Below are 50,391 nucleotides of genomic sequence, written 5' to 3'. Positions count from 1 at the left end.
AAGCTTTGAACCTCTCATGACTGAAATCACGAGTGTTCTTGGTTTAGTTATAAATACGCCAAAAAGAAACAGGACTGGTCCAAGGGGGAGGACCAGCCTGCTTTAAGAAGACAGCGGGATACAACATGCAGCAGCTTACTAGTGGGGAAGGTAAACGAAAATTGGAGTGAAAAAATTTCGTTCACACAAATCTTTTCTTAAAAGTTAAAGAAATTAATTTTTAAGGAAAGATTTAAGGATTTTAAAGCGTTCCTGCAATTATTGGTATTTGCGTGTAACACAGAATCCAGGCATTTTTAACACCTCTCTTGTGATACAATCAAATCACTTTGTGTATTCGCTGTCTTCGGTTCTTATTTTGTTTCGTTTCCTGTTTCTTATTCATCCAAATAATAAGACTCAATTTTCTTTCACAGCTGAAACAGTAAACTACCCTCTCGTATAATTAGTGAAACCAGCAATTCATTATAGTTATGGACACGATCCCAAGACTTCAATTGAGTGATTAGAGGGTTCTAATGACTCGTTTGAAGGTGATTCCAGATCATTCAAGTGAATAGGAGGGCTCTAATCAATCGAATGAAGTAGATTCCAGTCCGTTCGAATGAATGGAAAGGCTCTAATCGATCGAATGAAGCAGACTCCAGTTCGCTCGAGTGAATAGAAAGGTTCTAATCACTCGAATGAAGCAGACTCCAGTCCGTTCGGGTAAATAGAGGAGTCCCGTTCCCGTTTATTATATTGAGCTAGTCAATTGTACTATTTAAAGTCTTCTCGGAACAGTGACCTAGAGCAATTTTATGAAGCTTATCAGTGCGAAAGTTGTATTATATAATATTTCAGAAATATAATCTTCATCGTGACGGAATAATGGAATAATTTCCATTCAAAATAATCATCTTTACTAGTTCAGTTGCCCGGAGGAAGGTGACTCCTACGGGAATAGCACGAGTCCAGACCTGAGCAGGAAGCGAACTTCTTCCGGGGGAGACTAAGTTCTCCACGTCCTGTGCGTCGAGGCTTCGGCTGTGCCTTAGGATGGGCATCCGTCCGTCGGGCAACTGAACGGCGGCGATTAGAACTCTAAATTAGTGAACGAGCAAAAACACTTACGCTGAGTGAAGGCAAGGGTTCTAATGAAGGGAGACCGCGGTATATTTTGGCAAGCGAAAGTAAAGATGATAAAATTAATGAAAGTATGAAGGAGGTAAGCTCACGTGGATTCTTTGTTACATATTGACAACTTACATGGTGGTTACACCCATAAAAACGTATTACATGGAATATCTTTTGACGTGTATCCAAATGAAATTGTTGGCCTGATCGGACTCAACGGAGCGGGAAAGAGTACGGCGATTAAACATATAATCGGTCTTATGCAGCCGAAAAAAGGCAAGATTGTTGTAAATGGAAAGACATTCCGAGAAAACCCGACAACTTACCGTGGCCAAATGGCATATATCCCGGAAATGCCGATTCTTTATGATGAATTAACGCTGTATGAACATCTCAAGCTTACGGCGATGACCTATGATATACCAGAGGATGTATTTGAAAACAGACTTGATCCATTACTGAAGGAATTTCGCATGGAGAAGAAACTGAACTGGTTTCCTGTTCATTTTTCAAAAGGAATGCGTCAAAAAGTAATGATCATGTGCGCTTTTTTAATTGAACCACCGCTTTATATTGTGGATGAACCATTTGTTGGTCTTGATCCGCTTGGGATTTCCTCTTATTTACAGCTAATGGAAGATATGAAACAAAAAGGTTCCGGCGTATTGATGTCGACACATATCCTTGCTACTGCAGAAAGGTATTGTGATCGTTTTATCATTATCCATGAAGGCGAAATTAGAGCTTATGGCACGTTAGAAGATTTGCGGGAAAGTTTCGGAATGCCAGGAGCAACATTAGATGATTTATATTTACGCTTAACGAAGGAAGAGGATAGCAATGTTTGATTCCCATGCCTTTTATAAAAAACGGCTAGCTTCCCATATGAAAGAATTAGGCCGCTACTTGCGTTATATTTTTAATGGGCATATTGCTTTTGCATTATTCTTCTTCATTGCTGCGGTTGCTTATTATTACCAAGCATGGCTTCAGCAGCTTCCGGAAAATTTCCCGACTGCTGCTATCATCGGAATTGCTTTCGGGCTCGTTGTGAGTTACAGTCCGGTCCGAACATTACTTCAGGAACCTGACCTTGTTTTCCTAATCCCTGCCGAAGAGAAGATGAAACCTTATTTCCGGAACTCAATCATTTATAGTTTTGTCATTCAACTTTATTTGATTCTGCTTGTTGCGGCGGCATTAGGACCGTTATATACGGCAAGTTTTCCAGAAAGGGAAGGGAATCCTTACTTACTTACTATTATTATCCTGCTTATTTTTAAAGTGGCCAATCTCCTTGCAAACTGGTGGATGTACCGGATTAGAGATCGTAATCACCGCCGACTGGAAATATTTGTGCGGATGGTGATGAATGTTCTTGTCTTTTATTTCATGATTGCTGGTGAAATGCTTGGTGCCTGTATCGTGACTATTCTTTTTGCAGCGCTTTTCCTTTACGATTATGTTTTAGCGGCAAAGCAAGCTGGAGTAGTTTGGGATTTGTTGCTTGAAAAGGATCAGAACAGTATGCAGACGTTTTACCGGATTGCGAACATGTTTAGCGATGTGCCACATATTAAGACTAGAGTAAGAAAGCGACAATGGCTCGTTTCACTAGTTACAAGAAATATCCCATTTGAAAAACGACACACCTTTGATTATCTGTATAGGATTACATTTGTTCGGAGTGGAGATTATGTCGGGATGTACGTGCGTTTAATCATTATTGGTGGATTATTCATCTATCTTATCCCTAATATTTGGGTGAAGCTGTTATTTGTTATACTGTTCCTTTATATGAGCAGCTTCCAGATGATGACCCTCTACCAGCATCACCGAACGATTATGTGGCTTGACATTTATCCGATTGAAAAAACGGACAGGCAGCAATCTCTTGTAAAATTGATTTTTCAACTTACAATCTTACAAACGGTTTTATTTGCTTGTATTTTTATCATCATGCAAGAATATGCCGGATTTCTCTTTGCAATGATTGTTGGCGTAAGTTTCACCTATTTATTCGTGAACGGCTATGTCAAACGGAAGTTAATCTAGATTGGGGATTGCTAATGAAGGTTAGAAAGAATATTTTGCTCGTTTTTTTTGTCGCTTTAATACTGATTACAGGCGTATGGGTACTGCAGCTATCGCAAGGGAAAATGCCTTATCTTGATCAAATTACAAGAAGGTTTGTCGATTCGCTCGGGCAATCGTTTCTCCTGGAGCCCTTCCAATTGATCACCCATCTTGGCTCCAGTTTCTTTTTATATCCTTTTGTCGCAATTGTTACGATACTTTTATTTATTTGGTTTAAGCATTGGCTGCCAGCTTTCTTTTTCGTTGGCGGTATTTATCTCACGCATAAGGTTAATGAAGTAATCAAGCTCTTCGTAACAAGGGAACGCCCGAGTATTTCTGTGAGTCTCAATGCGGAGGGCTACAGTTTCCCGTCTGGACATGCGATGCTTTCCGTTGTTTGCTACGGACTGCTTGCTTATTTCATTACGCGTCAATTAAAGTCTAAAAGACAGATTTTAACAGTGCAAATTGCCTGCGGGATTCTGATATTGTTAATTGGAATTAGTAGGTACATTATCAACGTTCATTACTTAACTGATGTATTCGCCGGCTTCTTTATCGGATTTCTTCTCCTAACCGTTTTTATTTTCCTATATGAAAGGTTGATTAAGAAAGTATCTCCGTCTAAAGACTGAGATGGAAGCAATCCAGGGAAGGTTCACGGATGGAGGCTGGACCGTTAGACTGAAGAAGAACAGAAAGAGAGCGCGGATTGCCAATTGGGTTCTAATCATTCTCTTTCCTTATGTTAAAAAGAAAGAGTGATGCGAATGAGACATTTTTTTCAATACTTTATTGCGATATTTTTAATCGGTGCCGGCATCATGCTTGTGCTTGCTAATATTGGAATCATGGATTTCGGATTCCGCAGCCTCTGGCACTATGTTTATCCAGTGTTCATCCTTGTTCTCGGGCTCAAATGGATGTTCGATTATTTCCGGAAGCGGGGAACCCACTGGTTTCTCGGCATCTTCTTTACCGTATTCGGGGGATTATTATTCCTCGATCGTTTTGAGGTCCTTACGTTTTACTTTACAGATGTAGTGAAGCTCTGGCCGTTATTCATTATATACTTCGGTTTTGTTTTGATTGGCTTTGGACGAGGTAGAAGGTATATTCATATTTTAAGGGAAGGTAGCCCGAGCTTGAGGAAACGTCAAGATATGACAGTGAAGACACAGAACTTCACCATCGGGAGCCAGGAGTACAGTGAACCGAACTGGAAGGTAGAACCGATGAATATTAATACGCTTGCGGGAGACTTTTATCTCGATTTTTCGAAAGCATTTATCCCAGAGAAGGAGATTCCGATTTTCATCCATTCACTTGCTGGTGATGTTCATATACTAATTCCGGAGAATGTTGATTTCCGAATTGAAGCAAATGTGAAGGTCGGGGATATTAACGTCATTGGTAACGTTTCAGAAGGAATCAGTCGTTCCTACTCATATGAAACAGATAATTATGAAGAAGCTGTAAGAAAGATTGACTTTTACATCCAATTAAAAGCAGGGAGTATTCGAGTTGACCAAGTGTAGGGGGAGAAGGCATTGAAGAAGAGATTTTCAAGCATCCGTTATATTTTTATCCATTCCCATTTGTCAGGGCTTCTCCTGTCTACTGTGACACTCCTTGCAATCCTGCTATCGCTCTATGTTCTATTTGAACCCGGCTGGCTCAATCCATCAGCGATCTTCCTCTTTACCGGGTTGTATGTTTTTATCGGATTAATTATTGCTGTCTATACAGGCTTCAGGTCAAGCGGGAATTTTAAAACGAGGCTGGATACTCTCTCCGTGCTAATTACACAATTTGCGAATGGCAATTACCAATCGAGTGTTCACTTTGAGGAAAATGACGAGGTCACTAGAATAGGTAATGAATTGAATGAATTAGGGAAAAAGTTGCAAGATCAGGTGAAATCATTACAGCGGATGGCGGATGAGAAGTCAGAACTTGCGAAGTCTGCCCATAAATCAGCAGTAATAGAGGAGAGGCAGCGACTTGCGCGGGATCTGCACGATGCGGTGAGTCAGCAATTATTCGCTCTCACGATGATGTCGGAAGCAGCTGTAAAGCAAATGGAAGCAAGACCAGAGGTAGCAAAGACGCAAATGAAGGAAGTTGCTGCAATGGCACTGCAAGCGCAAACGGAGATGCGGGCACTACTTTTGCATCTGAGGCCAGTGTATTTATCAGGTGAGCCTTTACATGAAGGGATTAAAAAATTAGTGGAAGAATTGCAAATGAGAAGCCCAATCGATTTCCGGGTGGAAGTAGAAGATGATCTTGTCTTATCAGACACAAAGGAAGAACATGTTTTTCGAATTATTCAAGAGGCTTTCTCCAATATTTTACGTCACGCAAACGCTACAATTGTTCAGGTAAATATCAGAAATTTGCGTCATGAATTATTTATCCATATTCGCGATAATGGGAAGGGTTTCGATGTATCAACGAATAGAGATAAGAAGACATCTTACGGGTTGAAGACGATGCGGGAGCGTAGTGAAGAGCTCGGTGGAACTTTTCAGCTTCGTTCGAACCCGGATGAAGGAACATATATCGATATAAGAATACCATTTTAAAGGGGGAGTAATATGGTCCGAGTAGTCGTTGTCGATGACCATGACGTCGTACGGAAGGGTATTATCGCTTATTTGACAACAGAGCCCGAGATAGAAGTCGTCGGTGAAGCAAGTAGCGGGAATGCAAGCATTGCGATTATTGAAAAGGAAAAGCCGGATGTCGTTTTAATGGATCTAATGATGGAGGACGGGGATGGTGTTGAAGCGACACAAAAGATTTCAGAAGTGCTGCCAAGCTGCAGGGTAATTATTTTAACAAGTTTTTATGATGATGAACAAATCTTTCCGGCACTGGAGGCAGGAGCATTCAGTTATTTACTTAAAACGGCTTCCGCAACAGAGATTGTGCAAGCAATATTAAAAGCGGTAAAAGGGGAAAATGTGATTGAACCGAAAATAGCCGGGAAAATGCTCTCAAACTTTCGCCAGTCGGAGAAGAAACTGCATGATGAATTGACGGAGCGGGAACTGGAAGTACTTCTTTGCATTGGAAACGGGATGACGAACCAGGAGATAAGTGAACACCTATTCATCGGAATTAAAACGGTGAAAACCCATGTAAGTAATATCCTTTCTAAACTTGAAGTAAAGGACCGGACACAGGCTGCGGTCTATGTCCACCGCAATCAATTGCTCTAACGTCACGAAATAGTCATAAATTCCGAGGCGTAGAAATTGTATTATCATTTTTCTATTCGTATAATGTTAAAGTGAAACTTCATTCAGTCGAGGTATCCCCTCTGAATGTTAGTTGAACAGAATCAGGGATTTACGAACTGTATATCCTTCACCCTCATATGTTGGGCTTCCTTTATTTTTAGAAGTGGGGGTATTAGAGACCGTTAATATGCGATAAAGGAAAAGAGTCAGAAAGGACCCAAACTTATGCATTCATTGACGAAAAAGGCAGAGAATCTTTTGCTGATTATTTGGGTACAGGCCTTTGTAGCAACTACCGGAAGTTTGTTTTATTCCGAAGTAATGGGTTATATCCCTTGCGAGCTATGCTGGTATCAACGGATTTTAATGTACCCGTTAGTTATCATCTATGGATTGGCACTATGGAAAAAAGATGTAAAAATGACACTGTCGGGATTGGTATTAAGCGGGATTGGGATGTTTGTCTCCACGTATCATTACTTACTTCAAAAAGTTCCGGCCTTCCATGAAATGGGAGGATCGTGTAGTGGTGCCGTACCATGTAATGCAATCTATGTGAATTACTTCGGTTTCATCACGATTCCATTTATGGCTGGTGTAGCATTTATTATCATCTTTGTTTTACATCTACTTTTGCTTAAAGAAATAAGGAGGAACTGATTCGAATGGGTAAGAAAGTCACGATAATTGTCTCCGTGGTTGTGGTACTATTTATAGCGTTATTCTTTGCGCTTAATTATAAAAACAACAAAGCGCTTGAAGGAGATAATCCATATGGAACCAATGATTTAGATCAAGCGACAATCGACCAATTAGGAGATCCATTATACGGAAATCAAATTTTACCGGATGATTTGATTGAGCAGGTGGAGAGTGGGGAACCAACCACTGTTTATTTTTACAGCCCGACCTGTGTATACTGTCAGCAGACAACACCTTATCTCGTTCCATTGACAGAAAAGATGGGTGTAGATATGAAGAAGCTGAACTTGCTTGAGTTTAATGAAGAAAAGGAAACATTTGGCATTCACTCCACACCTACTCTCATTTATTATGAGAATGGTAAAGAAGTAGCTCGCCTCGAAGGCCAGTACCCTGAAGAACAATACGAGCAATTCTTTAATGAATTCGTCTTGGCTGGTGAATAAACAAAAAAGGTTATCCACTTTAATACAAGCGGGTAACCTTTTTAAACTGCTTTCATTCAGTGTAAGGCCAACTTAGGTCTCGAGGTCCGCGGTCCAGGTGTCTGAACTGCTCCGTGGAAGGATACCATTTGGTACGCTGTTTTTATTCTTCCTCTTCCTCTACATACATATCATAGGTTGCTAAATAGGTGTTTTTGAAAAAATAGGAAGATGGCTTCACTTGGTCTAATTCATGTGCTTCTTGGAACTCTCCAGATGCCTTCCAGTATTCAAAATCCTTTTTTGAGGACCATTGGGTTAAAATGACATATGTTGTTCCTTTATAGGGGCGTAATACCCGGAATGCTTGAAATCCTGGCATTGCTTCGACGGAATGTTTCCGCCGCTTGAAACGGTCTTCGAATAAAGCTCTGCTTTCTTCAGCCACAGGGATATTATTCATGACGACATAACCTCTTTGTTGTATCTCCCCTGTTGCTTCCAGGATCTCATATTTCCGACCAGATTGAAAAATTTCTTTTGTCGGATGTTCATAATAGAGAAGCCCACCCGCATTATTTTCCATGAGTTTTAGATCTAATTCTTCATGTTTTTTTTCCATTTGCAGCAAGAAGTCAATCGTACCGTTTGTCATGTATGCATTCAATTTTATTCCCCTTTCTATATTCCTCTTAACTCCTATTCTACCCTAAAACCGAACGCTGTACGCAACGACAGAAGTTTCCAAACAACTTATTCAAACTTTATCACGTATTAACGGTCTGTAATATCCCCGCATCTAAACATGAGGGAAGCCTAGCATGTAAAAGTGGGGGATAAACAGCCCGTAAATCCCTGATTCTGTTCAACTAACATTCAGTCGGGGAGTAAGGAAACCCCCACTAAGTGAAGTTTCACTTTATCCCTGTAGAAGATTGTCGTATAATGCAGAGGTAGAGGTGGAATAATGGTGAAACCGAATCAAAGGAAGATGAATCGAAAACTGAAATGGATAATCATTACGCTTGTTTCCATTATAGGTTTGGCTTTAGCTGGTTATGCTATGATTATCTACTTCGGTAGTCAGATTGTCGATGAGGATGCGCTCATCCTTGCCCAGACGACAACGATTGAAACCGCTGATGGAGAAGTCATTGCGGAACTCTATCAGGAAAATCGTGATTATATTCCGCTGGATGAAATACCTAAACATGTACAAGATGCTTATATTGCGATTGAAGACAGACGGTTTTATGAACATGCCGGTATTGATATCAAGTCGGTTACGCGGGCTGTGTATAGGGATATCATCGCGATGAGCAAAGTAGAGGGTGCGAGTACAATTACGCAGCAGCTCGTAAAGAACTTGTTTTTATATAATGATAAAACCTGGACCCGTAAAGCGAAAGAAGCGGCAGCGGCTATTTACTTGGAAAGAAAGCTGTCTAAAGAAGAAATCTTAGAACTTTATCTCAATGAAATTTACTTCGGTCACGGAATCTATGGCATTGAGAAAGCAGCAAACTTTTATTTCTCGAAACATGCGAGCGAATTATCAATTGGAGAAGGGGCACTGCTTGCTGGAATGGCTAAGGCTCCAAACGGTTACTCCCCAATAAACCATCCGGAAAAAGCTTTGGAGCGAAGGAATATCGTCCTTGCCGCGATGGAGCATGCTGGGATGATTTCGATAGAGACAAAACAAACGGAACAAGGGAAAGCGCTTGGTTTACAATTGGAAGAAGCAGCTAATACCCCGTGGATCGATAGTTATCTTGACCTAGTCATAAAAGAAGCGCAGGAAAAGAGTCAGCTGCCTATCGAACAATTGAGAAGGGGAGGTTACCGGATTATCGTCGGAATGGAAGATGACGTTCAGCAAACTGCTTACGAAATGTTTACCAAAGATGATTATTTCCCTGGAAATACCTCTGGTGCAGAAGGGGCATTTGTTATGATGGACCAGGATACAGGGAAAATTATTGCCGCAATTGGTGGCAGGGATTATACTTTCGGCGATTTAAATCGTGTTACGGTCAATCGGCAACCGGGTTCGACGTTTAAGCCGTTAGCAGTCTATGGTCCTGCACTGATGCAAGAGGAAACATTTACACCGTATTCGCTGCTGCCGGATGAAAAAGCTGTGAATGGAAATTATCCTGTTGCCAATGTCGACGATACGTATCAAAAGGTAGTGAGTATGTATGACAGTCTCGTAACTTCAAAAAACGTTCCAGCCGTTTGGTTGCTAGATCGCATTGGTATTCCCTATGCGAAAAGCTATTTAGAAAAGTTGGACATGGATATTGAGGATGAAGACTTAGCGATTGCACTTGGTGGGCTTTATGAAGGAGTTACACCACTTAATCTCGTCGAAGCATACCGAACGTTTGCCAAAGAGGGGAATTTCATCAAAGCTTATACAATTGAAGAAATCTATGATTATAACGATACACGCATTTATAAACATAAGTCAGAAGAAAAGGAAGTATTTACGCCACAAGTCGCTTGGGACATGACAGAAATGCTCCGAAAAGCAGTGGAGTCCATGCCGGAAGCAGCTGGAACCTATTCGAAAGCACTTGCCGGAAAGACAGGAACGACACAACATCCACTCGTGGAAAACGAAGTGAAGGATGCATGGTTTGTCGGCTATACTCCTGAATACGTAATGGCTGCTTGGACTGGTTATGACGAGTCCGATGCAGATCATTATTTAACAGGGGGAAGTATTTATCCGACTCGGTTTATTCAAGATATATTGACAGAAATCGACAAGCTACACCCATTAGCTGAGAAATTTGAAAAACCGGATACGGTGGAAGCACTCGCGGAACCAGTCCGGATTACCCCGGTAACCAACGTTCAAGCAAATTATGTTTGGGGCGGTATTTCTTTAGTACAAGGAAAAATCAGTTGGGACCCTTTAGATGATGAGCGAGCAATCTACCGGATTTATGAAGAACGGGATGGTATCGATAAAAGAATCGCAGAAGTGGAAGGGGAAAGTGAATATATGATAGAACATGCATTGTTTAAGCATAAAAAATATTATGTCGTCACCTATGACCCGTTCACAAAGCTTGAAAGTCAAAGATCGGAAACAGTTATTTTGAACTAACGTTTTAGACAAATTAGTGACATTCAAGTCGAAAACCTATACAGGCTTATTAAGAATCGTTATAGTTTAAGATGGCGAAAGTGATAATGACAAAAGGATGAAATAAATGACGAAAAAGATGAATGACACAATTTTACAAGCGTATCGCGGTAAAGAAACAAGCTACACACCTGCTTGGTTCATGCGCCAGGCAGGAAGATCTCAACCGGAATATCGGGAGATTAAGAAAAAGTATTCCCTGTTTGAAATCACACATCAGCCTGAGTTGAGTGCATATGTTACAAGACTCCCAGTAGAAAATTATAATGTGGATGCAGCAATTCTATACAAAGATATTATGACGCCACTACCGGCAATGGGGATTGATGTAGAAATCAAGGCAGGCATCGGCCCAGTCGTCGATAATCCAATCCGCAGCTTTCAAGATGTAGAAGCGCTTGGAACGATTAACCCAAACGCGGACATTCCTTATATTTTGGATACAATTCGTATCCTGACGGAGGAACAGCTGGAAGTCCCGCTTATTGGCTTTAGCGGAGCTCCTTTCACATTGGCAAGCTATATGATTGAAGGCGGCCCATCAAAAAGCTATCACGAAACCAAAAAACTCATGTACCTTGAACCGGAAACATGGTTCCTATTGATGGACAAATTGGCAGACATGATTATTACATACGTTGAAGCCCAGGTGGAAGCGGGAGCCCGAGCAATCCAGCTATTTGATTCTTGGGTAGGATCACTGAATGCTCCAGATTACCGTGTGTTCATTAAACCGGTAATGACAAGAATTTGCAGTGAGTTACGGAAGCTTGACGTCCCGCTCATTATTTTCGGTGTAGGTGCCCGTCACCTCCTGCTTGAGTGGAACGATCTTCCAGTAGACGTAATCGGGTTAGACTGGAGAACATCGATTACAGAAGCAAGGAATATGGGAGTAACGAAAGTGTTGCAAGGTAATCTTGATCCCGTTATGCTCTTAACCGAATGGGAAAATATCGAGAAACGCACAAAGAATATCTTAGATGAAGGCAAAGAGCAAGGGAAGCATGTCTTTAATCTCGGCCACGGTGTGACACCGGAAATTAAGCCGGAAACATTGAAAAAGCTGACAAATTTAGTTCATGAATACAGCAAGCGTTCTTAAAAATAGCAGGACGCAATGAATATTAAAGATGAGGTGTTGAAAAATGGCGAAAAAAATAAAAGGCTTATTAGTAATGGCATATGGAACTCCAACTAAAGAAGAGGATATTGAACCTTATTACACACATATCAGACACGGCAGAAAACCTGAGCCGGAAGCACTTCAAGATTTGAAGGAGCGCTATGATGCAATTGGCGGTGTATCCCCGCTTGCGAAAATTACAGAAGACCAAGCGAATAGTCTATGTGTTAAGTTAAATGAAGTACAAGATGAAGTGGAATATAAAGTATATATCGGTCTCAAACATATTACGCCATTTATTGAAGAAGCGGTAGAGAAAATGGCGCAGGATGGAATTAAAGAAGCTGTTTCCATCGTATTAGCTCCACATTATTCTACATTCAGCATTAAATCATATAACGAACGGGCAAAAGAAGAAGCAGATAAACATGGTATAACGCTCACTTCTGTCGTTGATTGGTATAACGAACCAGGCTATATCAAATTCTGGGCAGACGGTATTAAAGCTATTTATGACGAGCTACCGAAAGAGGAACAAGAAAAAACAGTGCTGATTGTTTCAGCTCATAGCTTACCAGAGAAAATTATCCAAGCCGGTGACCCGTACCCGGAACAGCTGGCAGAAACCGCGAAGCTTATTTCTGAAGCTACCGGAATTAAAAATTATGAAGTAGGTTGGCAGAGCGAAGGGAACACGCCTGACCCATGGCTCGGTCCTGATGTTCAAGATTTAACTCGTGATTTATACAATGAAAAAGGTTACCGTTCCTTTATTTATGCTCCGGTCGGATTTGTTGCCGATCATTTGGAAGTTTTATATGACAATGATTACGAATGTAAAGTTGTCTGTGATGAAGTCGGTGCGAACTATTATCGTCCAGAAATGCCAAACGTGGCTCCGTTATTCATCGAAACATTGGCAGATGTTGTTTTAAAAACGGAAAAGCGTGACGCACATGCGTAATATTGTAATTATCGGCGGCGGTATAACAGGTTTATCCGCCGCCTTTTACTTACAGCAAGAAAGCAAGCGTAAGCAAGAACCGATTAACCTGAAGTTGATCGAAGCAAGTGAGCGTCTTGGTGGTAAGATAAAGACGATGAAGCGGGATGGTTTTACAATCGAACAAGGACCAGATTCCTTGCTCTCTAGAAAACCAGCCATTGTTGAACTGACGAAGGAGCTTGGGTTAGAAGATGAGATGATTTTTAACGAGACAGGCTCGTCTTTTATTCTCGTAGACGGAAAGCTGCATCAAATGCCAGCAGGGACGTTTATGGGAGTACCAAAAGAAGAAAAGGCAATTGTAGACACGGAAATCTTTACAGAAGCAGGGAAGAAGCGAGCGCTAGAGGAGCTTGAGATTCCAAAGGGCGAGCCGGTGGAAGACCAGTCCCTCGGTTTATTTATGCGCCGAAGATTTGGTGATGAAGCGGTGAACCGTTTAATTGCTCCGATGCTTGCTGGGATCCACTCTGGTGATATTGATGCGATGAGCTTGATGGCAATCTATCCGCTATTTTACGAACTGGAACAGAAATACGGAAGTGTCATGAAGGGATTACAGGAACATATGCCTAATCAACCTGTCACGAAGGAAAAACGTTCATCCGGAATATTTTTCTCCTTTAAAGACGGTCTGGAAACATTAATTCACCAGTTGCATGAGAAATTAGCTGAAGATACCGTCAGCACAGGAGTGGCGGCTGAACAGATTGTAAAGACAAACTCCGGCTATGAAATTTACCTGGAATCAGGAGAGAAGCTTGCTGCAGAAGCTGTTATCCTTGCAACAGAGCATTCGGCCGTTCCGAATCTTTTTGACGATCATCCCTTTTTACAGGATCTGAAGCAAATTCCTGCTGTCTCAACGGCAAATATAGTGATGGCATTTGATGCGGATGCGATTGAAAATGATCTTGATGGGACCGGGTTTCAAGTAGCCCGTGAAGGAGATATTGAAATTACAGCTTGTACGTGGACGAATAAGAAATGGCCATCAACAACGCCGGAAAATAAAGTATTACTCCGTGTCTATGTCGGACGTCCAGAAAAACAAGCATTCATGAAGTTAAGTGATGAGGCGTTAACGGAACTTGTGTTGGATGAATTGAAGAAAGTAATGACGATAAAGGCTGATCCTCAGTTTACAGTCGTTACACGCTGGAAGGATGCCCGTCCGCAATATCAAGTCGGTCACCGTAAGTTCATTCAACGTATCCGCGACGAACTTTCGACTCAACTACCCGGTATCCAAATCATCGGTAGCTCTTATGACGGCGCAGGTATTCCCGATTGTGTAGCAAATGGAAAGAAAGCCGCATTAGAAGCTTTACAATTTTTGGAGAATAATTGATGAGGGAAAACACCAGTCAGTTTCGATTCGGTGTTTTTCTTTCTTTGTATTTTTTTGAAATTTGCAGTTGTAAATGATGGTATCCTTTGCGGGGCACGATTTATAAGTTGGAAGAATATCAAATCGTATAAACTTGTTAAAATTGATGTAAATCATAAATCTTACGGATATGATAAAGAAGTGAATGATCAGTACGAATTGAGAATTAAGACAAAATCCTTCAGTCATTACTGTATTATTACATCGCAAGCAACGCAAGATCGTCTGCTTGCTCTATTCCATAATAAAGGAATTGAACATGAAGATGCGGAAGTTACGAATTACACAGATTCCGTAGAGAAAAATTACAGTCACTAAAAATCGCCTGAAATCAACGATAAGATTTTAGGCGATTTTTCTATTGATCACGTATTAACGGTCTGTAATATACCCACTGAATGAAGTTTCACTTTATTCATTTTCATAGCTTGCAATTAATTCATCAACCAACGAACCGACATAATCGATCGTCACTTTTATTGCATCAGGCTTAGACATATCTACCCCAGCTAGTTTAATCAAATCAAGTGGTTTCTTCGTGCCGCCAGCTTTTAATACGTCTAACCAGCGATTTATAGCAGGGCGTCCTTCTTCTTTAATCATCTGAGCAACAGCTGTTGATACTGTGAGTCCAGCAGAATACGTATACGGATAGAGTCCCATATAGTAATGCTGCTGCCTCATCCATGTTAATCCGACCCGATCATCGACCGTAATACTATCACCCCAGAAATTCTTGATCACATCTAGTTTCTGCTCCGTTAACACATCAGCTGTGAGTGGCACACCATTTTCCGCTAAATCATAGACTCGACGTTGTAATTCGCCTTCAAGTAAATGGGTAATGAAGTTATGGTGATATGTACCGAGTAATTGGGTAATGACCCAGCGCTTCATCCGGACATCTTCTGTTTCCTGCAGAAGACGTTCCGCTAGTAGCAATTCGTTTAATGTCGATGGAGCCTCAACAAAATAGGTTGACGGGCGTGTATTCATGAAGGATTGATTTTTCCCGGCAAGGTAGAAATGTCCGGCATGGCCCATCTCATGAGCGAGTACGAATGCACCTCGCATTGTATCTGTCCATGTAATCAAAATATACGGGTGCACTCCATACGGACTCGAACAGAAAGCTCCGTTTGCCTTTCCAATATTGTCCGCCCGGTCAACCCACCCATCATAAATAGATTTCTTCATAATTTCATGATATTCCGGACCCATGATTGATAGCGCGTCAAGAATAATATCCGTAGCTTCTTCATAAGTCGTTTTTGGATTGAGTGAAGGATCGAGTGGAGCTTTTAAATCACAATAATGTAATTCCCGAAGACCAAGTTTCTCTTTCTTTAACTTTGCGTATCGCTGCATATGTGGTGCTAATTCTTTTCCGATGATATCAAGCTGATTATGGTACATTTCTTTTGTCACCTGCTGAGGTGCAAGCAGCATGTCGGTTACAGACGGGAACTTTCGGAGCTTTGCCATTGTCACTTGTTTTGTGACTTCTGTTGCATAAAGGTGAGCAAATGTATTTTTATATTTATCCAATGTTTTCGTAAAAGACTTATAGGCATTCCTTCGCGTTGTTGTATCGGCTGAGAACTCATAACGGTCCTCATATAATGATTCAGACATCGGCAGCTCGACACTTTCCGCATTGGTGATCGGGTCAAATTGCATGTCCGCTGTTTTTGCCCGTTGATAAATCTGGTGAGGGGAACCATGGACTTCATGGAGTGCTGCCAGTGTTTCCTCCACTTCGGGTGCAAGGGTATGGGGTTTATCTTCTAATGCGTCGTAAAGTATTTTTTCATAATTTTTTAGTTTTGGTTCACTTGCTAGGAAGTGCTGGACCTTATCGCTCGTTAATTCCAGCAACTCCGAATGGAAAAAGGAAAGTTTTGCATTAATCCTCGCTAATACACTGCTGGTGAGCGCCACGTCCCGCTGATTGGCGGGGTCAGACCCATCTGCACTCGCTTTTAAATTCGAATAGGTAGCTACACGAACAACTTTTTCCCGGTAGCTTTCAAGAGCTTTTAGTGCTTGGAGCAGAGTAGTCGCACTTTCTGTTATTTTACCCCTAAAGATAGCCACCTGATCCGTTTCTTTTTCCAAATTATTGAGCTCAAGCTTCCAGTTTTGAGGGGTTGGGAACAAGTCCGCTAGGTTCCATTTTTGTTCCTCTGGTACATCCCGGCGCTCGGCACGTCTATTTGTATGAACAGTCATTTTCGAGTCCCCTTTTAGTTATTTATTTCGATACTCTAAATGATTATAATACAAATAAAAATAAAATGATAGAATCTTTCAAAAGAAGGGAAAGAAAAAAATGACAGATGTTCTTATGAACAACTGTCTTAAAAGGAGAAATATGGTGTTGTAATACAGTTGGAAACTAAACTAGAGTGAATAGGTTCTGTAAAACAAATGAAGCGCGTGACTATCTTGCAGGATGATCACATTCATCACAAATATTGCCATAGCAGTCAGCTTTTTCATAAATATCCTGACCGCATTTGTTGCACTTCTTCTTTGGTAAACTTTTGAAAAACTCAACTAAACCTAGCATGCGTGGTTCCTCCTCGTTTGTTTGTCAATTAATTACCTGTTGAATGTATTGTAATATAACAGAGTGTGATTTGTCAACGCTGTTTTAATACATTTTTGAAAAACTTTTTTGACTATTATATAATATGCGGCGAAAACGTTGTTATACTACACGTTAGCCTGGCTTTATTTATTGCTTTAGAATTTTGTTTCCATTAGAATATTTATATAGATAATCAAGAGGAGGCCAGGCAATGAAATTTATTGATAACAAAGGAATTACCGATCCAATGATCAACCTCGCCATTGAAGAATATATTTTGGAAAACTTCGGAGAAACGGATACATACTTGCTCTTTTATGTGAATGGACCTTCCATTATTATCGGAAGAAACCAGAACACGATTGAAGAAATTAACACGGATTATGTAGAAGCGAATAATATTAAAGTTGTTCGCCGATTATCCGGTGGCGGTGCAGTGTATCACGATGAAGAGAACTTGAATTTCAGCTTTATTACGAAGGATGACGGGGAGAGCTTCCAAAACTTCCAGAAGTTCACCCAGCCGATTGTTGATGCATTGAATGAAAGAGGGGTACCAGCTGAGTTACAAGGTAGAAACGATATTGCAGTTGAAGGAAGAAAAATTTCCGGAAACGCCATGTTTTCTACGAGAGGCAGAATGTTTAGTCATGGTACACTAATGTTAAATTCGAAAATCGATGAACTGACGAAAGCATTGAAAGTTAAAAAGATAAAAATAGAATCGAAAGGAATAAAATCAATTCGAAGTCGTGTAGCAAATATTAATGAATACTTAGAAGACAAGCTGACGATTGAAGAATTTAAAGAAATGATTTTGAAGCATGTGTTTAACGTCGATGATGTCAAAGACGTTCCACAATATGTACTGACAGATGAAGACTGGGAAAAAATCCATGAGATTTCCCGCAACCGTTATCAAAAGTGGGAATGGAACTATGGTAAGTCACCGTCATTCAACATTCAGGAATCTCACAAATTCCCTGCAGGCCTTGTTGACGTTCGTCTAAATGTGAAAAAAGGTATCATTGAGGATTGCACGATTTTTGGTGACTTCTTCGGAATTGGGGAAATTAAAGACTTGGAGAATAAATTAATTGGTCTCCGTCATGACCGAAAAACAATTGAAGCAGCACTCGAAGACTTCCCTGTTTCACATTATCTTGGGAAAATCTCCAAAGAAGATTTCATTAATTTGATTTATTAAATCCTAGACTCCTAGTCAATAAACTGCTGATTTCTTTTATTCAGCGTGAGCCAACCTTCTCCTGGAGGTCCGCAGTCCAGACACCTCTCGCTTTCCGCGGGCGGCCGGCAAGCCTCCTCGCGCTATCGCGCTGTGGGGTCTCGCCAGGCCTATCCTCCCGCAGGAGTCTCGAGGTGTCTGGACTGCTCCGAGGAAAGGCCTAATTTGGAGCACTACTTTTCATTTTAGTAAGAGGACACCTATCATGGTGGGATACTTTCCATTAATAATAACACTCTCTAACAGTTCATTTGCGCGATGGACTGTGACTCCTGCGAGTCCGAAGATCCCGCAGAGCGGTAGCCCAAGGAGGCTTCGGCTGTGCTCTAGAATGCGCATCCGTCCACCGGGCAATTGAACGGCGATTAGAACGCGATAATTAGTGAACGAGCGAGACACTTACGTTGGATGAAAGTGATTAGGGAGATTTGAGTTAATAGACCTTGACGAAGGTGGAATGTCTAGGTCTTTTTTTGTTTTAAAAAATGATTATTTAACGACATTTTTATCAGTTTGTTGGTTTTTTTCTAAAGATTTGGTTTTATGTCTTTCTTTTTTAATGGGTCTTTGTTATTATATGTTCAAGCCACTTTCTTTTTCTCATGGAAAGGAAGTTTCTAAATGAATGCAAAAATATTTACCTCTTCTCATGAAATCAGTCCGTTGACAATGGCTATTATCGCGAGCCGTGATAAAGAGGGCAGACTCATCAGTTATATCTTGGATGAGTCGGCAGAGTACGTTAGCGATAAATCCCCAAGTAAACTCATCGATGAAGCCTGTATGTTCTTCGGGAGTAGCCTGAAAGGAAGGCAGGAAGGAAGCCGCGTCATTAGCGGGTTCACCCACAAAGTTCCTGTTTCCATTGATCCCACAAGTGGCATGTATTTCCTGCCTACATACTCTCCGACAAGCCCAAAGTGTTCTTGGCTCTCTCATTCCCATGTTGATGACGTGATACCGTTAACTGAAGGAGATACTGAAGTACTTTTTATCAATGGAAAAACAATCACCCTTGATGTGTCTTACGGTTCGTTAACCAATCAAGTACGTCGAACAGCCCAGTTCCGTTATAGATTGAATAGCCGTTTACACCATATGGGGAAAGGGATGATAGCCGAGACCCCGAATCCATTTGACGCGCCGAATACTTTTAAGAATGAACGCGATTAGAGTCGGCCTTGAGCGCTTGAACGAGATGTTCTTTGATAATCAGTTCCACTTTTTTGCGGATGGAAGGATTGAAATAGTTCCGTTTTTCCTCTCTGCCTTGGCAAAGAAACAGAAAAGAGGAGAAGGAATCATTTTTGTTTAGCGTAATGACTTCTATATTTTGTTTCTTCATCTTGAATTTTAATCCCCTTCGCTCTTCTAACGCCAAAGACTCCATTTTCTTCAAAAGTTCCAGATAGGGCGCTTTAATTTTAAACGGCCCTTCGTCAACATGCTGGATGTCTTGTCTCATTACAACAATTGCCATCGAAAGAAATAGGAAACGGGAAGCGATTGCGTATTCCTCTTCCGTAATAAATCGCATGAACCATCCTCCTTTAAGAGAACATGTGTTTGCTTTAGTTTATTATACGACAAACTTGAAAAAAATACTATAATAAAAGAGAAAAAAGAAAGTGGCAAAATTTAGTGATGTTAAACTAGGATATTTCTGAAAGATAATTTAAACTATAAGAAACGTGTTCATCTATGCTGAGGAGATTAGGCTTACATGTACTTATTATCAACGACCATTACATTTCAAAATTGGAGAACGAAATTACAAAATGAAGAAATTGAGGAATTTATTCAACAACTATTGAACCAGTATGAAGGATTAGGCCCTTTACCGGGAATTTTATTGCCTTTTATTGAAGCGCTCTTGCCATTTTTACCGCTTATGGTATTTGTCTTGGCGAATGCTGCTGCTTATGGTTTGTTGAAAGGTTTTCTCTATTCATGGATCGGTGCTTGTGTTGGTGCGATTCTTGTTTTCTTGCTCATGCGAAAGTTATCAAATGCCGAATGGGTGGAACGAAAGATTAAGCAAAACAAACAAGTCTCCCGGGTGACGAGCTGGGTAGAACGGCATGGCTTTGGTCCATTGTTTCTTTTACTTTGTTTTCCATTTTCTCCATCTGCAATAATTAATATTGTCGCAGGCTTTTCAAGGATTAGCGCACAACAGTTTATTCTGGCTGTGCTGCTCGGGAAAGCGGTGATGATATTCTCTATCGCTTACGTCGGATCAAGTATGATGGAATTTGCCAAAAACCCGATGAAAACAATCGTCGTACTCATCGGAGTGGGGTTATTCTGGTTCATTGGCAAATACCTTGAAGGCCGATTACAGCGCAAAGTAATGGAGAAAAACTATCCAAAAAGAACAAACTAAAAATATAGGAGCAGGCTTATATCTCTGGTAAACTAGGGATATAAGCCTTTTGCTTTATACTCGGGTGCAGGAAGCCCAACACATACCTACGCTTTTCGGATTAGATAAAGTACATTTAACTATTTGTAAATAGATTTTGATCATTAGAGGAGGATACCTATGGGAATACGCTTTATTACTGGGCGTTCCGGAACAGATAAAAGTCAAATTGTCATTGAAGAAATTAAAGAAAAACTGTTGGAAAGCCCGCACGGCAAACCAATATTTTATATCGTACCCGACCAAATGACCTTCCAACAAGAACGCGCCCTATTCACCGCGGAAGGAATTGACGGAAGCATCCGCGCACAAGTAGCTAGTTTCTCACGGCTCGCCTGGCGCATCTTGCAAGAAGTCGGCGGCGGGACAAGACAATTTATTAGCTCGATCGGTATTCAAATGATGCTCCGGAAGATTATTGAAGAAAAACAAGGGGAATGGTATACCTTTAAAAAAGCATTGGAAAAACAAGGATTTCTCCAAGAGCTCGAACGGATGATAACTGAATTTAAACGATACCAGGTCACCCCGGAAATTTTGCAGCAAGAAATTGCGGGAATAGAAAAATATGTCCATAAGGAGCCAAATGAAGTAAGTCTGGAAATGAAATTGCGGGATTTGTTATATATTTATGAACGTTTAACCGAGCGCCTGGCGCCTCACTATATTGATAGCGAAGACCAGCTCCAATTGCTTGCGGAAAAAATCGGTACATCCCGTCTGCTGGAATATGCTGAAATTTATTTGGACGGTTTTCACCAATTTACACCAAATGAACTTGCGGTAGTAGAAGCCTTACTGAAGAAATGTAAGACGGTTACTGTCGTGCTTACGGTGGACGATACGAAAGAAGAACCAGCAGAGCTTGACCTGTTTTATCAGACGAAGGAAACCTATCATCAGCTCGTGCAACTAGCAGAAGCGAATGATGTTCCGCTTGAGGAGCAGCTGGAATTTTACCCGGAGAACGGCAGATTCAAGGAGCGTCCTTACTTTCTCCATATGGAAAAATATTTTGACACAAGACCTGCTCCAACTTATGAAGGTGAAGTTCCGATTCAAATTGCTGAGGCGGTACATCCACGAGCGGAAGTGGAAGGAGCCGCTCAGGAAATTCTTCGGCTCGTTCGGGAACAAGATTACCGTTATCGTGATTTTGCTGTCTTTATGCGGGAAGCAAATGTTTATCATGATCTAATTGATACAATTTTTGAAGATCATGGTATTCCTGTCTTTATTGATGAGAAGAAATCGATGTTGAACCACCCTTTTATCGAATTTATCCGCTCCATTTTTGATGTAATTGAAGGGAATTGGCGCTATGATGCCGTCTTCCGGGTGCTGAAAACGGGTTTTGTTCCACCTGCCGATAAGCATTATCCGTTGACGGCGGATGCGATTGATGAACTGGAGAATTATGTATTAGAGTATGGAATCCGTACAAGGGAGCGCTGGTTTGCTGAAGAAGAATGGATCTTTCAACGTTTCCGCGGGTTTGAGGAAGCGGGTCAAACAGATCGGGAGCTCGACAAACAGAAGCGGATTAATCGTTATCGTCGGCAAATTGTCTACTCTTTACAAGGGTTTGATGAGGCGATACGGGAGGCGGAAACCGTCCGCGAAAAGTGTGAAGTTCTATTCAAATTATTTGAACAGGTGCGGGCACCTGAACGATTGGAACAAATGCGGGAAACAGATGACGCAGCAGGGGAAATTGAAAAAGCACGGGAGCAGGAACAAGTGTGGGATGGTGTCTTGAAAATCCTTGATGAGCTTGTTGAAATGGCAGGCGAGGAGTCACTAAGTCTTGATGTCTTCCGTACGACGCTGGAAGCAGGTTTAGAGACGCTTGAGTTTGCCCATGTACCACCGAGTATGGACCATGTGATTGTTGGGACAATTGATCGCTCCCGGATTGGCCGCGTTCAGGTTGCTTTTTTACTTGGGGTCAATGATGGAGTCTGGCCAATGAAACCGGCTGGGGATGGACTCATCAATGAAAGGGAAAGGGAACTACTTGAACAAAATGGTGTCCGCCTGGCAGAAAGCAGTGTACGCCAGTTGCTTGATGATCAATTTTTTATGTATCTTGCGTTTACCGTTGCCAGGGACCGTCTGCATATTAGTTACACATTAAGTGATGAGGAAGGGAAGGGGAAAATGCCGTCCCAGCTTATAAAGCGAGTGGAGGATCTTTTCCCTGAGACGAAGGAAAGATCCCTGCTTCAAGATCCGGATGACCTTGTGCGTGCTGAACGATTTATTACGAATCCGGTCAAGACAAGAGCAGCCTTAACGGCGCAACTTGCCCGTTATCGCCGAGGCTATCCAGTGGAAGCTGTCTGGTGGCATGTATTAAATTGGTACATGGAACAGGAGCCGAAAAACGATACGACTTATATGATTTTGCAAAGTCTCTACTACCGGAATTTGCCGACTGACTTAGCCGAAGATACGATTAAAGAACTTTATCCAAAACAGGTTAAAGCGAGTGTCAGTAGACTGGAAACATACTATCGCTGTTCTTATCAACATTTTGCAAGATACAGTTTAAACTTGGAAGAGAGAAGAAGGTATAAGCTGGATGCGCCAAATATCGGTCAGTTATTCCATGAAGCGCTCAAGGTCATTACCGAGTGGATTCGAACGGAGGGCAGGGATTACCGGGAATTATCGAAGGAAGACTCCAGTGCCTATGCGCACCGGGCTGTTGGTAAGCTTGCTCCTATTTTACAGCATCAGATATTATATAGCTCGAATCGTTATAAATATATTCAACAGAAGTTACAGGAAACAATTGCTAGAGCAACGTTTATCTTGAGTGAACAAGCGAGGAAAAGTAATTTTTCACCTGTCGGATTAGAAGTCGCTTTCGGTGAGAATGCACCACTTAAACCAATGGTAATGCAGTTGCCAAATGGCTTTGAACTAATTCTTCGCGGCCAAATTGACCGGGTCGACCAAGCGAAAATAAATGACGAGCTTTATTTGCGGATTATTGATTATAAATCAAGTGACCAAGGTTTGAAGCTTTTGAATGTTTATTACGGTCTTGCCTTGCAGATGCTTGCATACCTTGATGTCGTCTTGTCCCAAGCGGAGGAATGGCTTGGAATGAAGGCGAGTCCTGCTGGTGTTCTTTATTTCCATGTTCATAATCCGATGATTAGTGAACAACCAGATATGGAAGCAAGCAAGCTGGAAAAGGAATTGTTCAAAGCGTTTAAAATGAAAGGACTGTTGCTTCAGGATGAGGCGACTGTCCGTAGTATGGATACAGCTCTTGAAACTGGACATAGCGACATGCTGCCAATTGCGCTCACGAAAACGGGAAACTTTTATAAACAGTCTAAAGTCGCAACGAAAGATACATTCCACGATTTGCAACAATATATCCATGGACTGATCGAGCAGGCCGGGATTGAAATTACAACCGGTCAAGTCAAGCTCAATCCATATCAGGATCAGCAAATGACAGCATGTAAATTCTGTCCATTCCTTTCTGTCTGTCAATTTGATACAGGCTTAGAAGAGAATGAATTTCGCCGGCTGAAGCACATGTCTGAGAGTGAAGTGCTTGAGAGAATAGCAGGGGAGGAGGAACATTAATGGTACAGTGGACAAAAGAACAAGAAGAAGCGATTTATACAGCAGGAACGAATATCCTCGTTGCAGCCGCAGCCGGATCTGGAAAAACGGCAGTGCTCGTCGAACGGATTATTCAAAAACTGCTGGACAAAGCGGACCCGGTCGATATCGACTCCTTACTAGTCGTCACCTTTACGAATGCAGCAGCACAAGAAATGCGTAACCGTGTAGGAACAGCTCTTGAGCGAGCGCTTGAAGTGGACCCGAATTCCGTGCACTTAAAGAAACAGTTATCCCTACTCCAGCGCGCATCAATCTCTACTCTTCATTCATTCTGTCTCGAAGTCATCCGGCAGTATGCCTATCTATTAGATATTGATCCGGGCTTTCGGATTGGTGATGATATGGAGATGGATTTAATTAAACAGGATGTACTCGATGATTTATTTGAGGAATGGTACGGTGACGAGACGAGTACCGTTGATGAATTCTTTGCAGTAGTCGATCGTTTTTCGAGTGACCGGAGTGACGTTGATGTTGAGGAATTGATTTTAAAGTTATACACATTCGCAATTCAGAACCCTTGGCCGGAACAATGGCTTGATGATTTAGCAGAAAGCTATCATATTCCGGAAGATTGGGAGGAAAATGATTTAGACTTTCTTCCAATCCTTAAATACGAAATAAAGAATACATTGACAGGTATTCGGCAGCAAATGGAACAGGCGCTGACGATTGCGAGGGAAAGTGATGGTCCCGATGCTTATATCGATACAATCACTTCTGACCTCGAAGGCTTACATGCTGCAGAAGAACGGATAGATTCCTGGAGTGAACTTGTCGAATGGATGGGCAGTTATAAATTTATCCGCCTTTCGTCAAAGAAAATGGATTGTAACGAAGAGAAGAAAGAAGCTGTGAAAGCTTTACGAAAGAGCTATAGGGACAGTTTTAGTACGATCCAGAAAAAATGGTTGAGCAGGCCCCTAGAGCGCCATGTGGCGGAGATGCAGGAAATGTATCCGGTCATTAAAAAACTGACGGGACTTGTAAAAGAGTTTAAGACAGAATTTACGAAGGCGAAGAAGGAAAAGGCACTTGTTGATTTTTCCGACTTGGAACATTACTGTCTGGAGCTGTTACTGGATGAGGAGGCAGATGCGGATACACTAATACCCTCCCGTGTCGCTCTTGATTTGCAAGCTAAATTTACAGAAGTGCTTGTTGATGAATATCAGGATACGAACCATGTGCAGGAAACGATTATCCAAATGGTGAGTAAACAGGAAAATCCAGGCAATACATTCATGGTCGGGGACGTCAAACAGAGTGTCTACCGCTTCCGGCATGCCGAACCAAGACTATTCCTTGAGAAATATAAACGTTTCCGTATGGAGGAAGGTGCTGGAAAGCGGATTGATCTCGCGAGTAACTTCCGTAGCAGGGAAGAAGTTTTAAACGCGACGAATTATATTTTCCGGCAAGTTATTGATGAAGCTTTAGGTGAGATAGAATATGACGCGGCAGCTGAATTGATTTACGGGAATAAAAGCTATGATGAGGTGCCGATTGCTCGTCCTGAGGCGGAGCTTATTTTAATTGATGGAGATAAAGAAGTGGAGCCTCTTGAGGGTGAAACGGAAGAAGCGGAAGATTTCCGCGATCTTGAAAAGGCGCAAATCGAAGGCAGAGCTTATGCCAAGCTGATTAAAAAGTGGATCGGGCGAGACGGAGAAGCCTTTTCAGTCGTCGATAAAGAAACAGGTGCCCAGCGTCCTGCCCAATACCGCGATATTGTCATCTTACTTCGAGGGATGAAACAAGCTCCAGTTATTGCCGAAGAATTAAAGCAGCAAGGCATACCAGTTTATGCTGATGTTTCGGAAGGATACTTTGAAGCGATCGAAATAAAAGTGATGATCAGTCTATTGAAAGTAATTGATAATCCACACCAGGATATTCCGCTTGCTTCCGTACTCCGTTCACCTATTCTCGGGTTAAATGAAGATGAACTGACTCAAATCAGGGTGGCAAACCGGAATGGATCCTTTTATGAAGCGCTTGGAACCTACGTAAAAGCGAATGATAACAAAACGACGGCAAAGCTTGCGCCATTTTTGGAACGCTTAAAAGAATTTAGGCGTGCGGCAAGAGACGGTGCGTTATCGGAATTAATATGGGATATTTACCGTGAGACCGGCTATTATGACTTTGTCGGTGGCATGCCCGGTGGAAGACAGCGCCAAGCGAATTTACGTGCGCTCTATGACCGGGCGCGAGGCTATGAATCAACGAGTTTCCGTGGACTATTCCGATTCCTGCGCTTTATTGAGCGTATGGAGGAAGAAGGGAAAGACTTAGGAGCTGCCCGTGCGCTTAGTGAACAAGAAGATGTGGTTCGGATTATGACAATCCATAAGAGTAAAGGTCTTGAGTTTCCAATTGTCATTGTCGGCATGATGGATAAACAATTTAATTTACGCGATTTAAATGAAAAGTATTTGTTGGATAAGACATATGGATTTGCAACAAAGTTCATTGATCCGGTCAAACGCCTGACATATACGACCCTTTTCTATGAAGCTGTTAAAATGAAGAAGTTAAGAGAGCAGCTCGCTGAAGAAATGCGTGTTCTTTATGTTGCGCTCACAAGGGCAAAGGAAAAACTCGTCATGACTGGTTATGTTAGGGAACTACAGAAACAATTGGATAATTGGGATAAAATACTTGACCATCCGGACTGGGTGCTGCCGGAACATTATCGTCTAGAGAAGAAATCGTATCTTGATTGGGTTGGCCCTGCACTCATCCGTCATGAACAGAACGAAATCCTAAGGACGAGGGAGCTACCAGTGGGATTAGGACAGGAGATTCGTAAAGATCATTCGCGGTGGGAAATCACCATTGTCCATGCGCGCGATTTAACGAACTTGGATGCGGATGAAAGCATAGAGAAAGAGCAATTGAAAGAACATATTGAAGCGTGGGAGCCGGTTCCCGTGAAGAGTGAGACGCTTCGGGAGTATGTCAATGAGCGGTTAAATTATAATTATCCGGACAAGGAAGCGACAATGACGAGGGCGAAGCAGACGGTGACGGAAATCAAACGTCAGCGCGAGCTTTTTGATGAATATGGTGCGGATCAATTGATCTCCGATTATAAGCCGCCGATCATCAAGCGGCCGAACTTCCTGCAGAAGGAGAAGACACTAAGTTCTGCGGAAAAGGGAACGGCAATGCATACGGTCATGCAGCATTTGCCATTGAATAGAGTTCTTACCGCCCCAGAGATTGCAGAAGAAGTCGAGCGGCTTGTGGAAAAGGAAATCCTGACACGAACTGAGGCAGATGTTATTGATATTGCTGCGATTGAACATTTTTACGGCACTCCTTTAGCGGAATATATGAGGAAGATTGAGGGGGTGTATCGCGAGGTTCCGTTTAGTCTCATGCTCAAGGCCGAAGAAGTCTATTCGGAATTTGATCCGGAGAAAAAGGAAGAAGTACTCATTCAGGGGGTAATCGATTGCCTTATTCCAAAAGATGATGGCTGGATCATCCTGGATTATAAGACGGATACAATTACCGAACCTGTTACATCTGCCTTAGAAGAAAAACTAAGGAAAAGATACAAAGTCCAGCTATCCCTATACCGGGCCGCGGTTGAACGAATCTGGAACCAGCCGGTAAAAGAAGCATATTTATACTTTTTCGAAAAACAACTATTCATACAAGTCCCAGAAGGGTAAACTATAAGTAGAATCGGGACATTGGGGTCAGAGCAGTTGTCCCAACTGCTCTGACCCCAAAGGGAGGGGGATGGAAGGATGCAGTTAGCACCGACGAGGGTAAATAATCGTTTGGAGCATATTGATATCGTTAGAGGATTTGCTATCTTTGGCATTTTTACCGTGAATATTGGAGCTTTTTCAGCACCATATTTTATATACGGTGGTGCAGAAACGGTTTGGAATACACCGCTTGAACGAGCCATTCAGGCGTTTATTGATATCTTTTTTCAAGGTAGTTTTTATACATTATTCTCCATATTATTCGGCTTCAGTTGGCAGTTGATGAAAGAACGTCTACAAGTGAAAGAAATCGCTTTTACACCATTTTTATTACGGCGACAATTTGGTTTAATCGGCTTTGGACTCATCCATGCATTCCTCATTTGGCATGGAGATATTCTACTATCATATGGTTTAATAGGACTCTTCCTCCTTTTGTTTATCGAAGTGAAGGAGCGGACGTTATTAGTTTGGGCTGCTGTCCTTCTTTTTGGCAGTGTTGCCTTGATTACGCCAGCTTTATATGCGGTGCGTGATCTATTAAACTTTTCGGATAAACTTGCAATCAATCAAGCGATAGAAAATTATTCGAGTAACGAGCTTCCGCTTATTTGGAAACAAAATTTTTATGATTGGTCTTTAGCTAATTCGGGTATAGGTTTCATTTTTCTCACCATGACACTTTTGCCATTGTTTTTGCTTGGCATGTATTTAGCGAGAAAGCGAGTGTTCCATGAGCCGAAAAAACACGAACATACACTAAAGCGGCTGTTAATCATCACGTTTCTATTCAGTCTGCTCTTGAAGGCTGGACCATATCTTATAGGAAATCCTTTATGGCTCTCGTATGTACAAGATAACCTCGGCGGAACGGCATCTGCTTTATTTTATATGACACTGCTAACAGTTTTGGCCCAAACTGAATCAGGCAGGAAATTGCTTCGGCCACTCCGTTATGTCGGGAGAACAGCTTTAAGTAATTACATTCTCCAATCAGTTATTAGTTTTATTTTGTTTTACGGTATTTGCTTTGGTTTGTATAATTCAGTGTTACCTTCTGTTTCACTCGTAATCGTTGTGTTTATCTTTGCCTTGCAAATATTGGTAAGTAAATGGTGGTTATCCCGCTATCGATTCGGTCCATTAGAATGGGTTTGGCGAAGTTTGAATTATAAAGCAATACAACCTTTGCGAAAATAGCAAGAAGGGTGGAAGTTAAATGAAACGTCGTAGCTGGAAAGCGAAGGAAAAGCATGGGGGGAAGAAGGGATTATTTTAAGTGTCCAATTTGTTAACGAATCACGCGGGGACGCCAGCCTTCCTTGCTTCTAAAATGAATTCTCTTCTGGAACATGGTATGATGAGGATTGATGTAAACTGTACAAACAGATTGAAGGAGGTAATAATACAATGCTTCATATGCATGTCACGTCTTGGATACTCGGACTGATCCTATTTTTAGTAGCTTTATTCCTTTATAAACAAGGGAACGAAAAAGGCGGAAAAATCGTTCATATGATTTTACGCTTATTCTATCTCATCATTATTTTTACTGGTGGGTATTTATTATTCGACGTCTATTTGGCGAACTTCTCCATGCCGATGGGCGCAGAGGCAATCACGAAAGGTCTTGCCGGAATCTGGCTCATTGCAGCAATGGAAATGCTTCTTGTCAAAACAACCAAAGGCAAACCGGTTGCCGGCTGGTGGGCTCAACTCATAATCGCACTAATCCTAGTACTTGTCTTAGGATACATCCGCCTGCCATTATAGGATGAGTTTAAATTCGATATGAAAAAATGAGGTTGGACTACATGTTCCAGCCTTATTTTTTATTGCATAGCGTACTATAAAAATATAAATACTGTAGATAACTTAGATATTCCGGACTAGCCACGTCCGGCGCAAGCGCCCAGCAACTATCAAACTTCACACTCCTCCAATCGATAAGTCAACATCAACTCACTATCGTTCGTTGTGTTTCCTTTATCTCATTCCGGAGTGCTCCAGTTTGTACGTTGCTAAACGGGCGCTTGCGCCTTTGATATAAAAAAGCTTTTGAAGTTTTTTCAACAATTGTGGAATAGTAATTGACTAAAATTTATTTTCATTAATAATAGTACAAGATAGTAATAATTGAAATGGTGGGGATAAGATAATGAGGAAAAAACTAGTCATCGGTTTAACAATCCTATTTTCGTTTTTCATATATGTGTTACCGGTTGCAGCAGAAGATAGACAAATTGAAGATGAAATCATGTACGAAATCATTGTCGATCGTTATAACAATGGGGACTTTTCCAATGATATTGCAGTCGATGTTGATGACCCAGCCGCTTACCATGGTGGTGACCTTAAAGGGATTATGGACCGGTTGGAGGATCTCACGCAAATCGGTGTAACAACGATTGTTCTGTCGCCGATTATGGCAAATATGGAGGATGGATTCCATGGGTATTGGGTGGAAGACTTTACAGAAATCGATCCGCAATTCGGGACGTTTGAGGAATTGGAACAGCTCGTTGAGGCTGCACATGAGCAGGATATAAAGGTTGTTCTTGAATTTGTTACGAATTACATACCGGAGGATCATTCTATTGCACTTGATCCCCAACGTGCGGACTGGGTTTTAACAGAAGAAGTTACGGGTCCAGACTGGACAGAACGTGTTGTACAATTTGATCAGGATAACCTGGATGTACAAGAATACTTGATCGACGCCGCTTCGTTCTGGCTCGATGAGACTAAAATCGATGGACTGAGTCTTCATGCAGTTGACCAATCATCTATTGACTTTTTAAATCGACTTACAACAGAGTTAAAAGAAAGTCATCCAAACAAATATTTACTCGGAGATATACTTGACGAAGAAGCTGATATAGCTGAGATTATGGAACATACGTCACTCGATGCGATCGATAATTATCAAATAGGACAAATGATTTCGGATATTTTCAGTATGCCTGATCAATCTCCAGTAGAAATTTATGAAATACAAAAAGAGATGAGCGATTTTCAAAGTATCCTTATCGTGGATGATAAATACTCGAAACGATTCTCCCAGAAATTTTCCGAAAATGGCAGGAATATCGTAACGGCTTGGCAACTTGCTTTAACGTATATGTATACAACACCTGGAACACCTTTGATTTTACAAGGTACGGAAGTGGGGATGTATGGGGAGACAGCAGAAGATTCTCAAAGGTCAGTACCTCTTAATAGTGGGGATCAAGACTTGATGGAGTTCCATGAACGGATTTCCTCTTTACGAACTGAATTCCCTTCTTTAAGACACGGTGACTTTGAATTGATTGATGAGCGTGATTCCTATGCAGTGTTTAAGCGAACTTATGAAGGAGAAACGATGTATATCGGCATCAATAATGGCAGTGAATCCAGCTATATAGATGTTACCGATGTCGGTCCGGATATGTTGTTCCGCGGCTATCTAGCAGATAACCTTGCTCGTCAGAATCCAGAAGATAATTACCGGATAGGTATTCCGAGAGAATCGGTGGAGGTCTATCAATTGATGGATGATGTCGGCTTGAACTGGACCCTTATTATAATGGTTGCTACTATCTTGTTCGGTTTTGTTTTTGTCGTTGTCTATTTATCGAAGAAACAGAAAGAACAAGAGAGAAAAGAGGCCGATCAAGGGATTCAGAAATAACAAGAATGAAGAAACGCTTGGGAAGCGGCCCGGGCGTTTCTTTGATTTATTGGCTGTTACCCTAATAAGAAATGCTGGGAACATGAACAGTGACGTGATAAAGTGAAACTTCATTCAATGGGGGTTTCCTTCCCTCCCCCACTGAATGTTAGTTGAACAGAATCAGGTATTTACGGACTGTATATCCTCCACCTTCACATCTTGGGCTTCCTTCCATGTTTGGAGGTGGGATTATTACAGACCGTTAATACGTGATAAACAGTACTCCTAGAATGAGAAGTGCTTGTCTTCGTGCTGCGATTGGGTTCTTAAACGATAAGAAAATAATAAATAAAACGAGGAAAATCCATCCAAGTAGGGCGATATGGGCATGCAGTATATGAGTATAATCTATCCATGTATGGGATGCTAATGGATAGATGCGCATCCAGATCCCAGTAAGAGTTGTTAGAATAAAGAAGAGGAAGGTGTAGCAAGAAGGATAAAGACGCCATGTCCCCTCAAACTGCGAACAAAGCGTCTTTATCGCTGTTATTTATTTGGTTGATTGGAAAAAAATAAAGCAAGGGTACCTGGTCCGGAATGGGCGCCAATAACAGCACCGACCATTTCGATAACGATATTTTCCCTTGGAACCTTGAATTTTTCATGAATGAGGGAAGCGAGTTGTTCGGCCCGTTCCAAATCGTCTCCGTGACTGATGCCGATCGTCTGATTTTGGAAATCTGTTCCGCGTTCTTCCATTAGTTCAATCATTCGGCCCAATACCTTTTTAGAACCCCGCAGTTTCTCAAGTGGAATTAATTTACCATCTTCTACATTTAAAATTGGCTTTATCTTGAGTAAGCTACCGACAAATGCGGAAGTCTTGCTGACACGACCGCCGCGATATAAGTATTCCAAATCATCAACAGTGAAAATATGTTCCATATGTTGTGCCTGGTGTTCAGCAGCTTCGACAATTTCATCAAAAGAAGCACCATTTTTAGCCGCTTTTGCTATATGAAGAACGACAAGTCCGTAACCGAGTGAAGCGCATTTAGAATCGATAACCCGGATAGGTGCATCCGGATATTCTGCTTTTATCTGGTCTTCCATAATTTTCGCGCTTTGATACGTTCCGGATAATTCGGAGGAGAATGATACATAGACGAGTGGCTCATTCTTTTCTGCAGAGGCGGTGAACACTTTTTTGAAAGCCTCTGGAGAAGGTTGGGAAGTCTTTGGGGCTTTGCCATTCCGCATTCCATCATAAATGATTTTCGGATCGATTTCTTTTACATCCGCATAGTCTTTGTTATCTAAATGGACATTTAATGGTACCATTTCAATGCCATATTCGATATAATAGTCTTTTGATAAATCACAAGCAGAATCAGCTATAATTTTTACGTTCATCAAATCACTTCCAATCTACAATTTGCTTGCCTTCTTCTAGTTTAAAGCGAGAAGGTCATTTAGTCAAAAAGTATTTGAAAAGTTATGAATTTGTCAAGGTTGTTCAAAGCTTCCGGTAAAAAAGACACTTCTTGAAAGAGGAAGTTCTAAAAACCTTCCGCATCCAGTGAAAGCTCGTTGGCTAGTTTTTCCGCTCCTCTAATAACGTACATTTCGTTGCTAGAATCTTACTGCCTCGAAATTCGATGCACAGGACGTGCTAGTGTTGGTTGTGCAAGGACGCTTGTGTTCCTAAGCGAACTTGGTCTTTTTTATCTTCTTTTTTGAACAAATTATTAATACAGGAGGAACGCTCATGTTTATGATGGAAGCTAAACGAATATTCATCGTCATTATCGGTGCTTTTTTATTAGCAGTGTCGCTTAACTTTTTTCTAATTACGGCTAACGTTTATGCAAGCGGCTTTGCGGGTGCAGCTCAGCTCTTATCGAGTATTTTTCAGGATTTCCTTGGGATGCATATCGGAACAGGGATATTCCTATTTCTCTTGAACATACCGGTATTCGTCTTAGGCTGGTTTAAAGTAGGAAAAGGGTTTACAATTTATAGTGGAATCTCTGTGTTGTTCTCGACAATATTTCTTGAGGTCATGCCGGTTATTGCATTATCAGAGGATATTATGCTGAATGCAGTATTTGGTGGTGTGATTGCAGGTGCTGGTATCGGGATCTCCTTAAAGATTGGGGCTTCAACCGGGGGAATGGATATCATCGCGATGTTATTATCACGCGTGAATGATAAGCCGGTCGGCACGTATTTAATGGCGCTTAACGGAATTATTATCCTGCTTGCCGGGGTACTTTACTCACCGGAGAACGCGCTTTATACATTAATTGCGCTCTATGTGACAACAAGGGTGATCGACATGATCCACACTCGCCATGTGAAACTGACGGTAATGATTGTTACGCAAAAGCCGGAAGAACTGCAAGAAGCAATCCATAGTCGATTTATTAGAGGGATTACTTTCCTTCCTGCACAGGGAGCCTATACGAAGATAGAGAAGAAGATGGTCTATCTGGTGTTGAGCCGTTATGAATTATATGACGTCGAGAAGATTATTAAAGAAGTAGACCCGGATGCATTCACAAACGTAGTGGAAACAACCGCAGTCTATGGCTATTTTAGAAAGGATTAGGTAGTGTGAAGAAATACTTAGTTGCAGTTATATTCTTATTTATCCTTGTCGGATGTGGAAATGATAGTGAAACAAACGAGCAAGCAAAATCACCGGATAACACGGAAGCACAGTATACCGTTGTTTTTCGGGGGTTGGACTTGCAGACGGAAGCTAATACTTATACCTTAACTGGTGAAGTGCGAGCTGAGAATGAGCAATTCTATTATCACCTAGAGCAAGGGGATGAGGAATTGCACCCGGAAACAGTTTACGAATTAGAAGGAGAACCGGGAGTTTGGCAAAGTTTTGAAATCACCGGGGAAATCCCGGAATCTTCTTTTGAAAAGGAAGAAACACCGATCTTAACGTTATATGGTAAATCTCCAGACGGCGAAGTACTCCACCCGAATTTTATCCCGATTGATATCACTGAATAAAAGAACAAAAGGAACTTCCATCAATGAGAAGTTCCTTTTTTCTATGTATTAATAGCCGTGTTTCTCGATCATTTCAATAACGCGCGGGGATAGTTGCTCCCACTCTACATCAAAGTGTTTATTGACGGTAATAAAGTTCTGATAGCCGAAAACGTTATCTACACCCTCAATGGTCATTAAATCATTTAAAATATCATATTCACTCGTATCTCCTGGCATGAGCGAATAGCTTTTTGTACCTTCAAAAATGACTTTATCAGATGTGAATTTCATCGCGTTTGGGTTTGGAGTACCCTCCATACGAATTGCCATCCTACACACTCCTCTTTTGTTCATACTTACTCATATAGTAGCAGATAAAGAGGAAATTATAAAGTAAAACTTCATACTGTGGTAGGGGTCGATGCTTAGAGTGTGCCAAGGCGGGTGTTGTGTTAGAACTCGCATTATGAGTTGGTGTTCCTTCTTCACTTAATGTTTAGTTAAAGAGATTCGAAAATTTATGGGCTGTGTATCAATTTATAATTCTTTAGTTTTTTACGCTTTGAGGGACAGCACGTTAAAGGGAACAAGGCTGGGAATTTACCACATATGATTAGAGGTAAGCCCCAGCCTCGTTACTATTTATAGCTGCTCGTTATTTGTTAATTGCTGTTCCAATTGCTGTAGTTCTTTTTGTTCTTCGGGCGTTGCTTCCTGGTAAGCTGCTTGGATTGCGTGTTGAACTGCTTCCTTGTCTGCTTCGGTCACATTTTCACCCATATTCATCATATCCATTACTCGTTGTCTAGCTTGCTGGAATAGTGATTGTTGTTCCATCTAATATCCTCCTCGTTTTTTCGCAAGTAAAAAGGGAAACGCTATTCACGTTTCCCTTTTAGTATGAACCCTTTTATTTTTGCTATGCATACGCTCGTTTTAATTTGGTGTGTTCACTTTTAATTTTAAATATTCCTCTAAAAATGCTCCGATGCCATCTTCTTCGTTTGTTGCAGTGACATGTTTGGCGAGTGATTTCAGCTCATCAATTGCATTTCCCATAGCAACACCGACGCCAGCATAATCAATCATTTCCAAATCATTGTCCTCGTCCCCGAATGCTATAATCTGGTCTTTCGGAATATCGAAGTAATGCGCGATTTTTTGAAGACCAACTGCTTTATTCATACCTTTTTTAATGATTTCTATGACGTTCCACGGCGCACCCCATTTACGGTGCTCAATCACTTCAGCATGGTAGCCGTCAAGGTGGCTTCTCAATTGCTGCACTTGTTCTTCCTCTGGATAAACGAGGATCGATGTAGGATCTTCCTCAAGTTTTTGCTTTAAGTTTCCAATTACATAAGGGGCTTCATTTTCAATTTCATCAAAGAAGCCAATCAGTTTGCTGTCGAAGGAGTCGATATACACATCATCCAGCACTTCAGCTAAGATATTATTGACACGTAAGTCATGGCAAGCTTCAATAATCTTATGTGCTGTCCGGATTGGCATCGGGTTATGTAATGCATCCCAGTTTCTGTTTTGCGGATGGTGGATAAGAGCCCCGTTGAAGTTTACCATTGGTGTATCTAATCCAAGCTCATAATAATAATTAATACTGGCCCGGTGTGGTCTTCCAGTCGAGATAACTACTATATGTCCCTCTTCTTTTGCTTTGAAAAGCACTTGTTTCGTTCGTTCACTAATCTTCTTATCATCTGTCAGTAATGTCCCGTCTAAATCGAGCGCAATCATATGTTTTTTCATAATTTTTCAATCACCTCATCTTGTAACTAAGTCTATAAGAGAAAGGCCTGTAAGTAAAGTAAATTTATTTTAACAGCAGTCAGTTTATCACGCATTAACGGACTGTAACACTCCCACTTCTAAACATGAGGGAAGCCCAACAGGTGAAGGTGAGGGATATACAGTTCGTAAATCCCTGATTCTGTTCAACTAACATTCAGTGGGGAGATAAGGACCCCTACTGAATGAAGTTTCACTTTAGCAGGTTTCAGACTGGCGGACGAGTTTAAATATCGGTAACATAGGAGTGAGGTGAAAAGTGATGATTGGAATAGTGAAAGAAAAAATAGGAAATATACCGAGTTTAATCGTTGTAGAAACCAAAGATAAGGATAAAGCATTACCGACTGTCATCTTTTTCCATGGCTTTACAAGTGCAAAGGAACATAATCTCCCGATAGCCTTCTTACTTGCTGAAAAAGGTTACCGTGTCATACTTCCTGATAGCGAACTTCATGGAGAAAGGGAAATCAATACATCCGAACGGAAACGACAAATATCTTTCTGGGATATTGTACTTAAAAATGTACAAGAGTTGGAACAAATCAAAAAGGCGCTGGATGCAGAAGGCTTGATTTTGGATGATAGAGTTGGTGTAGCGGGAACGAGTATGGGGGGAATTACAACATCAGCAGCATTAACTCAATATGAGTGGATCAAGTCAGCCGTTATCTTGATGGGTTCCCCACGCATTACAACATTTGCGAAAACACTCGTCGAAAGCTTCAAAAAAGAGGGAGCCTTGCCAGTAACCGACGAACAAATTGAAGCATTGTACGATCAACTGGAGAGATGTGATTTATCCCTTCAACCGGACAAGTTAAACGGGCGGCCAATATTGTTCTGGCACGGCGGGCAGGATACAGTTGTTCCATTTGATCACTCGTATACATTTTACGATGAAGTAAAAAAGCAGTATGAGAATGAAGAAGATATCCAGTTTATCAAAGAGGCAAATGCCGGACATAAAGTAAGCAGGCGTGCTATCCTAGAATTAGTAAAATGGTTCCGTGCGAATCTGTAACAGTTTATACGGATTCAAATACTTAATATTTTACTGGAATTATGGTTTAATAAAGAAAAGAAGGGAAAAAGGAGGTTCGTAAAATGGATGAAGCGACAAAAGAGTATCTAATGGGAGCACTGGAAAATGTGATTGACCCTGAATTAGGTATAGATATTGTTAACCTCGGTTTAGTTTACGATGTTGATCTTGATGAAGAAGGTTTATGTACGGTTACGATGACCCTAACAACGATGGGGTGCCCGCTTGCCGGTCATATTGAACAGGACATTAGATTTGCCTTAGCCGATCTTCCGGAAGTTAAAGAGACGAAAACAAATATCGTATGGGATCCGCCATGGGGCAAAGACAAAATGTCCCGCTATGCTAAAATAGCACTGGGCATCCCGGATTAATCTAACATGAAACATAAAGAAAGCAGCTACCAAGACGGAGCTGCTTTTTAAAATGATAACTCAACAGTCATTTGAGAGTTAGGTTATAAGAAAAAGATTACAAGCAATCCAACAACGACACAGTAATAGGAGAAGTATTTCAGATTACCATGTGCCATAATATTCATAAACCACTTCAATGCAAAGTAAGTCGCAACAAAAGAAGTAACAAAGGCAATGATATTCGGAATGAGTAGCGCTTGGAACTCCGGACTTGCAACCAATGACGGAACTTCCAGAATGGTTGTCCCTAAACTGACCGGAATATAAAGTAAGAATGCAAAGCGTAGTGCGGTATCCTGTCTCATCCCGACAAGCATCGCGGAAACAATACTTGCACCAGAACGGCTGATTCCCGGTGTAACGGCAACTGCTTGGGCAAGACCGACAATTACAGCATCTTTCATCGTTAAATCGCCCTCAAGTCGTCTCCCGCGAAGATTACGGATGAACCAAATAGCTACTGCTGTAATTAATAAAGTAACACCAACTACATTTGTCCCGCTCAACACTTCTCCAAGATAATCGCCAAATAATACACCGACCACACCAACCGGAATAGTTGCAATTACGAGATAAACGACAAACATAAAGTCACTTCTTGCCGTTTTATCTCTTTTAAATAGAAATAGGTACGTATTTTTGATTAGTCGGATGATGTCCTCCTTGTAAATTAATAAAACAGCGAGTAATGAAGCGAAGTTTACGAAAATCTCAAATGAAAGTCCTTTTGCCTCAATCCCAAAGAGCTCGCGGAAAATAATCAAATGTCCGCTTGAAGAAATTGGAATCGGTTCGGTAACCCCTTGTACAAGTCCAAGAATGAAATACTGAATAATAACAATTAAATCTTGAATGAAATCCATCCTATTCTCCCCTTCAATACATCGAATCCATCCTCAAATAGACAAGTTCCTATTTTTAACTAGGTGAATAGTCTAATTGGTGAGGAGGGTTGATTGATGTGACAATGAAACATGATTCTAAAAAAATGTATGAACAATGTAAAAAACATATGCATTCTTATGTGCTTATTGAAACGATAGAAGGGGCTCGTATTGATGGCATCATCACTGGCTTAGATGATGAATATGTATATATGGCCGTTCCTATCGATGCACAGACACAAATGGCAGCAGCCCCTCATGATGAAGGGCATGATTACCGGCAATTTGGACCATATGGCTGGTATGGACCAGGATTTGGGTATGTTCCTCCAAGACGGTTCAGCCGGGTGATTCTTCCACTCGCAGCCCTTGCAACACTTGGCTTACTTGCGTGGTATTAATACAAATAACAACCCCTTGCCACTTTCCTTGGCGGCAAGGGTTTGTTATTTGTTAATTTTTCTTCTCTTTTAATATTACGTCGCCCATCAAGAAAGTGACAATCATAAAAATCACTGCCAAAATGACCGCTTCAGATAAGATGAATGGTTCACCAGCCATACTTGTTAGCACGTATGTAACAGCCGCACTAATTAGCAGTGACCAAATAATCGTGAAGATGTAACGCATATTCTACACCCCGCATTTCAAAAATTTCATATGTAAAAAGATTGAATGCTACTTAAATAATATCCTTCTATAGTTTAACAAAGAACGAAAAAAAATAAAAGCCTTAATCCTGACATATACTAATGAAAAGGAAGATTGACTCTACACTTGTTAGAACAAAGGCGCAAGCGCCCTTATAGGCTAAAAACGCGATCGTCTTCGCAACGCCTGGGACTGCGATTACTCGTCCCACCGAAGAGCGTTTGTACTAGCACATCCTGTGCGTCGTAGCAACGTACAAACTGTGCCTCCCAGGACGGGAGGTAGTTCGATGTTGCCCCAGGACGGAGTGAACTTAATCGAACTTCCCCTTTACGGAATGAGATAAAGGAAATACAACGAACGATAGTGAGTTGATGTTGACTTATCGATTGGAGGAGTGTGAAGTTTGCTAGTTGCTGGGCGCTGGAGCCGGACGTGGCTAGTCCTGGATACCTAAGTTATCACAGTATTTTTGTTTTAAAGCTTCTTATGTTTTAAAAAGGGGGAAACAAGCACGATGGAAGTCCTTGTTTTCAATGTTTCACACTGGATTGGCTATCATATTGCCAATCGACTATTGCAGGAAGGGTATAAAGTAAAGGGAATAGAGGGGGAGGCATTCAATAATCATCTAATAGATTTTTTCTTAAGAAACAGTAACTTTGAATTAATCACAAGGAGAGCTGAAATAACTATTCCGCTTGCGATCTGTGTGGGAGAGATACCTGAACGAGTCGAATGCAATTATGATCAACTTATTCAAATCAATGGAAAAAAACCCCATTCTACAGATACAATAGCAATCCACATCCCTTATTTATTTGGTGAATGGATGCCGATGACAAAAGAAGCATGTTACATTGGAGGAAATCGCATCCGTTTTTCTTCTCAAGAGTTTCTCGATGAAGGCGTGTATATTAAAGATTTTCTTGAATTATTGCTCAAGTTGTTGGAAAGTCCACCAGCAGGTCAAGTATTTTTTGTGAGATCTGCACGAAATCAAAGTTTAAAAGGGAAAAAACTTGAAAAAACTTTCCTAGTAGATGAAAATATTGCTATAGAAAAAAATTTAAATCAAGTAAAGGAACATTTTCATAAGTTCCAAACTCTTTATCCTATCGTGGAAGATAGACTTGAATAACATATAACCAGGAGGGGCAGTATGAAAAAACAACTGATAGTCACCATTATAATAATGATTATGATACTGCCTGGCTGTAATTATTTTTCAGATGATAATAATTTGCAAAATGCAGGAATGCTGTTTGAATCGGAAATTGCAGGAAATGCTTGGAATGAGAAGGGATACGAAGGCTTACTTGCGATTGAGCGGGAATTCAATATCGATGTCTTTTATAAGGAAAATACTAGTAAAGAAAATGACGTTCTTCAAGCTGTTGATGAATTTGTCCAAGAAGGTGTCAATCTGATTATTGGGCATGGAAATAGTTATGGACACCACTTTGTCGATCTAACGAAAACGTATCCGGAAGTACAATTCATCTATATGAACGGGGACTTGTATAATCCGAAAGTTACAAGCTTAAATTTCGATTCCCATGCGATGGGTTTCTTTGGTGGAATGGTTGCTGGTGAAATGACAGAGACTGATGAAATTGGTGTGATTGCTGTCTTTAGTTGGCAAGCTGAACTGGAGGGTTTTTATGAAGGGGTAAAGTATCAGAACCCGAAAGCGGAAGTTCATATTGATTTCGTCAATGATTGGGATGACAAAGAACAGGCGATGATCATTTATAATGAATTTGTAGCAGCAGGGACGGATGTTATAGTTCCAGTCGGAAATGCGTATAGCAAGGCAGTAATTGAAGCGGCGGCAAAAGATGATATTTATTCGATTGGTTATGTTGCAGATCAGCATGAGTTGGCGCCGGAACATGTACTTACGAGCATGATTCAGCATGTCGAAGCTGTTTATCTGAATGCAGCTGAGGATTTTAATGAAGAAGCATTGATGGGCGGAATCCGTTCTTATGATTTTCATGATGATTACATCACATTAGGCATGTTCAATGAGAAGATAAACAGTAATTTTGAGAAAAAAATCACAGAAGCGATAGAAGAATATAAGAAAACGAACTTGCTGCCCATTGAGAACTAAGGAGCATGTTAGAATCTCCCTCTTGTCAGGAGGGATTTTTTGCTTTAAAATTAGTACCAAGTCATAATATTTACTCGTATAGATTTCTTTTAACAGAAGCGATGCAAAATAGATTGTTAGTATTAGTTAAACCTCGGGAGGAAGTATGAAGGAGATGTTAAAATGAATGTAGGTATCTTGGGAACTGGCCATTATGTACCGACAAAGGTCATGACGAATAAAGACATGGAAAAGATTGTAGACACAACAGATGAATGGATCCGCACGCGAACTGGAATTGAGGAAAGAAGATTTGCAGAAGATGAAATCGACACATCCGATATGGCTTATCACGCTGCAAAGGAGGCGCTTAAGGAAGCAAATATTTCTCCAGAAGAAATTGATTTAATCCTAGTTGCAACGGTGACGCCAGATACACCATTTCCATCGGTTTCCTGTATGATTCAAGATCGGCTCGGTGCAACAAATGCGGCGGCACTAGATCTCGGAGCCGCATGTGCCGGGTTTGTATATGGCCTTGTAACAGCTACACAGTTTGTCAAAGCAGGTGCGTATAAAAACGTGCTTGTTGTCGGAGCGGATAAGCTTTCTAAAATTATTGACTGGGAAGATCGTTCAACTTGTGTTCTCCTGGGTGATGGTGCAGGTGCCATTGTTGTTGGTGAAGTTGGAGAAGGGAAAGGAGTCCTTTCTTTTGAATTAGGTTCGAAAGGTTCTGGCGGGAAAGATTTATTACAAAATAAAGAAGGATTTATGGAAATGAATGGGCGAGAGGTATTTAAATTCGCTGTCCGTCAGATGCCGGAATCAACGGTAAATGTTGTAGAAAAGATTGGCCTTCAGAAGGAAGATGTGGATTACCTCGTTCCGCATCAGGCGAATATTCGTATCATGGATGCAGCAAGAGAACGTCTCGGTATGGCTTCAGATAAAATGGCCAAAACGATAACGAAATATGGAAATAATTCTTCCGCGTCTATACCTATGGCTTTATCTGAGTCTGTAAAGAATGGTAATATCAAAGATAATGATTTAATCGTATTAGTCGGATTTGGCGGCGGGTTAGCATGGGGAGCTGCGGCAATCCGCTGGGGAGTCTGATTAGATTGGAAAGGAGCAGAACAATGGATGAAAGAAGAGTAGTAGTAACTGGCCTAGGTGCAGTAACTCCGGTCGGTAATGATGTTACAGCAATGTGGGACAGCATTAAAAATGGAAAATCTGGAATCGATATTGCAACTCGTGTTGATGTGGAGCAATATTCAGCGAAAGTTGCCGCTGAGGTGAAGGGCTTTACACCGGAAGATTATGTGGAGAAGAAAGAGGTCCGTCGTATGGACCCATTTACACAATATGCGGTGGCAGCTGCGAAAATGGCTGTAGAAGATGCAAAGCTTGTCATTGATGATAGTAATGCACACCGGGTAGGTGTCTGGATTGGTTCTGGAATTGGCGGGATGAAAACATGGGAAGATCAGCATTTGAAGTTGATTGAAAAAGGCCCACGCCGGGTCAGCCCATTTTTTGTGCCAATGATGATCCCTGATATGGCGGCAGGACAAGTCTCCATTCAGTTGGGTGCAAAAGGAATTAACTCTTGTACCGTAACTGCTTGTGCCTCTGGAGCAAGTTCGATAGGTGATGCATATCATGCGGTCAAACGCGGTGACGTTGATTATATTATCGCAGGTGGGACGGAAGCACCGATTTCCAACATGGCATTTGCCGGTTTTTCTTCCGCGAAAGCTTTATCAACGAACCCGGATCCGAAAACCGCAAGTCGCCCATTCGATAAAAACCGCGATGGGTTTGTAATGGGGGAAGGTGCGGGAATCTTAATTCTTGAAACATTGGAATCCGCTTTGGAACGTGATGCGACTATTTACGGGGAGATTGTCGGTTATGGTGCAACAGGGGATGCATATCATATTACCGCCCCTGCAGAGAACGGGGAAGGAGCGGCCCGCGCAATGCAAATGGCAATTGATACTGCCGGGATTTCGCCGAATGAAGTCGATTATATTAATGCGCATGGAACAAGTACAGATTTAAATGATAAATATGAAACGACTGCAATTAAAGCAGTATTTGGCGATCATGCGTATAATCTTACCGTTTCTTCGACAAAATCGATGACGGGACACTTGCTGGGAGCTGCTGGCGGGATTGAGTCTGTCATTTCCTTAAAAGCAATTCAGGAAGGGATTGTACCTCCAACCATCAACTATGAGACACCAGATGAGGAATGCGATCTTGACTATGTACCGAATGAAGCGAGAAAACAAGATGTAAACGTCGTTGTAAGTAATTCGCTTGGATTTGGCGGGCATAATGTGTCATTAGTATTTAAAAAATACAAGGCTTAATAAATGAAGAAGCTGATCCTTTTGCGGTCTGCTTCTTTTTGTTTACCTTTATTGAGACCAAGCATTAAAAACACGGGACAAGCATACGATGTAACAAGAAGCGGGACGATTGACTGGTCCATATGGGTGGTGTTTTCATGTTCTATATATTTTGGTTTCTAATCGGTTTTGGCTTAACGGTCACTGGCGGAGTCACGTTCATTGGTTATCTTAATTTGCTTCCTGCCGGGGTATCCTGGTTAGAATTTCTGCAATTTATTACACTGCGAATAGAATGCTATTTTTTCCCTATTGGTATCGTCATTATGCTGCTTGTTCTGTATCGCTACCCGAATAATTCCTAAACCGTTACGAGCGGATGAGAATAAATTCATTCTTTATTGGTCATAATGATTCTAGATTAATTTTCCAAAGAGGTGAGGGTGAAATGCTATATTTACATGATGTTTGGGTAAATTGGTTTGAAAGTGAAGAGAACGGTTATCAAGTTGCCCGTTACCATGAGTGGAGGAAGGAAGATAAGATCGAATTATTGGACCAGACACCTTTGTTATACATAAAGAATGATCTATTTGAGTATATTGAGAATGATTTGCAAGAGATTCCGGAGAGCCTATTAGATACAATTTATAAACGTTCATACAACCGGAAAGGCCAGAACCGGAAAGCTATCGAATATGCTTGTGTCATTACGAACGGGGTGGAGACCCTCGCATTTGATACGATTGGTTATACCATTCCTGTTCGAAAAAGCCGGCTTATTCCAAGGCAGGAGCAGCTCGTCTATGATATGATCAAATCTGCAAAAGCTCAGAATTACGGTTTTAAAAAGAGAAATTACAAGAAAGAGTATCATATTTTATCGATGTCACCTGAACAAGTATTTGGCTTAACGCGGCGGGAGCGAGAGATTAAACATATCCTTATGATAGCCCTTGATCAACTGAAAAGTTCCGGAAATCTGGAAGAGTTGAGATACTGGTTGACTGAATGGGACCCGAAGCTTTACCCGACAGTGAAATTTCTAAACGCTGATGCAGCGTGGGAAAAGCTCTATTCCGGTATTAAGGAAGGATTTAGCAAAAATCATGAAGAATTCTGTGAAAAGATTGTCCGCGGTCAGCCATTTTTAGAAAAACTGTGGGACTTGGAAAAGGAATATGCACAAGACACATCAAAATCTTGAAAAACATACCGATTCACCACTGGAAAGTGAATCGGTATTATTATTTATTTTTTCACACGTCCCAAGCCCATTGCTTTCTTCGCTTTGGCCACAGTTTTATTGGCGATTGCGGAGGCACGATCTGCTCCCTCGTCAAGAATCGTATCAAGCTCAGGAGAGTCGATTAACGCTTTGTATCTTTCTTGGATAGGCTCAAGAAGATTAACCACAGCGTCAGCCACACCTTGTTTGAAATCCCCATAACCTTTCCCTTCATATTTCTTCTCCAACTCCTCAATCGATTCACCAGTACAGCTCGAATAGATTGTTAACAGGTTGGAAACGCCGGGTTTGTTCTCTTTATCATATTTGACAATTCCTTCAGAGTCAGTCACTGCACTCTTGATTTTCTTCTCAATTTGTTTCGGCTCGTCAAGCATGGAAATAAATCCTCTTTGATTTTCGTCCGATTTACTCATTTTCTTTGTCGGCTCCTGTAGCGACATGATACGCGCTCCGACCTCCGGGATACGGATCTCCGGGATGGTAAAGATATCATTGAAACGATTATTGAATCGCTGTGCAAGGTCCCGCGTCAATTCCATATGCTGCTTCTGGTCATCGCCAACAGGTACAAGATTCGCCTGATACAGCAGAATATCTGCCGCCATGAGCGCAGGATAGGTAAGTAATGCTGAGGACACAGCTTCCTTTCCTGTCGATTTATCTTTATACTGGGTCATTCGCTCCAATTCACCGACATAACTGATCGATTGCAGCATCCAGCCGAGCTGTGTGTGTGCTGGAACCTCCGATTGGATAAATAATGTCGCTTTCTTAGGATCAAGCCCAGAAGCCAAATACAGCGCTGCAAGCGAACGGATATTTTTCCTTAATTCCAAGCGATCTTGCGGCACAGTAATAGCATGTTCATCTACAATGCAGAAGTAACATTGATATTCGTCTTGAAGCTCCACGAACTGGCGGATCGCTCCTAAATAATTTCCAAGTGTCAATGTCCCACTCGGCTGAATTCCTGAAAAAATCGTTTGCATACGAAACACTCCTTTAAATTGTCCATAAAAAAAGCCCATTCGCATCCCTATGGAAGGGACGAATGAACCGTGGTGCCACCCTTATTATCCTGCTTTTACAGGATCACTCAAATGTTAATATAAGCTCAGAAGCCCAATTCCAATTTGCCTTGATACTTGTTTCCACCAACCACAAGCTCTCTATCATTCAGCGGGCAATTGTACTATATCTCCGTCATTGCTTGAAATATTTATTTTAATTTATTATATAGAGTTTTTGAGGGGAATGCAAGGCAAGGGGGAGAAGAAAGAGATTTGTGAAGTGACGCTAGCGGTCGTGGAGAAAGGGTGGGGCGGGCACTCTCCAATAACGCGCCCATTTTGTTTTAATGGGAAAATAATTGGCATTTATTTTCCCATCAGCACGCTCGTCTTGCTCTAAAGGGAAAACAACGGGCGTTTATTTTCCCATAAGCATGCTCGCCTTATTCCAAAGGGAAAACAATCGAGCTTTATTTTCCGCTCAGCACGTTCATCTTGCTCTAAAGGGAAAACACTCGAGCTTTATTCTCCCACCAGCACCCACGTCTATCCCCACTAGTCGAATAAATATCTCCAACCTGTCAGTTCATGATTAGTGATCCTAGTCACTTATAGTATCTGCTTTTATACTCTCCGACAGATTTAAAGTTGTTAGATAATATTCTCCAGATCACCTTTTTGGATAAAACTTCCCCACACCACTTATAAATTTCCCTCGTGGTAAGCTTTCTTTCAGGAAACAGTAGCTGAAACTCCTCTACTTGACGCAAGACTGTTGTTGTAACGGATTCCTTGTGCCCACATGACTCACATTTACAAATTCCCCTTCCCGAGACCATAGAAAACATCCTACAAGCTGGGCAAATAGTTCCCTTTTGTAATTCTTCATAACGAAAAGAAGGTAATCTTTGATGGGGAGATTCTGTTTTGTTGAGCTGCAGTAATTTGGCAGCAATTCTTTCCGATTTATTAGTTAATTTTGTCGCCTGATTGTTTATCATTCTTAAATGATTAGTTATTTGATTTGGGAAAATAATTGGACTGTCGAGTGGAGCTTGATAGAGAGTGAATGCTGGATGGGTAAATACAACGTTAGCTTCAATTGGAGTGTTCAAGCCGAGGCTGAGGAGCAGTTGCCGGAGAAGGGATGCTGTTCTATTGAGTTGAAGCAATGGGTTGTTCAATTCGCGTCGAGGTTTTTTATAAAATTTATCTCCTTCAAGGTAAAAATCACCTTCAAAGTTTTTCACTTCATACAAGAAAATTCTAGTCTCGCTTAAAATTAAACAATCAATTTGAAATGTTGTTTGGTTATGCTCAATCAATAGATTATTTAAAACAAGACGATCACCTTCCGTTTTTGACGCGAGGTCGGTGAATAAAAGTTCACCTTCATGGCCTTTTTTTAGGTTAAGAAAATATCTGTTTTCTCAGCAGATAACTTTTTTCGCTTACTTAACGATTCGAGGAGCAATAATTCTTTTGGTTTTGGAGGAAGTACAATGGCTTTCATGTCTCATATTCCTTTCTTATCTTTTTTTAAGAGTTGTCCCATAATTATAACTCAAATCGAACTAATCTGTCATTTGGAAATAAAACAAATGAACAGCCATTCAATTTATGGTAAATTTAAGATAATAAAAATATAGGGGAGATTTCATGTTCATCCGAATAGAAAAAAACGTGGGAGCTGTGGGCGAGGTTCAATTTATCGAAGGAATTGTAGCTCTCGGAAAAATAAAATTAAATGTTTATAGTTTTGCTTTGGATGGTATTTTAATTGATACGGGGTCGCCAAGATTGCTGCGTGCTTTTCAGCCGTTTTTTGAAAAGTCCAATGCCGAGAAAGTGATGCTGACTCATTCCCATGAAGATCATGTCGGGGGTGCCGCTTATTTGCAAAAAGAATATAATCTGCCTGTTTTTATGAATGAATCAGGTATACAGCAATGTGGGAGAAACGCAGATTATCCATTCTACCGGAAATTCTTTTGGGGGAAAAGGGAGCCATTCCACGCTGAACCGATCGGGGAAACATTTTTATCACGGACTGCAACATGGGATGTAATCGAAACACCTGGTCATGCGGAAGATCATCTTTCCTTCCTGAACAGGGAGACTGGCCAGTTATTCTCCGGGGATTTATTTGTCACCCCAGTGACAAAATTGATACTTGCAAATGAGAGTGTTCCAACGATCATCGATTCGATTAAGCATGTACTCAAGCTGGACTTTGAGGAAATATTTTGCTGTCATGCCGGGTATGTAAATAATGGCCGGATGATGCTCAGGAGAAAGTTGCAGTATTTAGAAGAATTGGAAGCGAAGATTTTGGAGATGAATGCGCAAGGCTATCATGAGAAAGAAATTCAAAAGGAATTGTTTAAGAAGAAGTATCCGATTACTTATTTGTCTCGTGGTGAATGGGATTCTATTCATATTATTCGTTCCGTTCTAAGAGATTCAAACAAAGGCGACTAAGCAAAATGAGGGGAGTTGTGGGTACGACAGCACTCGACAACTTTTGAAAATTAAGTTGTTTTTACCATTCAACTACACAAGTTTTTCCGATATACTAGGGTGAGAGATTAGCAGGTTAGGAGATTGATAGGTAATGGGGAACATACAAAATTGGCTTAAAATTTTTACAGGAATAATCCTGTTAGGGATTATTTTACCTGCTGGCGTATACGCAGAAACAGAAGAATCGGTGGCTGTTAGCAAGCATGCGGAAAGAGAGACGAGTATTGAATTGTATGATGTAGAAAAGCGAATGAAGCGATTTGCCTTTGATTCGGGATTTCATTTTGAATATCCGGATGCCGTTCGGGGGATTTACGTAACAGGTAATTCAGCTGGCGGCAGCAAGTTTGAAGATCTTCTTAATCTTGTGGAAACAACAGATTTAAATGCGATGGTAATTGATATAAAAGAAGACCATGGTAATTTAACATTCAAGCCTGATGAAGATTCTCCTTATGCAGATATCGCAGAGAACTATATTTCCGATCCAGAAGCGATGATGAAAGTTCTTGAAGAAAAGGAAATTTATCCGATTGCAAGAATTGTCGTTTTTAAAGATTCCGTTCTAGCAAAAGAGCGTCCCCATCTTTCGTTTATGGAAAATGGGAAAGTATGGGTGAACAATCGCGGTGAAGCCTTTGTAAATCCTTTTGAAAAAGAAGTCTGGGAATATAACGTCGAGATTGCGAAACTCGCTGTAGAACTCGGATTCCAAGAAATTCAGTTTGATTACGTTCGTTTTCCAGAAGGATTTGAAAAAAAGGATGAAAGCTTATCTTATACGCACGGGGATTATGAAGATCTTGATATGAACAATATCAAGAAGCGTGTTGAAGCTGTTACTGACTTTGTTGCTTATGCGAGAGAAGAATTATCTACATATGGGGTTGACGTGTCTGTTGATATATTCGGTTACGCAGCGACACTGGGGGAAACTCCAGGAATTGGACAAAACTTTTCAAGAATCTCGGATAATGTCGATATCATTTCATCCATGATTTATCCGAGCCATTGGACGAGTTATTTCGGTATTGAAAAGCCTGATACAGAACCGTATCGGCTTGTGACCGAATATGCTAAAGTGGAAAATGAAGTACTTGGTGCTCTCGACAGTCCGCCGGTATCTAGGCCATGGCTTCAAGATTTTGAGGCACCTTGGTTGTACAGCGGACCAGCGAAACAATACGGGAAAGCGGAAGTAGAAGCACAAATTCGCGCGCTCTATGAAAACGGCATTGACGAATTTCTTTTATGGAATGCAAGTAACGTTTATACGGAAAATGTCGATTATTTAATAGGAAAAGAATAGAGAATTGGGACACGGGGGTCAGAGATCGTGTCCCGGTTTTTTCAATTAACTAGGAATTAAAGGGTTTAATTGAAAACAGTTCGGGTACAATACCGAGTAGACAGTCGTTTATGCGGGCGAATTGGAAATCTACAAATAATCGTGATTACCCCCTACTTTTTTAAAGGGAAATGTAGTATACTATAAAAGGGTTTTATTTAAACTTATTTTAATATAAGAATGAGAAATAAGTTTAACCAATGCTTGCGTACCGATAGAAATAAATATTGAGGAGTGAAGTACATGGTAACACTTTATACCTCACCAAGTTGCACATCCTGCAGAAAAGCTAAAGCTTGGTTGGAAGAACATAACATTCCGTTCAAGGAGCGAAATATTTTTTCGGAACCGCTAACAATTGAAGAAATAAAAGGAATTTTGCGGATGACGGAAGATGGGACAGATGAAATCATCTCGACACGTTCAA

At 41.1% G+C, this 50,391-nt stretch carries 47 protein-coding genes, 1 pseudogene and 1 other annotated feature (1 of these 49 cut by a window edge); of the genes and pseudogenes, 35 read left to right on the top strand and 13 right to left on the bottom strand.

Going from position 1 to position 50,391, the window contains the following annotated elements; all coding sequences use genetic code 11:
- Nucleotides 1-1,217: 1,217 nt before the first annotated feature.
- The 8 genes from SPD53_RS05550 (at nucleotide 1,218) to SPD53_RS05515 (ending at nucleotide 7,591) form a co-directional block, all read left to right on the top strand.
- On the top strand, nucleotides 1,218-1,964 hold the full coding sequence (locus SPD53_RS05550) for an ABC transporter ATP-binding protein (RefSeq protein ID WP_156854639.1): 747 nt from the start codon (nucleotides 1,218-1,220) through the stop codon (nucleotides 1,962-1,964).
- Complete coding sequence (locus SPD53_RS05545) at nucleotides 1,957-3,171, top strand: ABC transporter permease (protein WP_336251875.1); 1,215 nt, start codon at nucleotides 1,957-1,959, stop codon at nucleotides 3,169-3,171. The genes SPD53_RS05550 and SPD53_RS05545 overlap by 8 nt, the downstream gene beginning before the upstream one ends.
- A 14-nt stretch (nucleotides 3,172-3,185) precedes the next feature.
- A complete protein-coding gene (locus SPD53_RS05540; protein WP_336251874.1) occupies nucleotides 3,186-3,830 on the top strand; it encodes a phosphatase PAP2 family protein in 645 nt (214 codons plus the stop codon).
- A 135-nt stretch (nucleotides 3,831-3,965) separates the two neighbouring features.
- Nucleotides 3,966-4,733 carry a cell wall-active antibiotics response protein LiaF gene (liaF, locus tag SPD53_RS05535; protein WP_336251873.1) on the top strand — a complete coding sequence of 256 codons (768 nt, stop codon included), beginning with the start codon at nucleotides 3,966-3,968 and terminating at the stop codon, nucleotides 4,731-4,733.
- A 12-nt stretch (nucleotides 4,734-4,745) separates the two neighbouring features.
- Nucleotides 4,746-5,783: a sensor histidine kinase gene (locus tag SPD53_RS05530; RefSeq protein ID WP_336251872.1), complete on the top strand. Its 1,038-nt coding sequence runs from the start codon at nucleotides 4,746-4,748 to the stop codon at nucleotides 5,781-5,783.
- A 12-nt stretch (nucleotides 5,784-5,795) separates the two neighbouring features.
- On the top strand, nucleotides 5,796-6,422 hold the full coding sequence (locus SPD53_RS05525; RefSeq protein ID WP_156854629.1) for a response regulator: 627 nt from the start codon (nucleotides 5,796-5,798) through the stop codon (nucleotides 6,420-6,422).
- Between the two features lie 246 nt (nucleotides 6,423-6,668).
- Nucleotides 6,669-7,103, top strand: coding sequence for a disulfide oxidoreductase (locus tag SPD53_RS05520; RefSeq protein WP_336251871.1), 435 nt, complete (start codon nucleotides 6,669-6,671; stop codon nucleotides 7,101-7,103).
- A gap of 5 nt (nucleotides 7,104-7,108) precedes the next feature.
- Nucleotides 7,109-7,591 carry a thioredoxin family protein gene (locus SPD53_RS05515; protein ID WP_336251870.1) on the top strand — a complete coding sequence of 161 codons (483 nt, stop codon included), beginning with the start codon at nucleotides 7,109-7,111 and terminating at the stop codon, nucleotides 7,589-7,591.
- A gap of 142 nt (nucleotides 7,592-7,733) precedes the next feature.
- Here the strand turns inward: SPD53_RS05515 and SPD53_RS05510 are convergent, their stop codons facing one another.
- Complete coding sequence (locus SPD53_RS05510) at nucleotides 7,734-8,237, bottom strand: antibiotic biosynthesis monooxygenase family protein (RefSeq protein WP_336251869.1); 504 nt, start codon at nucleotides 8,235-8,237, stop codon at nucleotides 7,734-7,736.
- Nucleotides 8,238-8,537: 300 nt separating this feature from the next.
- Between SPD53_RS05510 and SPD53_RS05505 the strand changes: the two genes are divergently transcribed.
- From SPD53_RS05505 to SPD53_RS05485, 5 genes are all read left to right on the top strand, one after another.
- Nucleotides 8,538-10,691: a transglycosylase domain-containing protein gene (locus SPD53_RS05505; RefSeq protein WP_336251868.1), complete on the top strand. Its 2,154-nt coding sequence runs from the start codon at nucleotides 8,538-8,540 to the stop codon at nucleotides 10,689-10,691.
- Nucleotides 10,692-10,797: 106 nt separating this feature from the next.
- Nucleotides 10,798-11,835 carry a uroporphyrinogen decarboxylase gene (gene hemE, locus SPD53_RS05500; protein WP_336251867.1) on the top strand — a complete coding sequence of 346 codons (1,038 nt, stop codon included), beginning with the start codon at nucleotides 10,798-10,800 and terminating at the stop codon, nucleotides 11,833-11,835.
- A gap of 43 nt (nucleotides 11,836-11,878) precedes the next feature.
- A complete protein-coding gene (gene hemH / locus SPD53_RS05495) occupies nucleotides 11,879-12,820 on the top strand; it encodes a ferrochelatase (RefSeq protein ID WP_336251866.1) in 942 nt (313 codons plus the stop codon).
- Nucleotides 12,813-14,213 carry a protoporphyrinogen oxidase gene (hemY, locus tag SPD53_RS05490; RefSeq protein ID WP_336251865.1) on the top strand — a complete coding sequence of 467 codons (1,401 nt, stop codon included), beginning with the start codon at nucleotides 12,813-12,815 and terminating at the stop codon, nucleotides 14,211-14,213. The genes hemH and hemY overlap by 8 nt, the downstream gene beginning before the upstream one ends.
- Nucleotides 14,214-14,267: 54 nt before the next feature.
- The gene (locus SPD53_RS05485; RefSeq protein ID WP_336251864.1) at nucleotides 14,268-14,570 is read left to right on the top strand and encodes a hypothetical protein; all 303 of its coding nucleotides are present in this window, start codon (nucleotides 14,268-14,270) and stop codon (nucleotides 14,568-14,570) included.
- 93 nt (nucleotides 14,571-14,663) lie between these two features.
- Here the strand turns inward: SPD53_RS05485 and pepF are convergent, their stop codons facing one another.
- Together pepF and yhfH are read right to left on the bottom strand one after the other, a co-directional pair.
- Nucleotides 14,664-16,484, bottom strand: a complete 1,821-nt coding sequence (gene pepF, locus SPD53_RS05480) for an oligoendopeptidase F (RefSeq protein ID WP_336251863.1) — start codon at nucleotides 16,482-16,484, stop codon at nucleotides 14,664-14,666.
- A 211-nt stretch (nucleotides 16,485-16,695) separates the two neighbouring features.
- Nucleotides 16,696-16,824: a protein YhfH gene (yhfH, locus tag SPD53_RS05475; RefSeq protein WP_156854614.1), complete on the bottom strand. Its 129-nt coding sequence runs from the start codon at nucleotides 16,822-16,824 to the stop codon at nucleotides 16,696-16,698.
- Between the two features lie 232 nt (nucleotides 16,825-17,056).
- On the opposite strand from yhfH, the gene SPD53_RS05470 reads away from it, so the two are divergent.
- Together SPD53_RS05470 and SPD53_RS05465 are read left to right on the top strand one after the other, a co-directional pair.
- Nucleotides 17,057-18,052 carry a lipoate--protein ligase gene (locus SPD53_RS05470; protein WP_336251862.1) on the top strand — a complete coding sequence of 332 codons (996 nt, stop codon included), beginning with the start codon at nucleotides 17,057-17,059 and terminating at the stop codon, nucleotides 18,050-18,052.
- Nucleotides 18,053-18,712: 660 nt separating this feature from the next.
- Nucleotides 18,713-19,264, top strand: coding sequence for a competence protein ComK (locus SPD53_RS05465; RefSeq protein WP_336251861.1), 552 nt, complete (start codon nucleotides 18,713-18,715; stop codon nucleotides 19,262-19,264).
- Here the strand turns inward: SPD53_RS05465 and SPD53_RS05460 are convergent.
- Nucleotides 19,245-19,628 (bottom strand): hypothetical protein, encoded by a 384-nt coding sequence (locus tag SPD53_RS05460; RefSeq protein WP_336251860.1) that lies wholly within the window; start codon nucleotides 19,626-19,628, stop codon nucleotides 19,245-19,247. The genes SPD53_RS05465 and SPD53_RS05460 overlap by 20 nt on opposite strands.
- A gap of 186 nt (nucleotides 19,629-19,814) precedes the next feature.
- On the opposite strand from SPD53_RS05460, the gene SPD53_RS05455 reads away from it, so the two are divergent.
- From SPD53_RS05455 to SPD53_RS05430, 6 genes are all read left to right on the top strand, one after another.
- A complete protein-coding gene (locus SPD53_RS05455; RefSeq protein ID WP_156854610.1) occupies nucleotides 19,815-20,477 on the top strand; it encodes a TVP38/TMEM64 family protein in 663 nt (220 codons plus the stop codon).
- Nucleotides 20,478-20,636: 159 nt separating this feature from the next.
- Nucleotides 20,637-24,125, top strand: coding sequence for a helicase-exonuclease AddAB subunit AddB (addB, locus tag SPD53_RS05450; protein WP_336251859.1), 3,489 nt, complete (start codon nucleotides 20,637-20,639; stop codon nucleotides 24,123-24,125).
- Nucleotides 24,125-27,853 carry a helicase-exonuclease AddAB subunit AddA gene (gene addA / locus SPD53_RS05445; RefSeq protein WP_336251858.1) on the top strand — a complete coding sequence of 1,243 codons (3,729 nt, stop codon included), beginning with the start codon at nucleotides 24,125-24,127 and terminating at the stop codon, nucleotides 27,851-27,853. Before addB ends, addA begins: the two co-directional genes overlap by 1 nt.
- A 78-nt stretch (nucleotides 27,854-27,931) precedes the next feature.
- The gene (locus tag SPD53_RS05440; protein WP_336251857.1) at nucleotides 27,932-29,095 is read left to right on the top strand and encodes a DUF418 domain-containing protein; all 1,164 of its coding nucleotides are present in this window, start codon (nucleotides 27,932-27,934) and stop codon (nucleotides 29,093-29,095) included.
- A gap of 210 nt (nucleotides 29,096-29,305) precedes the next feature.
- A complete protein-coding gene (locus tag SPD53_RS05435; RefSeq protein ID WP_336251856.1) occupies nucleotides 29,306-29,668 on the top strand; it encodes a YisL family protein in 363 nt (120 codons plus the stop codon).
- Nucleotides 29,669-30,053: 385 nt separating this feature from the next.
- Entirely contained in the window at nucleotides 30,054-31,568 is a 1,515-nt protein-coding gene (locus SPD53_RS05430; protein ID WP_336251855.1) for an alpha-amylase family glycosyl hydrolase, read from the top strand.
- A gap of 531 nt (nucleotides 31,569-32,099) precedes the next feature.
- Here SPD53_RS05430 and SPD53_RS05425 read toward each other — a convergent pair.
- Nucleotides 32,100-32,966 carry a DegV family protein gene (locus tag SPD53_RS05425; RefSeq protein ID WP_336251854.1) on the bottom strand — a complete coding sequence of 289 codons (867 nt, stop codon included), beginning with the start codon at nucleotides 32,964-32,966 and terminating at the stop codon, nucleotides 32,100-32,102.
- 355 nt (nucleotides 32,967-33,321) lie between these two features.
- On the opposite strand from SPD53_RS05425, the gene SPD53_RS05420 reads away from it, so the two are divergent.
- Nucleotides 33,322-34,164, top strand: a complete 843-nt coding sequence (locus SPD53_RS05420; protein ID WP_336251853.1) for a YitT family protein — start codon at nucleotides 33,322-33,324, stop codon at nucleotides 34,162-34,164.
- Nucleotides 34,165-34,169: 5 nt separating this feature from the next.
- Nucleotides 34,170-34,583 (top strand): hypothetical protein, encoded by a 414-nt coding sequence (locus SPD53_RS05415; protein ID WP_188857762.1) that lies wholly within the window; start codon nucleotides 34,170-34,172, stop codon nucleotides 34,581-34,583.
- A gap of 48 nt (nucleotides 34,584-34,631) precedes the next feature.
- Here the strand turns inward: SPD53_RS05415 and SPD53_RS05410 are convergent, their stop codons facing one another.
- The 3 genes from SPD53_RS05410 to SPD53_RS05400 form a co-directional block, all read right to left on the bottom strand.
- Nucleotides 34,632-34,895, bottom strand: coding sequence for a NifU N-terminal domain-containing protein (locus SPD53_RS05410; RefSeq protein WP_188857760.1), 264 nt, complete (start codon nucleotides 34,893-34,895; stop codon nucleotides 34,632-34,634).
- 312 nt (nucleotides 34,896-35,207) lie between these two features.
- A complete protein-coding gene (locus SPD53_RS05405) occupies nucleotides 35,208-35,402 on the bottom strand; it encodes a DUF3813 family protein (RefSeq protein WP_156854592.1) in 195 nt (64 codons plus the stop codon).
- Nucleotides 35,403-35,501: 99 nt separating this feature from the next.
- A complete protein-coding gene (locus SPD53_RS05400; protein ID WP_336251852.1) occupies nucleotides 35,502-36,332 on the bottom strand; it encodes a Cof-type HAD-IIB family hydrolase in 831 nt (276 codons plus the stop codon).
- A gap of 301 nt (nucleotides 36,333-36,633) precedes the next feature.
- On the opposite strand from SPD53_RS05400, the gene SPD53_RS05395 reads away from it, so the two are divergent.
- Both SPD53_RS05395 and SPD53_RS05390 read left to right on the top strand, forming a co-directional pair.
- Nucleotides 36,634-37,395, top strand: a complete 762-nt coding sequence (locus tag SPD53_RS05395) for a prolyl oligopeptidase family serine peptidase (RefSeq protein WP_336251878.1) — start codon at nucleotides 36,634-36,636, stop codon at nucleotides 37,393-37,395.
- Nucleotides 37,396-37,478: 83 nt separating this feature from the next.
- The gene (locus tag SPD53_RS05390; protein WP_156854588.1) at nucleotides 37,479-37,790 is read left to right on the top strand and encodes a metal-sulfur cluster assembly factor; all 312 of its coding nucleotides are present in this window, start codon (nucleotides 37,479-37,481) and stop codon (nucleotides 37,788-37,790) included.
- A gap of 83 nt (nucleotides 37,791-37,873) precedes the next feature.
- Here the strand turns inward: SPD53_RS05390 and SPD53_RS05385 are convergent, their stop codons facing one another.
- The gene (locus SPD53_RS05385) at nucleotides 37,874-38,686 is read right to left on the bottom strand and encodes an undecaprenyl-diphosphate phosphatase (protein WP_370459698.1); all 813 of its coding nucleotides are present in this window, start codon (nucleotides 38,684-38,686) and stop codon (nucleotides 37,874-37,876) included.
- Between the two features lie 113 nt (nucleotides 38,687-38,799).
- Between SPD53_RS05385 and SPD53_RS05380 the strand changes: the two genes are divergently transcribed.
- Entirely contained in the window at nucleotides 38,800-39,117 is a 318-nt protein-coding gene (locus SPD53_RS05380; protein ID WP_188857855.1) for a hypothetical protein, read from the top strand.
- Between the two features lie 52 nt (nucleotides 39,118-39,169).
- Here SPD53_RS05380 and SPD53_RS05375 read toward each other — a convergent pair whose 3' ends face one another.
- The gene (locus SPD53_RS05375) at nucleotides 39,170-39,346 is read right to left on the bottom strand and encodes a DUF2929 family protein (RefSeq protein ID WP_156854584.1); all 177 of its coding nucleotides are present in this window, start codon (nucleotides 39,344-39,346) and stop codon (nucleotides 39,170-39,172) included.
- A 538-nt stretch (nucleotides 39,347-39,884) separates the two neighbouring features.
- Here SPD53_RS05375 and SPD53_RS05370 point away from each other — a divergent pair.
- From SPD53_RS05370 to fabF, 4 genes are all read left to right on the top strand, one after another.
- Nucleotides 39,885-40,508 carry a hypothetical protein gene (locus SPD53_RS05370; RefSeq protein WP_336251851.1) on the top strand — a complete coding sequence of 208 codons (624 nt, stop codon included), beginning with the start codon at nucleotides 39,885-39,887 and terminating at the stop codon, nucleotides 40,506-40,508.
- A 21-nt stretch (nucleotides 40,509-40,529) separates the two neighbouring features.
- A complete protein-coding gene (locus SPD53_RS05365; RefSeq protein WP_336251850.1) occupies nucleotides 40,530-41,486 on the top strand; it encodes a BMP family ABC transporter substrate-binding protein in 957 nt (318 codons plus the stop codon).
- 162 nt (nucleotides 41,487-41,648) lie between these two features.
- The gene (locus SPD53_RS05360) at nucleotides 41,649-42,587 is read left to right on the top strand and encodes a beta-ketoacyl-ACP synthase III (RefSeq protein ID WP_156854578.1); all 939 of its coding nucleotides are present in this window, start codon (nucleotides 41,649-41,651) and stop codon (nucleotides 42,585-42,587) included.
- Between the two features lie 23 nt (nucleotides 42,588-42,610).
- On the top strand, nucleotides 42,611-43,852 hold the full coding sequence (fabF, locus tag SPD53_RS05355; RefSeq protein ID WP_336251849.1) for a beta-ketoacyl-ACP synthase II: 1,242 nt from the start codon (nucleotides 42,611-42,613) through the stop codon (nucleotides 43,850-43,852).
- On the opposite strand, the gene SPD53_RS05350 is transcribed toward fabF, so the two are convergent.
- Complete coding sequence (locus SPD53_RS05350; RefSeq protein WP_336251848.1) at nucleotides 43,849-43,974, bottom strand: hypothetical protein; 126 nt, start codon at nucleotides 43,972-43,974, stop codon at nucleotides 43,849-43,851. The genes fabF and SPD53_RS05350 overlap by 4 nt on opposite strands.
- A gap of 15 nt (nucleotides 43,975-43,989) precedes the next feature.
- Here SPD53_RS05350 and SPD53_RS05345 point away from each other — a divergent pair, with 15 nt between their 5' ends.
- Nucleotides 43,990-44,196 carry a hypothetical protein gene (locus SPD53_RS05345; RefSeq protein ID WP_156854574.1) on the top strand — a complete coding sequence of 69 codons (207 nt, stop codon included), beginning with the start codon at nucleotides 43,990-43,992 and terminating at the stop codon, nucleotides 44,194-44,196.
- An 83-nt stretch (nucleotides 44,197-44,279) separates the two neighbouring features.
- Nucleotides 44,280-45,038, top strand: coding sequence for a DUF3603 family protein (locus tag SPD53_RS05340; RefSeq protein WP_156854572.1), 759 nt, complete (start codon nucleotides 44,280-44,282; stop codon nucleotides 45,036-45,038).
- 44 nt (nucleotides 45,039-45,082) lie between these two features.
- On the opposite strand, the gene trpS is transcribed toward SPD53_RS05340, so the two are convergent.
- Both trpS and SPD53_RS05330 read right to left on the bottom strand, forming a co-directional pair.
- Nucleotides 45,083-46,072, bottom strand: a complete 990-nt coding sequence (gene trpS / locus SPD53_RS05335) for a tryptophan--tRNA ligase (protein WP_188857751.1) — start codon at nucleotides 46,070-46,072, stop codon at nucleotides 45,083-45,085.
- A gap of 51 nt (nucleotides 46,073-46,123) precedes the next feature.
- Nucleotides 46,124-46,299: a binding site (T-box leader), on the bottom strand.
- A gap of 399 nt (nucleotides 46,300-46,698) precedes the next feature.
- A pseudogene (locus SPD53_RS05330) lies at nucleotides 46,699-47,436 on the bottom strand (nuclease-related domain-containing protein); the annotation flags it as partial.
- A 316-nt stretch (nucleotides 47,437-47,752) separates the two neighbouring features.
- On the opposite strand from SPD53_RS05330, the gene SPD53_RS05325 reads away from it, so the two are divergent.
- The 3 genes from SPD53_RS05325 to spxA form a co-directional block, all read left to right on the top strand.
- The gene (locus SPD53_RS05325; RefSeq protein WP_188859113.1) at nucleotides 47,753-48,574 is read left to right on the top strand and encodes an MBL fold metallo-hydrolase; all 822 of its coding nucleotides are present in this window, start codon (nucleotides 47,753-47,755) and stop codon (nucleotides 48,572-48,574) included.
- A gap of 133 nt (nucleotides 48,575-48,707) precedes the next feature.
- Entirely contained in the window at nucleotides 48,708-49,925 is a 1,218-nt protein-coding gene (locus SPD53_RS05320) for a putative glycoside hydrolase (protein WP_336251847.1), read from the top strand.
- A 282-nt stretch (nucleotides 49,926-50,207) separates the two neighbouring features.
- Nucleotides 50,208-50,391: the start of a transcriptional regulator SpxA gene (gene spxA / locus SPD53_RS05315; protein WP_156854564.1), read on the top strand. The gene runs 212 nt beyond the window's last position; only the first 184 of its 396 coding nucleotides appear in the window; the start codon lies at nucleotides 50,208-50,210; its stop codon lies beyond the right edge, outside the window.

Source organism: Oceanobacillus sp. MO10714A, from assembly GCF_037072045.1.
Taxonomy (GTDB): domain Bacteria; phylum Bacillota; class Bacilli; order Bacillales; family Amphibacillaceae; genus Oceanobacillus; species Oceanobacillus indicireducens.
The sequence above is the reverse complement of the archived record's forward strand: the minus strand, read 5'-3'. Positions and strand labels throughout refer to the sequence as shown.

Bases quoted from the DNA above. Each gene is read 5' to 3' on its own strand.
- SPD53_RS05540 (WP_336251874.1), top strand. From the start codon at position 3,186: ATGAAGGTTAGAAAGAATATTTTGCTCGTTTTTTTTGTCGCTTTAATA.
- liaF (WP_336251873.1), top strand. From the start codon at position 3,966: ATGAGACATTTTTTTCAATACTTTATTGCGATATTTTTAATCGGTGCC.
- SPD53_RS05380 (WP_188857855.1), top strand. From the start codon at position 38,800: ATGAAACATGATTCTAAAAAAATGTATGAACAATGTAAAAAACATATG.
- yhfH (WP_156854614.1), bottom strand. From the start codon at position 16,824: ATGCTAGGTTTAGTTGAGTTTTTCAAAAGTTTACCAAAGAAGAAGTGC.
- SPD53_RS05520 (WP_336251871.1), top strand. From the start codon at position 6,669: ATGCATTCATTGACGAAAAAGGCAGAGAATCTTTTGCTGATTATTTGG.
- SPD53_RS05345 (WP_156854574.1), top strand. From the start codon at position 43,990: ATGTTCTATATATTTTGGTTTCTAATCGGTTTTGGCTTAACGGTCACT.
- SPD53_RS05455 (WP_156854610.1), top strand. From the start codon at position 19,815: ATGTACTTATTATCAACGACCATTACATTTCAAAATTGGAGAACGAAA.
- SPD53_RS05460 (WP_336251860.1), bottom strand. From the start codon at position 19,628: ATGCGATTTATTACGGAAGAGGAATACGCAATCGCTTCCCGTTTCCTA.
- SPD53_RS05370 (WP_336251851.1), top strand. From the start codon at position 39,885: ATGGAAGTCCTTGTTTTCAATGTTTCACACTGGATTGGCTATCATATT.
- SPD53_RS05320 (WP_336251847.1), top strand. From the start codon at position 48,708: ATGGGGAACATACAAAATTGGCTTAAAATTTTTACAGGAATAATCCTG.
- pepF (WP_336251863.1), bottom strand. From the start codon at position 16,484: ATGACTGTTCATACAAATAGACGTGCCGAGCGCCGGGATGTACCAGAG.
- addB (WP_336251859.1), top strand. From the start codon at position 20,637: ATGGGAATACGCTTTATTACTGGGCGTTCCGGAACAGATAAAAGTCAA.
- SPD53_RS05465 (WP_336251861.1), top strand. From the start codon at position 18,713: ATGAATGCAAAAATATTTACCTCTTCTCATGAAATCAGTCCGTTGACA.
- hemY (WP_336251865.1), top strand. From the start codon at position 12,813: ATGCGTAATATTGTAATTATCGGCGGCGGTATAACAGGTTTATCCGCC.
- SPD53_RS05390 (WP_156854588.1), top strand. From the start codon at position 37,479: ATGGATGAAGCGACAAAAGAGTATCTAATGGGAGCACTGGAAAATGTG.
- SPD53_RS05430 (WP_336251855.1), top strand. From the start codon at position 30,054: ATGAGGAAAAAACTAGTCATCGGTTTAACAATCCTATTTTCGTTTTTC.
- SPD53_RS05375 (WP_156854584.1), bottom strand. From the start codon at position 39,346: ATGCGTTACATCTTCACGATTATTTGGTCACTGCTAATTAGTGCGGCT.
- SPD53_RS05360 (WP_156854578.1), top strand. From the start codon at position 41,649: ATGAATGTAGGTATCTTGGGAACTGGCCATTATGTACCGACAAAGGTC.
- SPD53_RS05350 (WP_336251848.1), bottom strand. From the start codon at position 43,974: ATGGACCAGTCAATCGTCCCGCTTCTTGTTACATCGTATGCTTGTCCC.
- SPD53_RS05420 (WP_336251853.1), top strand. From the start codon at position 33,322: ATGTTTATGATGGAAGCTAAACGAATATTCATCGTCATTATCGGTGCT.
- SPD53_RS05505 (WP_336251868.1), top strand. From the start codon at position 8,538: ATGGTGAAACCGAATCAAAGGAAGATGAATCGAAAACTGAAATGGATA.
- SPD53_RS05425 (WP_336251854.1), bottom strand. From the start codon at position 32,966: ATGAACGTAAAAATTATAGCTGATTCTGCTTGTGATTTATCAAAAGAC.
- SPD53_RS05395 (WP_336251878.1), top strand. From the start codon at position 36,634: ATGATTGGAATAGTGAAAGAAAAAATAGGAAATATACCGAGTTTAATC.
- SPD53_RS05340 (WP_156854572.1), top strand. From the start codon at position 44,280: ATGCTATATTTACATGATGTTTGGGTAAATTGGTTTGAAAGTGAAGAG.
- fabF (WP_336251849.1), top strand. From the start codon at position 42,611: ATGGATGAAAGAAGAGTAGTAGTAACTGGCCTAGGTGCAGTAACTCCG.
- trpS (WP_188857751.1), bottom strand. From the start codon at position 46,072: ATGCAAACGATTTTTTCAGGAATTCAGCCGAGTGGGACATTGACACTT.
- SPD53_RS05525 (WP_156854629.1), top strand. From the start codon at position 5,796: ATGGTCCGAGTAGTCGTTGTCGATGACCATGACGTCGTACGGAAGGGT.
- SPD53_RS05325 (WP_188859113.1), top strand. From the start codon at position 47,753: ATGTTCATCCGAATAGAAAAAAACGTGGGAGCTGTGGGCGAGGTTCAA.
- SPD53_RS05440 (WP_336251857.1), top strand. From the start codon at position 27,932: ATGCAGTTAGCACCGACGAGGGTAAATAATCGTTTGGAGCATATTGAT.
- SPD53_RS05435 (WP_336251856.1), top strand. From the start codon at position 29,306: ATGCTTCATATGCATGTCACGTCTTGGATACTCGGACTGATCCTATTT.
- hemE (WP_336251867.1), top strand. From the start codon at position 10,798: ATGACGAAAAAGATGAATGACACAATTTTACAAGCGTATCGCGGTAAA.
- hemH (WP_336251866.1), top strand. From the start codon at position 11,879: ATGGCGAAAAAAATAAAAGGCTTATTAGTAATGGCATATGGAACTCCA.
- SPD53_RS05365 (WP_336251850.1), top strand. From the start codon at position 40,530: ATGAAAAAACAACTGATAGTCACCATTATAATAATGATTATGATACTG.
- SPD53_RS05515 (WP_336251870.1), top strand. From the start codon at position 7,109: ATGGGTAAGAAAGTCACGATAATTGTCTCCGTGGTTGTGGTACTATTT.
- SPD53_RS05410 (WP_188857760.1), bottom strand. From the start codon at position 34,895: ATGGCAATTCGTATGGAGGGTACTCCAAACCCAAACGCGATGAAATTC.
- SPD53_RS05545 (WP_336251875.1), top strand. From the start codon at position 1,957: ATGTTTGATTCCCATGCCTTTTATAAAAAACGGCTAGCTTCCCATATG.
- addA (WP_336251858.1), top strand. From the start codon at position 24,125: ATGGTACAGTGGACAAAAGAACAAGAAGAAGCGATTTATACAGCAGGA.
- SPD53_RS05470 (WP_336251862.1), top strand. From the start codon at position 17,057: ATGAAATTTATTGATAACAAAGGAATTACCGATCCAATGATCAACCTC.
- SPD53_RS05405 (WP_156854592.1), bottom strand. From the start codon at position 35,402: ATGGAACAACAATCACTATTCCAGCAAGCTAGACAACGAGTAATGGAT.
- SPD53_RS05400 (WP_336251852.1), bottom strand. From the start codon at position 36,332: ATGAAAAAACATATGATTGCGCTCGATTTAGACGGGACATTACTGACA.